Consider the following 57,671-nt stretch of genomic DNA (forward strand, 5'->3'; position numbering starts at 1 on the left):
CATAACGAATATATGGCCGACGCTTGGCTGCCCGCCGATCCCCGCTTCCGCGGCTCCATCGTCGTCAATCACGCCGATCCGCAAGCGGCCGCGAACGAGATCGACCGAATGGCCGGCCGCCCCGGCTTCGTGCAGGCGATCATGTGCAGCGCGGCTAGGCTGCCGTTCGGGCAGCGCTGCTACCACCCGATCTACGAAGCGGCCGAGCGCAACGGCTTGCCCGTCGCGATTCATCCGGGCACGGAGGGAAGGGGCGTATCCGGCGCGCCGACCCCATCCGGTTACCCCACGCGGTATATGGAATGGCATAATATTTTGCCGGCGAACTACATGACGCATGTGAACAGCCTCGTCTGCGAAGGCGTGTTCGAGAAGTTCCCCGGGTTGAAATTCGTATGCATCGAAGGCGGCGTCAGCTGGCTGCCCGCCTTGATGTGGCGCATGGATAAAAACTATAAAGGGCTTCGATCGTCCGCGCCATGGCTGAAGAAGCCCCCGTCGGAATATATCAAGGAGCGCGTCTATTTCACGACCCAGCCGATCGAAGAGCCCGGCATGCCGGAGCATCTTCACAGTATCCTCGACATGGCCGGCATCGAAGACCGCGTCATGTATTCGAGCGATTACCCGCATTGGGACTTCGATCCGCCGAACGTCGTCGCCTCCGCCATCCCGAGGGCGATCCGTTCGAAGGTCATGGGCGGCAACGCGATGGAGCTGTACCGACTAGAATAGGGAAGGGGCGAGCGAATTTGGCCATCCGATTCGTGGCCGCGGCGGACGATGTCGCCGAAGGGACTTCGATCCTCGTAGACGTGGAAGGGCGATCCATCGGCGTATTTCGGTTAGGCGGACAGTTTTACGCCATTCATAATTATTGTCCCCACGCCGGGGCGCCGCTCTGCCGGGGGCAGGTCGTCGGGACGACGCTCCCCTCCGCCGTGTACGAATACGTCTTCGGCAGGCAAGGAGAGATCATCCGGTGTCCCTGGCATGGGTGGGAGTTCGACATCAAGTCGGGGCGCTCGCTCGCGAATCCGAAGGTCCGGGCGAAATCCTACGAAGTCAGCGTCGTGGACGGGAAGATCGGCATCGTCGTTTGAAAATAGAAACATCCTCGCAGCGATCCTATGAAAAGATTGCCAATCTCCCAATATTCCGAGTAAAATAGTGGAATATTATAGAGTGGAGGGATTGGCATGATTATAAGAGACATGACGTTGCTTCGCCGACTCGTCGCGGGCGGCGCGGCCGCGGCGATCGCTTGCGCGGCGGCGTTCCCGGTCGCGGCGGCGGCCGCGCCGGCGGAAGACGCGAACGACTACGCGCTGTTCCTGGAAGAGAAATACGACATCGCCTTCGGCGCATCGACGCAGAAGGGCGACTTCCTCGAAGCGATGCAAGAGACGCTCGAGCTGGACGCCAAGACCGTGAAGATCGCCTTCGAAGACGTAACGAGCGACAGTTCGTGGTTCGAAGCGGCCGCGGCGCTGTACGGCGCCGGCATCATGACGTCGACGACCGTGCAGCCGGAGTCGACGTTGACCGCGCCGGGCGCCGTCTACTTGGCGGTGAAGGCGTCGGGCCTGAAGGAGTTGGCCTACTCGTACAAGGCGGACAAGGCGAACGCGGCGTTATCCAAGGCCGGCCTGACGCCGTCCGCGTATTCGCCGCAAGCCGCGAAGGAGCTGGCTGCCGCGATCGACGCCGGCCTGCTGCCGGAGGCGTATTACAAGGAGGTTGCGGAGGGAGGCGCCGCGTCGAACGCCTTGCTCGCGACGCTGCTCGGGAAGACGCTCGCGTTCAACGACCGGTACAAGCATTACCTCGGTTCCTCCAGCGACGCCGACATCTACGTCAAGCTGCAGGATGCATATCGGACGTCGGATCTGATTCAGGCGCCTGAGCTCCAAGAAGTGGTGGATACGGCGCTGAAGCAGGACCTGCTGACCGGCTACAACCTGAAAGATTCGCGGTACGATCCGAATTTTGTCGATTCGTTATCGCTGACGTACGGGCACGACAACCTGCAGCATGCCGTCCAGCTGATCGGGCTGCTGCGCAGCGAAGGCATCGACGCGCTGGTGCAGTTCGAGCCGAAGACGTCGGCGTTCATCTACTTGAAGGAGTGGGGCGAGCCGACCGAATCCGACAGCTATCAGGTCGTGCAGATCGAGAACGGCAATTATATCGCATACGCGAAAGAATACGACCTCTCGTTCGAATTCGAGACGGCGGCGGACAAGGCGCGGTTCCAGGACATCGTCCTCGCCTACGCCAAGAAAAACAGCGACGACGCGGCCGGCTTGATCGCTTCGTCGTGGTGGCAGCCGCTGTACTATTCGTTCACGGAGCTCGAGGGCTACGATCTCATTACGAACAATAAGATCGAAGGCTCCGGTCCGTACTACGCGCAGTCGTTCTCGCTGAACGCGGCGTCCGAGGCCATCGTCGACGGGTTCGAAGCGCTCGATCCGGACGTTGAAGTCGAAACCTATACGTTTTGGGTCGATCCGCCGTTCTTCCGCTATTTGAACGGGGAATCGATGTAAGCCAATCAGGCGCGCCGCAACATTCGTTGCGGCGCGCCTTTTCCATGCGATTTAAAAGCCCCTCGACCTCTCCCGGTAGTCCTGCGGCGAGCAGCCGGCCCATCGCTTGAACAGCCTGGAGAAGTAATTGGCGTCCTCGAAGCCGAGCCGCCGCGCGACGTCCGAGACGCGTTCGTCCCGCCGTTCCAAGGCGCGCTTCGCCTGCTCGAGCTTCACGAAGTGAACGTATTGCAACGGCGACATCCCCGTCGCTTGCTTGAACCGCTTCCGCAGCTGCGATTCGCCGAGGCGCGCAAGCTCGCACAGCTCCGCGACGCTCGGCATCCGCTCGCCGCTGCACACGATATATTCCGCGATCCCGGCAATCTGCGCGTCCGCGATCGGAAGGGCGTCGTCCGCCCGTCCGCCGCTTTCCAACGCGCTTTCGATCAACGCGCCGAGCAACAGCAGCATGTGCCCCTGCAGCGTCAATCTTCGCGTGACGGCGTCGGACGCATCCAGCTCCGCCATGAAGGACATCGCGTCGCGAACGCGCTCCGGCGCTCGTTGTTTGGCGGGGACCGGTACCCAATCCGACCATGCCTTCGAGGGGAAGAAGCCGATCTCCGCGTCGAAGTTGACGCTGCAGAGCTCGATCGTTTCGCCGATCGCACGGCTGGCCGCGACCGCGTTCGCCGGAAGGAAGGCGAGATCGCCCGACTCCGCGCGGAACGACTCGCCGTCGACGGCGAACGTAAAGCGGCCCTCCCGTACGTACCACAGCACGTTATGATTCAGCTTGCGCGGCGCGATCGCCCACCGGTAATCGAGCCGGTACATCTTCGCGGAATAACACGTCGCGGTCATCGAATCCATCCACAGTTTTGCGCCGAGCCTCTCCGGCATCGTACCGCGCCTCCTTACCGATCATTCGGAATCCTTAGGAATTATTGTAACGAAGAACGCGCGTTTTGTGCTAGAGAAGATCGATTTGCCGCCTGACGCCGAACGCCGCAGAGACGCTAGGATAGAGAGGAGACAAATTTATCGAAAAGGCGGGAGTTACGCATGATCGTTGCGGGGACGGAGTTTTCGTTGGAGCGGTACCGGACGGAGGGGTACAGCGGGCCGATCGCGGGGCTGAGCTTGGAAGAGGCGGAGGCGGGGTACCGGTCGTTCTTCGAGACGCTGGGACAGTCCCGGCATCGGCCCGGACCGACGTCGGCGAACTTATCGGCGTGGCATCATCGGCATCGGTGGGCGTACGACCTGGCGACGCACCCGCGGATCGTGCAGGCGATGCGGTCGATCCTCGGGCCGGATATAATTTTGTGGGCGATGCATTTCTGGTACAAGGAACCGAGGAACGAGAAGTTCATCCCTTGGCACCAAGACATCAATTACTGGCCGATGGAGCCGGAGATCAATGCGACGGCATGGGTCAGTCTAGGATTTTCCTTGACGGAAAACGGCTGCCTGCGCGTCATTCCGGGGACGCACGAGCTGGATGCCGAGCATACGAGCATGAACGACGGGACGAGCGCGTTCGGCGAAGGGCTTCGCGGCGACTTGGTCGACGAGTCGGAGGCGGTCGACGTGGAGATGTCGCCCGGACAGATCGTCTTTTTCAACGAGAGATTATTTCATGGCTCGAACCGGAACGCGTCGGACATTCCGAGGGTGGCATTCTCGGTACGGTATACGACGCCGGAGGTCGCCTTCAAGTTGGACGACTGGGGCGGGGACAAAAGCCGGATTCGCACGTTCTTAGTGTCCGGGGAGGATCGGTATCGGCGCAACGACGCGATCCGCGGGGTCGTACCGAATGAATGAAATAAAATATATGTCGATATAAAAAAAGTGCATTCGCTTTATTCCGTCTTCGGACTATCATGAAATTAATTATAAAACAGGAGGCTTGGTCATGAGGACGGAGACGGTCACGACAGACATTACGGTAATCGGCGGGGGGCTTGCGGGCGTATGCGCCGCCGTCGCCGCGGCGCGGCTCGGGCGAACGGTAGCCCTCGTGCAGAACCGGCCCGTGCTCGGCGGCAACTCGAGCAGCGAGGTTCGCGTCTGGGTGTGCGGCGCGACGGCGCACGGTACGCAGCGGTATGCGCGGGAGACGGGGATCATGGGCGAGATGTTCGTCGAAAATCAATACATCAATCCCGAGGGCAATCCGTATTTCTGGGATCTCACCGTGCTGCAAACCGTTCGCGCGGAGAAAAATATACAACTGTTCCTCAACACGGACGTGCATGAAGTCGAAGCCGACGGCCCAGAGGACGACCGTGTCATTCGTTCGGTCACCGGTTGGATGATGGGCAGCGAGCGGCGCATTCGGTTCGAGAGCGAGATGTTTCTCGATTGCACCGGCGACGGGCTGGTCGGCTTCCTCGCGGGGGCGAAATACCGGTTGGGTCGGGAAGCGCGCTCGGAATACGACGAGGAATGGGCGCCAGAGGTCGCGGACGACATTACGCTAGGCAGCACGCTCTTGTTCTACACGAAGGATGTCGGCCAGCCGGTGAAATACATCGCGCCGGACTTCGCCAAGGACATCACGAAGACGTCGATTCCGCTGCGCCGCGTCATTCGAAGCGGCGACAACGGCTGCGCGTACTGGTGGATCGAATGGGGCGGAGAGTTGGATACCGTCCACGACAACGAACGAATCCGGGACGAGCTGTGGGCCGTCATATACGGCATCTGGGATTATATTAAGAATTCCGGCAAGTTCGACGCGGAGAACATGACGCTCGAGTGGGTCGGCTCGCTGCCCGGGAAGCGGGAATACCGGCGGTTCGTCGGCGACTACGTCCTGAACCAGAACGACATTCTCGAGCAGAAGGCGTTCCCCGACCGCGTCGCCTTCGGCGGCTGGTCGATCGATCTGCATCCGCCGCAAGGCGTATACGCCGAGGAAAGCGGCTCGAAGCATCTCCATATGAACGGCGTGTATTCGATCCCGTTCCGCTCGCTCTATTCCGCGAACGTCCGGAATATGCTCATGGCGGGCCGCAATATCAGCGCGACCCACGTCGCCTTCGGCACGACGCGGGTCATGGCGACATGCGCGGTCATCGGGGAAGCCGCCGGGTCGGGCGCCGCCTTGGCGGTACAGAAGGGCGTGACGCCTCGAGAGATCGCGAACGACCATATCGACGAGCTGCAGCAAATCATGCTGCGTCAAGACGCCTCCATCGTCGGTCTCCGCAACGAAGACGCGCTCGACTTGGCGCGTCGGGCTGCCGTCTCCGCCTCGAGCGCGCGGACGACGATCGCCGTGACGTCGCCGGAAGAGAGCGTCCCGTTAGCCGAGGACGTCGGCATACTCATCCCCGTTAACCCGGCGGTGGAGGGCGTTGAGCTGCTGCTCGACGCCGACTCCGCGACGACGGTCGAGGTAGAGCTCTGGAGCACGGGGCGGGCGGAAAATTACGTTCCGCACGAGCGCGCGGCGGCGGCGGCCGTCGACGTTCCGGCAGGCGAGCGGCAATGGGTTCCGATCGACCTTCGCTGGCGTCCGGACCAACCGCAGAACGCGTTCCTTATCGTGAAGGCGAACCAGGCGCTTAAGCTGTACCGATCCGGCGAGGCGCATACCGGCATTCTGCCGTTCGTCAAGAGGGAGCAGCCCGACAGAGATCCGAAGCTGGAGTTTCAATTGCAGCAGCAGGTCGTCGTCTGGCGGATGAACGGGCAAGCGCGCAAGCCGTTCTGCTTGAAGGTCGCTCCGGCTACGAACGCTTACGAGCCGGCCAACGTCGCGGGAGGCTATCTCCGGCCGTACGGCGGACCGAACCTATGGTCTTCGGCCGACCTCGCGGAGGGGCGCCCGGAGTGGATCGAGCTGAGCTGGGAGGAAGAGATCGAGGCGGGCGAAATTCATCTGGTGTTCAACGACGACGTCAACGAAGACTTAATCAATCTGCATCATCATCGTACGCCGTTCGAAGTCATCCCGGAGCTGGTGAAGGATTATGCGATCGAAGCGTTCGCGAACGGCGAATGGACGACGCTGCATCGGGAGACGGGCAACCGCCGACGCAAGCGCGTGCACAAGCTGGCGGAGACCGTTCGGACGAAGCGGCTGCGCGTCGCGGCGGAGGCGACCAACGGCTCTCCCCGCGCGGAAATCGTCGAAATTCGAGTATATTAATGGAAACCGAAGTACCGTCAGGCATGCGCCTGACGGTTTTCTTTTCTCCGCTTATCCGCGCGCAAGCCTCTCGGAAGCAGGAAAAAGGAGACGGATGCCTAATAAATATTGCAAACGCTTACTATCACTCGACAGAAGGAGGTTCGCCCCGTGACGATGAATCCCGTAACCGTTCTGATCGTAGACGACGAAGTGCCGATTCGCCAGGAGCTTCGCGCCTTCCCGTGGGAAAGCTGCGGCGCCGTTTGGTTCGGCGAAGCGGAGAACGGAGAAGAAGCGCTCGCCATGTGCGAGCCGCAGCCTCCCGACATTATCGTCTCGGACATTACGATGCCGACGATGGACGGTCTGACGCTGCTTCAAGAGGTGCGCCGCCGGTACCCTTCCGTGCAGTTCATTCTGCTGACCTGCCATAGCGAGTTCCAATACGCGAAGGAAGCGATCCGGCTGGGCGCTCAGGATTACATCTTGAAAGTATCGCTCGACGAGGAAGAGGTCGGCGGCGCGATTCGGAAGGCGAAGGAGGCGTTGATCCGGGATCGGGGCCATCGGCGGCAAGAACGGAAGCTGGATCGCGCGAAGTCGGCGAAGCGGCTCGAGGCGCTCTTGCACGAGTTCCGCGAGCGAGGCCGTTCGAGCCCGCCGGAGATCGATCCGGAGGAGTGGGCGCGGTTCGGCTTCGGCGATCGGTTCCCGTACCGCTTCGCGCGGCTGTGGCTTCCGGTGCCGCCCGAGGCGAGCTTGCTCGCGCAGGACGTCGTTCATACGGCGCTCCTCGACTTCGAACAGCAAAACGCGGATTGCGTCGCGTGGTTTCCGATGCACGGCGACGAATATACGATATGGTTTTCCGCTTGCGAGTCCGCCGAACGCGTGCTGCCCGCGCTGGAGAAGCTGCTGCGGGACGTTCGGACGGCGGCCGCCGCCGCGTCGCTCGTCGACGAGGACGAGCTCGTCTTCCGCGCGGTCGTCGGCGATGCTGTTCGGTGCCGGTCGGACGCGCTCGCGGCCGTTCACGCGACGTCGGAATGGAAAGAGGCGGCGTTCTATATCGACGACGCGTCGGAGCGGCTTCGACTCGGCGTGCCGGAGCCGACGCGGGAGCTGACGGAGGAGCACCGGAGGACGCTCTCGGCCGGGCTTCGGCAAGCGGGATGGGATGCCGACAAGCTCGTCCGCTACGCCGAAACCGAGCTGGCGTCATGGTGCGCGGCGCACCGGATCCGGCCCGCGCCGCTCAAGCAGTGGCTGTCCCAATGGCTGACGGATTGGATGTCGGGGCGGGGCGCGGAAGGCGCGGCGTACGCGAAAGCCGCGGACATCGCCGCGGCGACCGATCTGCGGACCGCGCTGGACGCGTTCGTTCGGGCCGTTCGTTCCGTCGACGCCGGCGAGGAGAGGTCCCGTCCGGAAATCCGGGAAGCGCGGCTGTGGATTCAGGACCGGCTGCAGGAACCGCTGTCGCTGCCGATGATCGCGGAGCGCGCCGGGCTCCGTCCGGAATACTTCAGTCGGTTGTTCAAGGACGAGACGGGAGAGTCGGTAAATCAATACATTACGCGGCTCCGGATGGAGAAGGCCATGGAGCTGCTCAAGCATTCGCAGTTGAAGGTTTACGAGGTGGCGGAGGCGGTCGGCATTCCGAACTATCGGTATTTCACGTACACGTTCCGCAATTGGGCGGGAGCCGCGCCTACGGACGTCAAGCGCAATCAGCGCTCCGCCGATCGCGGCAGGAACGAAGGTGGCCCGTCATGAAGCTGCTCCGATGGTACAACCGGCTCGGCATCGCGACGAAGCAATTCGTCTATTTGTTTTTCGTAACGCTGACCTTATTTCTCGTGCTCGCGTGGAGCAACCTGAACGAAGCGGAGTCTTTGTTCAAGGCTCAGGTGACGCGGGACGCCGAGCTGCTCGTCGCAAGGACGAATCAATACATCGACGCGAGCCTCGACAGCGTGGAAAATATGCTGCTGCTGCTCTCGACGCGGCATGACCTGCTCGACGACGGCAACGAACGGCTGGCGGTTAAGACGCTGCAGGATTTCGCGAACTACAACAGCTCCATCGCAAGGACGCTATATCTTGTCCGCGCCGACGGCAAGGTGTATTCCAACACGCAGGTGTCCTACGATATCATCGGGAATCCGTATCTGCAGAGCTTGTACGAGGAGGCGTTGGGCAATTACGGAGCCATCCGGGTCAGCGAGCCGTACGTCTCACCGCTGTCCGGCCATACGCTGGCCTATATGCGTCCGGTCGCCGACGAGCGGACGAAGGAAATCAAGGGCGTCGTCATCGCCGAAATCAATCTCGACCTGCTGTCCTCCCGCATCGCGCCGCTCATCTACCAGTCGTTCGCGCTCATCACCGCGAACGGCAACGTCGTGAACCGGCTGGAGCCCGGAGAGAAGCTGCTTCCCGTGCAGCCCCGGACGTACCCGCCGGAGCTGCTGCCGGACTTCGAGGCGAAGCTGCCCGAGCTGAAGACCGGCGTGGACAGCCTCTCGGTCGGAGACGAACGGCTCGTCGCGGTCAAATCGAACAAAAACCGTCTCGGATGGTCGCTGATCGCCTTCATCCCGGAGGACTATTTCTACAAGGATTTGCAGCCGCTGTATACGAACTATCGGACCGCCTCCGCCGCCATGATCGTCATTCTGCTCTTCAGCGCGTACATGCTGTCCCGTTCGTTCACGAAGCCGATCCGCAGGCTCGTCGAGAAGATGGACCGGCTGCACGACGTGCAGATCGTGTCCAAGCTGTCGGAGACGAGGCAGGACGAGATCGGAAAGCTCGCGCGAAGCTTTAATGCCATGCTCGAACGCATTCATCTGCTGCTGCAGGAGACGAAGCGCGCCGAAGAACAGAAGAAGGAGTACGAGCTGAAGATGCTCCGCAGCCAGATCGCGCCGCACTTCCTGTACAACACGTTGGCCTGCATCAGCAGCTTGGCGAAGCAGCAGCGCATCGGGGAAGTGCGGCAGACGATCCGTTCGCTCGTCGGACTGCTGACGTTCAGCTTCGATAAACACGGCGAATTCGTCACGCTGGAGGAGGAGCTCGAAGGGCTTCGCATGTACATGCATATCCAACAGGTGCGTTACGGCGCGAACTACGCGTACGACATCGATATCGACCGTTCCTTGCTGTCGAACCGCATCTTAAAGCTCACCCTGCAGCCATTGGTGGAGAACGCGTTGTTTCACGGCATCGCGCCGAGAGGCGGAGGAACGGTATCGATCAAGGGCCGAGCGGAAAAGGGGAGGCTGCGCCTGTACGTTCGCGACGACGGCGTGGGGGTGCGTTCGAGCGACGCGCGGGACGTTCTGCGAAAGCAAACGAACGAGCCTTCGCGCCATCGGTTCACGGGCATCGGCATCGCCAACGTGCATGACCGGATCCGCATTCATTTCGGCGAGCCGTACGGCCTCAAGATCGGCGGGCGCGAAGGGGCGGGCACGGTCGTCCGCATCGATCTGCCGCTGACGAAGCTCGCCGCCGCAACTGACGGAGCCGTTCGCCTCGCCGACCGGGCGTAGCGCGGCTCCGTCTTCTTTTTTACAAAAATTCGAACACTTTTTCAGGTTTTGTGCATAACGGCCGACGGCGAAAATCGACTACACTGATTTCAGCGGGTGACAGCGCTTACAAATCGGATGGAGAGGGGAAATCCATGGTCGGAAACGCCTTGCGAAAATTCGGGCCGTTCTACTTGATGCTCTTGCCCGGCGTCGTTTATTTCATCGTCTTCCGTTACTTTCCGATGTACGGAATGATCATCGCCTTCAAAGATTTCGCGATCATGGAAGGCATCATGGGCAGCGATTGGGCGAACCCGTGGTTCAAACATTTTCAGACGTTCTACAATTCGCCCTACTTCGAACAGCTGTTAACGAACACGCTGCTTATTAGCTTGTACAAACTCGTCTGGGGGACCGTTCCTCCGATCCTGTTGGCGCTGCTGCTGAACGAATGCCGCGTCAAGTGGCTGAAGTCGATCGTACAGACGCTGACGTATATGCCGCACTTCCTGTCCTGGGTTATCATCTTCGGCATCCTGCTCGCGCTGTTGTCCCAGAACGGAGGGCTGGTCAACCGCTGGATCGTGGATGCAGGCGGAGAGTCGATCCCGTTCCTCACGTCGACCGACTATTTCCGAAGCATCTTGGTCGGCTCGGAAGTATGGCAAAACCTCGGGTGGGGCGCCATCATCTACTTAGCCGCGATCGCGGGCATCGATCCGACCCTGTACGAAGCCGCGAGGGTCGACGGCGCCAGCCGCCTGCGGATGATTTGGCACATTACGCTTCCCGGCATTCGCAGCGTCATCGTTCTGCTGTTCATCTTGAAGCTCGGACATCTGATGGACGCCGGCTTCGACCAAATTTACATCCTATATAACATTCAGGTGTATCCGGTGGCCGACATTCTCGACACCTGGGTATATCGAACCGGTCTGCAGCAGCTCAATTTCAGTCTCGCTTCCGCGGTCGGATTGTTTAAATCGCTCATCGGCATGGCGCTCGTCCTTCTGGCGAACAACATCGCGAAGCGGTGGGGGGAGGGCATATGGTAAGAAATCTCGAGGATAAGCTGTTTAACGCGGTCGTTTATACGATTCTTGCGTTCTGCGCGCTGATCGCCGTGTTCCCGCTTTTGTACGTCGTCTCCGTCTCCATTACGCCGTTCGGGGAAGTGCTGCGCAACGGGGGCTTCATCTTGATTCCGAGGGAAATCACCTTCACGGCGTACAAGACGCTGTTGACGGGATCGAATTTGCCGCAAGCGTTCAAGGTGACGGTCATCATCACGGTCGTAGGCACCGCGATCAATCTCGTACTTACGGGTTTGATGGCGTATCCGCTCAGCCGCAAGCTGCTGCCGGGCCGGCAGTTCTTCCTTCTGATGATCGTGTTTACGCTCATTTTCAGCGGCGGTTTGATCCCGACGTACCTCACCGTCAAGTCGGTCGGCTTGCTCGATACGATCTGGGCCATGATCCTCCCGAACGCCATATGGAGCTTTAATGTGCTCATTATGAAAAGCTTCTTCGAAGGACTTCCCGAGGAGCTGTTCGAGTCCGCCAGGATGGACGGCGCGAAGGAATTTCGAATCCTGCTGCAGATCGTCGCGCCGTTGTCGGTGCCCGTCATATTGACGATCGGTTTGTTTTACGTCGTCGGGCACTGGAACGAATTTTTCCAAGCGATATTTTATGTCACGGACCGCACCTTGTTCCCGCTGCAGGTTATCGTCCGCGAAATATTGATGCAAAGCCAACAACCGCTGGAGAACGCGGACAACGTCATGCCGACGCAGACGATGCAGATGGCGTCGGTCATGATCGCGAGCCTCCCGGTGTTGATCGTCTACCCGTTCATCCAGAAGCACTTCACGAAGGGGATGCTGCTCGGCTCGATCAAGGGGTAACCCGAGACGACGTACGGGATCTGGCCAGACGTACGACGGCTCGCTCGCCAATATATAAGATTAGGAAAGGGGCACTCTTCCTATGGACAGAAGGAAGTTATCGTTGGGATTGACCGCCGCCGTTCTGTTGGTCGGCACGGCGCTTGCGGGCTGCAGCGGAGGGAACGGCGGCGCCGCGACGCCTTCGGACGCCGCGGAAAGCGGGAAGGGAGCGGCGGCGTCCGGACAGACGCCGGCCGATGCCGGAGACGCATCCTCCGGGAAGACGATCAAGTTGGAAATCATCGAAGGCGGCAACAATCTCCCGTCTCCGGATCAGGACATCATTAAGCAAGAGCTCGATAAGGCGCTGAACCTCGATCTCAACTTAACGGTATACGCCTCCGGCGACGATTACAAGAACCAACTGAACGTACGGATGGCCTCCGGCAACTTCCCGGACCTATTCTCCGTCGACCGGCAGCAGCTGATCGAATTTTCCAAACAAGGGCTGCTTCTGGACTTAACGCCTTACATGGATAAGCTGCAGCAGGTGGAGACGTTCATCGGGGAAGACAGCTTGAAGAAAGGGATGGTCGACGGCAAGGTGTACGCGATCTCCAAGAGCCCGCAAATCCCGTACAATACGTACTTCATTCGCAAGGATTGGCTCGACAAGCTGCAGCTGCAGGTGCCGACGACGATCGAGGAGCTGAAGGCCGTATCCGTCGCGTTCGCGAATAACGATCCGGACGGCAACGGCAAGAAAGACACGTTCGGATTGACCGGGGGCAAGCTGGGCGGCGCGTTCGCGCCGGTGTTCGGGGCGCACGGCGTAGCGAATCCGGGACAGTTCTACGTGAAAGACGGCAAGGTCGTCAACTCGCTGTACGATCCGGCGATGAAGGACGCGCTCGCGTTCATTAAGTCGATGATCGACACCGGCTCCGTCGACCCCGAGCTGCTCGCCAATACAGCGCTGCAGCATCAGGAGAAAGCGATCAAGGGGCAGGCGGGCATTATCTACATCGATTGGCCGAACTTGACGAAGGAGCAGTTCGTGGAGCAGATCGCGACCGTCAATCCGGACGCGGAGTGGATCCAGATCGTCGCGCCTGCCGGTCCCGGCGGCCAATACGACGGCGCTTGGGATATCGGGGCGACGCCGGGCCGGTACGCCATTCCGAAGGCGCTCGAGAAGGATCCGGTGAAGCTGCAGCGCGTGTTCGATCTCCTCAACTACATCTCCGATCCGGAGGGCGGCTCGATGCTCGTTCAGTTCGGGGTGGAAGGGACGCATTACACGCTCGACGGCGGCAAAGTCGTCATGACCGATAAGGCGGGCGACGTCGGCTACTCGTGGTTGTACCAATTCACCGGGCGACCGGAGATGGAGTACTTGCAGGCGAAATTCGCGAAGCAAGCGGCGTTCATCGAGTTCGCCAACGACCAGCCCCGCATCCAGGCGCTGAACGGCTTCATCGACCTGCCGGAAGGCTTCGTCGCGGCGGACGCGGACCGGTACATCGAGGAAGAGCTGGCGAAATTCGCGTACGGCAAGCGGGATCTCGCCGAATACGACGACTTCCTGAAGACGCTGGAGACGACCATGAATTACAAAGCGTTGGTGGATGCGGCCGTACAGCAGCTGAATGCGCTCGGTTATGGAAACTAACGATAGCGCTCGCGATAACTTCACGGAGGTGACAAGCGTGTCGACGCAGCAAGCCATGGACATCCCGGCGCTGAAGCGGCAGTTCCAAGCGCAAGGCTATTTGCTTCTCCCCGGCATATTGAGCGAAGAGAAGGTGCGGCGATTGAACGAAGCGGTCGACGCCGTATTGGCCGAAGAGGAAGAAAGCCTGTCCTACAATATTTATAACAGCGTGGAACGGCATCCGGAATTTCTGTCCTTGATCGACGAACCGACGATGCTGCCGCTCATCGTCAATCTGCTCGGGTACAACATTCAGCTTCATATTTCGCATTTGACGGTGCGCAGGCCGAACCCGAAATTAGAGAAAACGGCGACGAACAGCTTCATCGATTGGCATCAGGACGGTCCGCACCCGCAGTTTCCGAAAATCGGCGGCCTCACTTCAACGTATTACATTAAAGCGTGTTATATCCTAAGCGATATGTCGAAGCCGGATCGAGGCAATACGAAGGTGATCCCGGGCAGTCACGTCAAGCCGTACAATCCGAACCAAAAGGATGTCCGAGTTCACCTGGACGACGAGGTTCAATTGTGCGGCCGTCCGGGCGACGTGTTCGTCTTCGCGCAAAATCTGTGGCACGCCGGCGCGCCGAATACGTCCGAATACACGAGGCGGCAGCTGTTCATGGGGTACAGCCCGATCTGGATGCGGCCGATCGATTATCACGAGGCGTCCGAGAAGCTGCTCGAAGGCGCGGACCCGATTCGCCGTCAGCTGCTCGGCCGAATCAGCGACAACAAGTTCAAGTATTATGTGCCGGAAGAGTCCATGGTGCCGTTGAAGACGATGTATTTAGGAGATTAGGAAAAGGAAAAGGGCATGGGCTCCCGGATGGGGGGCTCCATGCCCTTCTTTCGTCGCTCGTTATAGATAGCTTGCTAGTTTTAACAGCAGCGCCGCGCGTTCCTCGGCGATCGACTTGCCGGAGAGCGCTTCGAGCTGGTTCGCGAACGCTCGGAGCGAGCCCGCCTCGGCGTGCTCGTTCCCTTGTGCCGCGGCTTCCTGCGCGCTGCGCAGCTTCGCCGTCAACGCATTCGCGATGCCTTCTTCGTCCGGGACGAAGCGGGCGACGAGCTCGGCTAGATCATCGTAGTTTACGGTCACTTCGAATTCGAAGACGGCGGTCGCGACGTTGCCGGCCCGATCCTCCGCGGTCGCCGACACCGAATGCGTCCCCGGCTCGAATTCGAACGCCGGGAGGGCGACGTGAAGGTCGGCGCAAGAATCCGAGGCGAGTCCGGACATGGCATCGGCGGCGGCGCAGCCGAGATACACGTCCTGCGTCACCGAATACGTCGCTTGGCCGGAAAAATCAATGATCGGCGCAGTTTTGTCGATGGATACTTCGAGCGTCTTCGGACTCTCCTCGATGCCGGAGGCGTTCGTCGCGTAGTAGGTGATTAGCGTCTTGCCTTTCTGCGTCACGTTCAGCTGAACCGCATCGCCTCTCGACGTCGTCGGAGGAAGAGACAGCGCGCCTTCCGCAGAGTAAGTAATCGAGTAGGCGCGGTCCGCGGCGATCGACACCGTTACATCCGAGTTCACCCAACCGTTCGAGTTCGGCGCCGGCGTAACGATCGCCGTCGAAACCGGAGGGACGCCGTCCTTCACCGTCACGAAGAAATCGTCATAGTACGCCGTCGCCATGTTATACCGAGACGTCACGGCCAAAAATCTAGCGTACGCGGCGTTCGCCGGCGCTTTGCCCCTCAGCGTCACCTTCTGCCATTGCGACAGCCGCGATTCGTCCAGATGCGTCTCGAGTGTAGAAATCGTGTTGTTGTTCGCGTCGAAAAATCGGAACATAAGACCCGGTTGGCCGGACTCGATATACAGATGCGCGCCGGCTTCATATTCCTCACCAGGCGTAACCGGAATCTTATCCCCGATGACGGCGACCGAACCCGTTCGGGTGGCGTCCGTCGTCTTTAAGCTGAAACCGCCTGTATGACTGCGAGCTCCGCTCACTTCGTACGAATAGCCGGCGCCCGGGGCGAAGAACGGACTCCATCCGGGGATCGCCGAACCGGACGTTGGCGACTCGAAGCTTGCGTTGTTCACCGCAAGCGGTACGTTCGGGAACGGTTCTCGAATGTCGCCGTCGACTTCGATACGATATAAAATGGTGTTCGTCTGCATATCCGTCAAATACAGATGACCGTCGAACCCGAGGTCGAAGCGGGACGTATCGGCCAAGGTCCGCGATTCCAGCGTCTCCGGATCGATGACCGTCAGCTTGTTGTTAAACAACACATACAGAAGACCGTCTTCCGACCAACGTAACGGATGATGCGCCCATTGGCTGAAGTTCAGCTGCGCATGAACCTTCTTGCTCTTCACGACTTCGTATGTAACCGGGTCGATCGCGAAGATGTACTCGTACGACGCGCCCCAGATCAAGCCGTCGGGACCTGCGGACAAGTCGCCGATAAAGATCGGCTTCTCCAGGCCGGGAACGCGGAGCGGGAACTCGGCGATCTTGCGTTCGGCGGCGATGTCCCAAACGAAGATCTTCGCTTCTTCCTCCGTCGGCTCGGAGCCGAGGCCGCCGCGAATCGTCGTCGAACCGAACAGCTTGCCGTCCGACACCGCGGTGCTCAGCACGCTTTGGTTCGCAACGATGTCCTTGTGCACATCCAACCGACCGGTCGCGGTATCGTACACGGTGAGAGAACCACCGAGGTTGCCGTAGCTCGCGATCGTGGAGATGTACAGCTTGCCGTTCGCGCCGGACATATGCACGAGGCGCTCCTGATCGTTGCCGAGAACCGCCAGCTTCTTCGGATTGGCGTCGCCGGGAGGCGCGGAAAGATCGAATTCGTGCAGGCTGCCTTCCGGATATACCCCGAGATACGCTTTATCGCCGATGACATATACGCTGTCCGCTTGGCCGATACTGAACGGAACCGCGGTTCGGTCCGTCAGATTCACAAGCGACGAACGCGCCTGGGAGCCCGTGGTAATCGCGTGGGTCTCCGACACGATCGCCAGACGATTCACGACGCCCGGCAAGCCGGGAATGACGGGAGGGTAGAGGCGAACCTGCTTCGTCTCGATATTCATGACCGTCACGCCGCCGTCGTAACGGACCGTGACCAAGTTTTTCCCCGGAAGGTCGGGGTTGTTCGGGAACTCGACCCAGTCCGCGCCGCGGAAGCCGCTGCCGTACTCCATGCCGGTCTCTTCCACGACGAGCGTCGACAGGTCGATCGTCTTCAGCTTCTTATCGGACATGAAATACAGCTTCCCATCGAGAGAGTCGGTCGCGTGCAATCCGGTTACGTTGTCCAGAACGACATCGAGCCAGCTTTCGGTCTGCGTGTCGTAGAGGAACGCCTCGCCCGGAATGCCGCTGCCGTCCGTATACCGAGCCAGCAAATAGCGGTCGTCGATCGTGCTGAGATCGTATACCGTGTCTTCCTTGACCGGAAGCGATGCGGCAATGTTCGTTTTCTCGCCGGTGTCGACGTCGACGCGGACGATCTGGCGGTGCGCGGTGCCGGCATAGACGTTCCCGCCTTGGTAGGCGATGGAGCGTACGTATTCCTGATCCAGCGCGCCGATCATGCGGCCGTAATCCCGTATTTCCTTCGAAACCGGGTCGTAACGGTACACCTTGCCGCCGGGATACGTCCCGACATACACGCGCCCTTGTTCGTCGGTCGTGATGCTGTTCGGCACCGATTGGCCGGAGAACGCTGCGACTTGAACCGGCGTCTTCGCGACGGGGGAATAGTGCCACAGTCTGGCGCCGCCGCCGTCGGCCGCCAAATACAACGAGCCGTCCGGCGCGATCGTATGCGCCCAGGAACTTTCCGACGGAGCGAGCGGAAGACTGCGGAGCAACTTATAGTCGTCTAGGTCGATCACGTTGAGATAGCCGGGCTTTCCTTTGGCCGTCGCGTACAACACGTTATGCCCGTCTTCTTTCCCGACCGTTCCGTTAAACACGGCTACCGTATAATTGTTAGGGATGAGAAGTTCTTCGGGGGTGCCGTACGTCTTCTGCGACAATCGGCTTTCTTCGGCGACGGCCGCGGTTCCGCCCAACAGGGAGAAGGCGAGCGCCGCGGATAAAGCGAACGCGGGAACGCGGAAAGCGATTTTCTTCATAAACAGCCTCCTTGAACATGCGATTTTTCGATCCAGTATGCGGTTTCGAATCCGACTCGCCGTCCCTTCGCAGGGGATGCCTCCTCTCCAACGATTTTCGAAGGTCTTTTCTCTAGTATCCATCTGGTTCCCATAATAGGTGAATGCGGTTGGATCGTCAACGATTTCTGTCACTAATTTTTCATCATTGGTACATGACTGGTTCCCTAATTGTTGGGGGGGGAATGGCTGTGTTATAATGAGCCGAATATTGGAAAATTCGATAGGGCAGGTCAGGTGATACGATGAGCGGCAAACCGGATCGCGTAACGTTCGAAGCTCGCATGAACGTCATCCTGACGGAGCTTCGCAAGGAGATCATCTCCGGGATCCGCCCGCAAGGCAGTTATTTACCTTCCGAGACGGTGCTGGGCGAACAGTTTCGGATGAGCAAGAAGTCCGTGCGGAAAGCGCTCGAATCTCTCGTGGACGAAGGCTTGATCGTGAAAATCCCGCGCGTGGGCAACCAAGTGTCGATCCGAGAGAAGGAGCCGCTTGCGGTCATTAGATTAGGCGTATATCCCTCGATCGAAGAGCAAGGCGTACTGGCCGGCTTGCTGGAGCGGTTCGGACGAACGTATCCCAACGTTCGGGTAGAGACGGTGACGCTGCCGTACAGCCGTTACCCGTCCAGCGTCAAGGGATATTTGGACGAAGGCTTTCTGGACGTCTTCACGCTGAACAATCGAAATTTCGCGGATCTGGAGCATTCCGACCATCTCCATTTGGTGGAGGAGCGGATGCCGAACCCGGAGCTGCACCCGTTTTTGTCCGAACGGTTTCGAGCGGGCGGGAAGCTGTACGCGACCCCGTTCCAATTTTCGCCGGTCGTGCTTTGTTACAACAAGGATCTATTCAAGCGCAGCGGGTTGAAGGAGCCTCACAGCGGCTGGAGCTGGAAGGAGCTGCTCGATTGCGCCGTAGCGATCAAGGAGACATCCGGGGTTTACGGGTTTTACGCGCATATCGAATCGTTGAACCGATTTCCTATATTTCTGCTTCAAGCGGGGTATCGGTTTCTTCGGGACGATGACGGCGGCTACCGGTTCGACGATCCCGCATTATGGGATATCTTGACAGACTGCCGGCGACTGCTGCATGGCCAAGGCGTCCCGCCGGCGTTCCTGTCGGAAGGCGACGCGGGGGCGGAGACGTTGTTCAAGGAACAGAAGACGGGCATGATCATGACGACGTACTACGGTTTACAGCTGCTTAAGTCGGTTCCGTTCGCGTACGACATCTCCCCGCTGCCGTTCGGACGACTTCCGAAGACGCTGCTGCTCGTCACGGGCCTGGCCGTCAATCGGCAGTCCAAACAGAAAGAATCGGCCCGGCTCTTAGTCGATTTCCTTACGGGACCGTCGGCGCAACGAGAGCTGCAGCTGTTTTCGCTGGCGCCGTCCGCGCATTCCGGCGCCGCGGACGAGGCCGAGGAAGCGACGAAGGACGGGCCTTCCCGGTATCGGTTGTATCGCGAGATCGTACCCGCCTTCGCCGATTATAAGGAGTTGGACATTTCCATCGAGGCGTTGGATGCGTTCAGCCAGGAGCTGAAGCTGTTTTGGGCCGGACTGGAAGAGCCGGAAGCGGTGATCGGACGTCTTCACGGGTAAGGGCGCACCTTCGCCCGGAAGCAGAGCGTTTCGGAGGAGAAGAGGTCATTACTCGGTAACGGCCGAAATGGAGGAACGGGAATGAACAAGATCGTGTACGTATTAGGCGAGCTGAACGTCGATCTTATTATGACCGGAGACGACGTCACCCCCGAATGGAACCGGGAGAAGCTCGTGAATTCATTCGATATGGCGCTCGGTTCATCGTCGGCGATCACGGCTTGCGGTCTTGCGGGGCTCGGCCTCGATGTACGGATGGTATCCGTCGTCGGCGACGACGAGTTCGGGGCGTTCTGCATCGAGCGACTGAAGGAGAGAGGCGTGTCGGTCGAACACGTCGCCGCGCTGGAAGCCGAGAAGACGGGCGTGACGCTCTCGCTCTCTACGAAGCGGGATCGGGCGCTGCTTACGTATATGGGGACGATCTCGATGCTGCGGCCGGAGCATCTACCCGAGCGCATGCTCGATGAAGCCGATCATATTCACTTCGGCTCGTATTTCTTGCAGGGGAGCATGAGGCCGCATTGGTTCGCATGGTTTCGGAAGGCGAAGGAACGCGGCATCACGACCTCGTTCGATACCGGTTGGGATCCGAGCGAACGTTGGTACAAGGATGAAATTTCGGAGCTGCTCGCGGTCACGGACTATTTCGTTCCGAGCGAAGACGAACTCATGAACATCTTCGGCGGCGAGAGCCTGTACGAGACGCTTGACGCCGTACCGGCCCATCCGGGCCGGATCGCCGTGAAGTGCGGCGCCCGCGGCGCGGTGCTGGCGGGCCCGGGCAAGGAGCGGATCGTCGTCGGACCGTTCCCGGTCGAACCGGTCGATACGACCGGGGCGGGCGATTCGTTCAACGCCGGGTTCATCTATGCGAGCCTCGCCGGATTTGAGGACAAGGAAGCGCTGAGGTTCGCGTGCGCCTGCGGCGCGCTGGCGACGACGCGGATCGGCGGCGCGAGCGGCGTCCCTTCGCTGCAGGACGTAGAAGCGATGTTGAAATCGCCGAACTAACGACAACGGAGAGGCTCCTTAAGGGGAAGCCTCTCCGTTTCGTTTCTAATGGCAAAACAGTCCGAAATTCCGAAGCGGCCAGAAAGTAACCGGCTGGCTCAAGAAATAAAGCACCTCTTCGAATCGCGAGACGGGTACGACCAACAGCTCCTTATCGATAGCTCTTACTTGCTCGTAAGCTTCGACCGGTACGAAAAACACCTTCGGCTCCGAGCGTAAAGCCGCCTGCGTATACGCCTCGATATCGTCCACCATACCGATCGATCCGTCCGGGGCGACGGAGCCGATCCCCATGACGGATTGCCCCTGCGTCACGTCTTCGCTTAAGGTCGCATCCCAGCGCGCCAGCGTCTTCATCAGCGCATGCGGGTCCGTCGCCGCGCCGTCCGCGGCATAGAAGCTCTCCGGCACCTCGAACGGAAGCTCGTATAAGTCCCCGAAGTCCTCCTCCGACAGCTCGGCGAGGCCGAGACCGTTCGAGCCGGACGCTTCGTCGGAAGCTTCGGCTCGGTTCCACGGCTGCCGGAACAGCTCGACCGCCAGGGCGGCGCGCAGCTCCACGTTAGGCGCCGAGATGGCGCCCTTCTTCCCGTCGACCGAGTAATCGCTCGCCTCGGCGGGACCGACGGTATGAACGCCGGGGACGGGGAAGCACAATACCGCCGGAACGACGAGCGCCAGGGCGGCGACTCGGGAAGACCAAGCGCGAATGCCGCGCCATTCGAACGCATAGAACAGCAGGCCGGCCGCTTGCATCATAATCATCCCGGCCATTGGCAATACTTTGAACAATCCTAGAATCGCCGCGAGCAGTAGGAAAATAGAGAACAGCCGACGTCCGATGCCGATGCCGCGTCCCGCGACGTCGGCCTTCGCCGCGTTCGACGCGCCGAACGCGAGCGCGGCCGCGCCGGACGCCGCAGCGGCCCAGTCCGAGCCGGCGACGAAATACGCGTAACAGGCGAGAAGATAGAGCGCCGCATATAAGATCATGCCTATGATTCTTATCGTCATCTCATTTTTCTCCTAAATTAGGTTGACGTATAGATCAATAATTTCTACAATAAACCGGTATCCCAAGTATCCCTCTGGGGATTACCGATATTATATACAGCCACAGACCAAAAGTCACGGAGGAGAAACCAAAAATGCGTAACATTCGTTGGAGAAAACCGTTGTTCGCGTCGATCGTACTCGTGTTGGCATTGACGACGGCGGCATGCGGGGGTCAACCGCAAGGGAACGGAGCAGAGCAAGGGGCGTCCGAAGGAGCGCAAGAAACGCAGAAGCAGAAGCTTCGTCTCGGCTATCTGAATGTCATGGACGACGCGCAGACGATTCTCGCGCATCGCGCGGGCTTCTACGAGAAGCACGGCTTGGACGTCGAGATGCAGCTGTTCTCCAGCGGCACCGACTTGATCAAGGCGATCGTCGGCGGTCAGCTGGACGCGGGCGTGCTCGGCTTCTCGAACGCGTTATCTTGGCTCGATAAGGGAGCGGACCTGAAGATCGTCGGCGGCGCGCAAATGGGCTACCATAGCATGCTCGTCGAGCAAGACAGCGGCATAACGAGCGTCGAGCAGCTGAAGGGCAAGAGCGTCGCTTCCCAGAGCCAAGGCAGCACGGCCGACATCGTCTTGAACGGCGTCGTCTGGAAGCAAGCGGGTCTTGCTCGCGAGGAAGTGACGATGCAATACGTCTCTCCGGCGGTCGCGATTCAATCGTTGGCTTCGAAGAAGGTCGACGGCGCATTCGTCTTCGAGCCGTACGCATCGATCGCGAAGATGACGTATCCGGTGAAAGAAATTTACGAAATCGGTCAGCAGTGGCCGTTCCCGTGCATGGTCGTCATCGCGTCGGGCGACATCGTGAAGAACAACCAAACGGCGGTATACGACATGCTGGACGCGCAGAAGGAAGCGATCGACATGCTCGAGAGCGATCCGGAAGCGGCGGCGAAGTTTATCACCGACGATTTCATTACGGAAGATACGCTCACGAAGCTCGACGGTTCGACCGTCCCCGCGGAAGCGGTTATTCAGGCGTCCATCGAATCCCAACAATTCAACTGGGAGATCACGGAGCAGGATATCGCCCGGATGGACGAGGTCGCCTCGTTCATGGTCGAGCAAGGCATCTTGACCGCGAAGCCGGACGTGACGACCGCGCTTGACCTGAGCTGGCAAGAGCAGCAGCAAGAATAGGGTGCGACACGATGCGAAGCATTCGTAACGTTTGGCCGTTCCTGGCTGCAGTGGCGTCGCTGTTGGCGCTGCTGCAGCTCGGGAATTGGCTGAATCCGATCATTTTCCCATCGCTGCCCGCCGTATTCGATCGACTCGTTGGCAGCCTGAACGACGAGAAGTTCTGGCAGACCGTCGGGGCGAGCCTGTACCGGCTGTTCGTCGGATATCCGATCGCTTGCATCGTCGCGGGATTTCTGGGGCTCGTCGCCGGACTGTACCGCGGTTTTGCGTTATATTTGCGTCGCTTGATCGCCATTCTGCAATCCATCCCGCCGATTACTTGGCTGCCGTTCTTAATGATCATCTTCGGCTTCGGCGACGTTCCGATCATCCTCATCGTCATGATCGCCAGCTTCTTCCCGATGGCGATCTCGGTCATGAACGGAACGGAAGGCGTCATCCGCACCCATCTGGAAGTCGCCAAGGTGCTCGGCGCGAACAAGGGTCAGCTGCTCCGCAAGGTGTATTTGCCCGAGACGTTCCCGGCGTTCATTACGGGGGCGCAGGTCGCTTTCGGCAACGCCTGGCGATCGCTCGTCGCGGGCGAGATGGTCGGCAGCACGATGGTCGGACTCGGCTTCTCGATTACCTTCACTGCGAATGTCGCCGATATGAGCGGTCTCATCATGTATATCATCGTCATCGGCACGTTCGCGACGCTGCTGGACCAGGTGCTGCTCGAGCGGTTGAAACGCAGACTTCTTCGCTGGCGGTACGTCGGCGGTGGGGAGGAACGATAAATGCAAACGTTGGAATTGCGTCAAGTCAGCAAGTCTTTCGGCGATTTGCAGGTGCTGAAGGACATTCGTCTAAAGGTTGAACGGGGCGAATTCGCGGCGATCGTCGGACCGTCGGGCTGCGGCAAGAGCACGGCGCTCCGGATGTTCGCGGGGCTCGAGACGGCTACGGAAGGCGAGGTACTCTCCGGAGACGTCAAGATCGAAGGACCGTCGCCGCGCCGCATGATGATCTTTCAAGAGCACGCGTTATATCCATGGCTCACGGTCGAGCAGAATGTCGGAATGGGCTTGGAGATCGCGAATATACCAAAGAACGAGCGCCTTCCCCGAATTAACGAGGTGCTCGATAAGGTGAACCTCACCGGATTCAATCACTATTTCCCGTCCCAGCTGTCCGGCGGCATGCGGCAGCGCGTCGCGATCGCGCGCGCGCTCGTCATGGATCCGGAGATCTTGCTGCTGGACGAGCCGTACGGCGCGCTGGACGCGATGACCCGGCTGAAGATGCAGAACGAGCTGATCCGGATTTGGCACGGGACCGGCAAGACGATGCTCCTGATTACGCACGATATCGACGAAGCGCTGTACTTGGCGGATAAAGTGTACGTCATGAGCCCGAGGCCCGGTCAGATCATTCGCACGATCCGTCTCGACAGCCCGCGGCCGCGCAACCGGCACAGCCAGGAGTTCGTCTCGCACCGACAAGAAATCATGCAGCTCTTAGGACTGGAAGAGTAAGAGCAACCGAGTAGAAGGAGGGGATATCGTTGCCTAAGATGGTTACGTCCGTTATGGATTTAATCGGAGAGACGCCGATCGTACGGCTGAACCGGGTCGCGGCCGACGTTCCCGCATCCGTCTATATGAAGCTTGAATCCTTCAATCCCGGCAAGAGCGTCAAGGACCGGGCCGCTGCGAATATGATTCGGGTCGCGGAGCTGGAAGGACGAATCCAGCCGGGGCGCACGACCGTCATCGAGCCGACGTCCGGCAACACCGGCATCGGCCTTGCGATGGTTTGCGCCGCCAAGGGGTACCGCTGCATCATCACGATGCCCGATAACGCGACGAAGGAGCGAATATCGGTCATGAGAGCGTACGGCGCGGAGGTTTACCTGACGCCCGCCGCCAAGCGGATGACCGGCGCGATCGAGAAGGCGAACGAGCTCGCGGCCACCGTCCCCGATCCGTTCATCCCGATGCAGTTCGAGAACGCGGCGAATCCCGACGCGCATCGACATACGACCGCGCTCGAGATTTACGACGCCTTCGAAGGCGGATTGGATGCTCTCGTGGTAACGGCCGGAACCGGAGGAACGGTGACGGGCGTCGGGGAAGAGCTGAAGCGGCGGATTCCCGGCATTCGGATTTACGTGATCGAGCCGGCCGGTTCGCCCGTGCTGGCTGGCGGCGAGCCGGGGCCGCACAAAATCCCGGGAACCGGACCGGGCTTCGTCCCGGCCATTCTGAACCGCGGCGCCTTCGACGAAATTCTTCACATCGAAGACGACGACGCGCAGCGCATGGCTCGACGGCTGGCGAGGGAAGAGGGCATCCTGGTCGGCGCATCGGCGGCCGCGTCGGCGTTCTACGCCGTTCAAGTCGCTGGCGGCTTGCCGGCTTCCGCGCGCGTGCTCAGCCTTGCGCCGGACAGCGGCGAACGATATTTATCCTCGGATTTATTCGCCTTCGAGGATTGACCGAAAGAAAAGCGCACGGCTCCCGTTCCTTCGGGGTCCGTGCGCTTTGTTCGTTTTTATTGACGGCGGGATTTGCCGTTGTTTTTGCCCTGGAACGCCTGAGCCGCTTCTTCCGCCGAAAACTCCGTATCCTCGGCGCCCGGAACCGGCATCTTGTTCAACTCCGTCGATTGTACGGCCGCTTTAGCAGCTTGCTTTTGCTTCTTAGCCATGTCGCACCTCCTTCTGCTATCGAACAATCGTATTATTCTCGATACACTGCGTTTTTACCCCTCGGGAAAAGCTTCTAACGCTTCCCGCCCCAGGTGCGGCGGCGATGTTCAGCTGAACGTCCACCCCTTCAACAGCTCGATCCACGCCCGCGCCGCATACGGCAAATACCGCTCTTTCCGCCAGATCATCGCGAGCCTCCACTTCGGCTCCGGGAAGGCGAGCGGAACCGTTCGAACGGCGGGGTCGTCGATCTTATCGCAGACGTTCTGCGGCAAGAACGCGACGCCGAAGCGAGCGGCGACCATCCCCGTCATGAAATCCCATTGCGTCGTTTCCAACGCGATCTCCGGCCGGAACCCTTCCTCTTCGCAAGCCTGCGAAATTAAATGATGCAGCGTAAACTGCTCTCCGAACAAGATGAACGGCTCGTCTGCCAGCTCGCGCAGCGCGATCGACGAGCGGGAAGCGAGCGGATGCTCCGCGTGCAGCACCGCCCGAAGCTCGTCCTCGAAGAACGGCTGAATCGTGAACGCCGCTTCGTTCTCCACGGGCAGGATGACGATGCCGACGTCCAGGTCGCCGGCTTCGACGGCCGTTTCGATGCGCTTCCCGCCTTTTTCGATCAGTTTGATGTTGATATGCGGGTACTTGGCGTGGAAATGCTCGAGAATCGGGGGAAAGTACCGACCGCCGATCATGGGAGGCAATCCGAGCAGGAGATCGCCTCTTCGGAGCTCGAGCAGATCGTCCAGCTCGGTCGTCATGTTTTCCATGGAGGTTAAGATGCCTTGGGCCGAGCGCAGCAAAATTTCGCCGGCGTCCGTCAGTCGGATGCGCTTGCTTCCGCCGCGTTCGAACAAGGTGACGTTCAGCTCCTCCTCGAGCAGCCGGACCATCTTCGATAACGTCGGCTGGGTCACGTGCAACCGCTCCGCGGCTTTCGTATAACTTTGCGCTTTCGCTACGGCTACGAAATAAGAGAGCTGTCGTAGATCCAAATTAACAGCCTCCTTTCTCTATAGACAGATGGAATGAAAATCATTCGATATATGTATTTTACTTATATTTCAATTCGCTGTAGAGTGATATGCATCATAGACATGAGAGAAGGAGAGAAGCAGACATGACATTTTATACGAAAACCGATTCGAAGCCCGCATCCGAGTCGTATACGATAAAAGCATCGATCGTGCTTCCGCCCGACACGAACCATCACGGCACGATCTTCGGCGGCAAGCTGATGGCTTACATCGACGACGTCGCGACGATCGCGGCGACGCGCCACGCGCGCAGACCCGTCGTGACGGCATCGACGGACTCCGTCGATTTCCTGCATCCCGTGAAGAAGGGCGACGCGATCTGCTTGTCCGCCTTCGTCACATGGTCGCACCGCACCTCGATGGAGGTGTTCGTTCGCGCCATCACCGAGGATTTGTTGACAGGGGAACGGAAGGTATGCGCCACGTCGTTCCTGACTTTCGTAGCTTTAGACGAAGAAGGGAAGCCGATACACGTTCCCGGCGTCATTCCGCAGACGCAGGAGGAGAAATTGTTGTACGACAGCGCATTGGAACGGAAGGAAGCACGCAAAATAAGAAGACAAGAAAGCAAGAAATTCGCGGAATATCTCGGGGTCGACTATAAGCTCGGCGGAACGCCGGGCCGGCGGCGGGACGACTCGAACGCCTTCGCGGGTCCGTCGGGCTGGGAAGCCGGGGATCCGGTTGCTCCCGAACGGCTGACGGACGAGAAAGCCGAATGGAACGTCGGTTCCGGCCGACGAACGCCCGTCGTCGAACGAACCGCAGCCGAGCCGCACGCCGTCGAGCGACGGAACGCCGTCGGCAGCGACTACGCTGCCGGAGAGAAAAAATCCGCCGAACGCGCTTATGCTTCCCTGTGGGAAGACTGGAATTAACGCTAACAATGCAGCCTTCGTCCCGAGCTTTGGGAGGGAGGCTTTTTTCTCGATTGTAGTTGACAGCAGGTGCGGGTTCCTCAATAATAGTCGTATGTTGAGTTGTGCGCGCTCCCAGAAGAGGGTGGTCAGATGGCGCATACGTTGGAATCGATCGCGGAACTTGCCGGCGTGTCCCGAGGAACCGTCTCTCGGGTCGTGAACGGGCAGCCCGGCGTCAAGCCGAACGTAAGGGAGCGGGTGCTCGCCGTCATCGAACGGACCGGGTACGTTCCGAATCCGCAAGCCAGAAGCTTAGCGGGCGGGAAGACCGGCAATATCGGCGTCGTCGTCTTCGGCGACAAGCCGGATTTCCTGAAGCATCATATCTTCTTCGAAGCGCTGCAGGGCATTCAGGAGCAGACCGCTTCGAACGACTATGACCTGCTGCTGTACGCGAACCGGAAGGAAGCGGACGCGGAATATTGGAAGCGGATCGCCACGAAGCGGAAGACGGACGGTCTCATCATTATGGGGGAGCGGATTCAACCGGAGTACCTGCATTATTATCGACAGCGGGGCATCCCCTACGTATTGATCGGGAAGCGAGTGTTCGGTTCCCTGCCGCTCGCCTGCGTCGCCTCCGATTACCGCAGCGGGGCGTATCGCGCGACGAAGCATCTGTTGGAACGGGGAAGACGTCGCATCGCGTACATCCAAGGCCTTCCCGATATGCATCACGAGAACGAACGGTTCGCCGGGTATTGCGAGGCGCTCCGGGAAGCCGGACTCGACATGGACCCGTCCTTGATCATCGCCGGGCGCGCCGAGCGCGAGGAAGCGGTTCGGGAAATGCGGCTGCTGCTGAAGAGGCAAGCGTCGTTCGACGCGGTGTTCGCCGCCAACGATCTGATGGCGCTCGGCGCGATGGACGTCCTGCTGGAGAGCGGGCGCAGCGTGCCGGAGGACGTGGCGGTCGCAGGCTACGACGACATCGCGCAATCGCGTCATGCGTCGCCGCCGCTGACGACGGTTCGTCAGGAGAAGGAGAAGCTCGGCAAGGAAGCCGCTTCGCTGTTGTTCGACATGCTGCGCGGCGCGCTTCCCGCGGATGCGTCGAAGGACGTCGTCATCGAGAACGATTTAATCGTCAGGGCATCGACGTAAGGGAAGGAAGCCGCCAAGACGGCAGGCGGCTGTCCTTTTTCTTTACGCAAATCTGGGAGCGCTCCAAATAATACGAAGGGTTGTGATCGCTTATGTCCAGGATGAACTATGAGGTAGCGGTGCTCGGCGGAGGTCCGGCCGGCATTACAGCCGCGCTCAGCGCGGCGCGTAACGGCGCGAAGACGATCGTGGCGGAACGGTACGGCTTTCTGGGCGGGATGTCGACCGCGGCGATGGTGTATCCGTGGATGACGTTCCATTCCGCCTCCGGCAAACAAGTGATCAAGGGGATCGCGCAGGAAATCGTCGATCGACTTATGGCGCTGAACGCGTCGCCAGGTCATCTTCGGGATACGATCGGCTTCGTTCATACGCTGACCCCGTATCATCCCGAGGTGTACAAAGCGTTGGCCGGACGGATGCTGAAGGAAGCCGGCGTCGATATCCTGCTCCACACGTCGGCGATCGACGTCAAGACGGAAGGGGAGCGAATCGACTCGATTACGCTGTACAACAAGAGCGGCGTCTCGACGTTGTCCGCGAACGTCTTCGTCGACGCCACAGGTGACGGAGACATCGCGGCGATGGCCGGCGTGCCGTACGAGAAGGGCAACGCCAACGGGAAGGTGCAGCCGATGACGATGAAGTTCCGGATGCGCGGCGTAGACGTCGCCAAAGTAAAGCGGGCCATGCAGGACGATCCTTCGAACTTCTATGAGAAGTCGTTGACGTCCGAGCTGGATCGGCTTCCGGTGACGGGCGTTATGGGATTTTATGCGCAGTGGAAGGCGGCGGGGCTACCTGTCGAACGCGACGGGCTGCTGTTCTTCGTCGGTCCGAACGAAGACGAGGTGCTCGTCAACGTATCCCGCGTCTCGGGATTGGACCCGACGGACATCGGGGATTTAACGAAGGCGGAATTCGAGGGACGAGAACAAGTGCTGTTGCTGGAGTCTTTCTTCCGCGAACGTATACCGGGGTTCGAAAAGGCGAGCGTCTCGGCGGTCGGCGCCCAGATCGGCGTTCGGGAAACCCGAAGAATCACGGGGAAGTATGTGCTGAACGGGATCGACGTGTTGGACGGCCGCAGATTCGACGACGTCGTCGCGCGGAGCGGTTATCCGATCGACATCCACGATCCGGAAGGCAGCGGCGTCACCGCCAACTTTATCCGCGAAGGCGGCGCCTATGACATTCCGTACCGGAGCATCGTGCCGATTCGCACGACGAATTTGCTGCTGGCGGGAAGATGCATCTCGACGACGCACGAGGCGCAGGCGACGACCCGGCTGACGCCGAGCTGCATGGCGATCGGTCAAGCGGCCGGCGCCGCGGCCGCGCTCGCCTCGTCGCTCCGGCGCGAAGTCGAATCGGTACCGATTCTCGATCTGCAGGAGCGGCTGACGGCCGGCGGCGCCGAACTCGGCTTGACGAAATAAGGCCGAGCGAGGATTATTTTTTCGTAACCGAGACGCTCAGAATGGAGACGGGGGAGACCGGTCGGCTGAGTTCTCCGTTGTTCTCCTTCACCGGAGAGGCGGCGATGTCCAAGACGACGTCCATGCCGTCGACGACCTTACCGAAGATCGTATAGTTCGGGTTGGAATTCAGCAATTCGCTTTCCTCTCCCGTGCCGATGAAAAATTGGCTGCCGTTCGTATTCGGGCCGGCGTTCGCCATCGCGACGACGCCCGGTTCGTACCGGTGCCCGTTGTCCAGCTCGTCCTTGAAGGCGTAGCCGGGACCGCCTCGGCCTGTTCCCGTCGGGTCGCCGGTTTGGATGACGAAGTCTTTCAGGACGCGGTGGAAGATCACATTTTCATAGAAGCCTTCGTTCGCCAAAAATACAAAATTGTTCACCGTCACGGGGGCGTCCTTCGCGAACAACTCGATCGTGAAGCTGCCCTTGGACGTCTCGATCGTCGCTTCGTAAGCCGCTTCGGCGTCGATCGTCATCGCGGGCGGCGCGGCGTACCGGTTGCCGACGTAAATCGTCTCGCGTTTCGGATCGTAATGGACCGGCTTGCCGATCGTCTCGCTCATATAGCGGAGAGGAACGTAAGTGGTCCCCTTATACACGAACGGCGTTCCTTGCTCCGGCGCGATCGGCTTGTCCAATCCGTCGAATACGAAACGAAGCTGTTTGAAATACACTTCGATCTGCTGACCCGCAGCGCTCGCGCCCACCGACGCGGTCATCGCGGCCCCGATCAGAATGCCTGTCGTCAAAACCTTCAGCTTGCCCCAAGTCTCTTTCTTCAATTCATTCTCCTCCGTTTTCGTTGCGATATGTCCGCTACTCCGATTATATCGGCATTCGGCAAGAAATCATTGACTTTCTGCGTGGATGCGATTACAAATTTACTATAGGAAGGATCCGAAAGCGCGGCGAAAGAGAGAGATGAGCGAGAATGAGAGTACATCGCCTTACGATTGCGAACGACTTCGGGATCGAGGAGCTGCAGCGGATGTCGCAGGAAGCCGGCAAATTCAGCGCCGACATCTTGATCGAATACGAGGAAGAAGGGACGTCGTTCAAGATTGACGTCAAGAGCGTGCTCGGCACGATGCTGCTCGCGCTTCGGCGGGGAACGGACATCCTGCTGCGCACGAAGGGGAAGGACGAAGAGGAAGCGATCCATTGGCTGAGCGAGACGTTCGAGAATCGAACCTGAACCTAAAGAGAAGGCCGACGTCGCGTCGGCCTTCTTCTTCATGCTTCAGACGATTCGGACGGCTCCATGAACCATAGCGGGTCCATGCAATCCTCTTCGCCGTTGTAGTTGATGAAAATTTCTTCCCCCGCAACGATATCTTTATAAGCGTAGAAGTCGAACGTATGCTTCTCGAAGCTGATCTCGTACGTAGCGTTCGGCTGATACGAATGGTTGAACAAGCTGCCGTATCCTAACAAAATGGCCGTATGATTCGCGCCGTACTCATAGACGTAGTCCGCGAGAATCGTCTTCTCGATATGCTCGTGCTCTTCGTTCGGGTAAGGGATGACCGGCGCTTCGTGAATCAGTTCTCCCTTGGCGATATTGCGCGTGGCGAACACGCCTCTCTTGAACTCTCCGGCCGACACCGCGGATGTTTTGATTTCGATCATTGATAGTCACCTGTATGCTTTCTCATGAAATGAATTGCTTCGCAGGTCGATGGTTACAACCAACTTCGAGTGTACCGTATGAACGCGGAATCGGCAACCGTCGGCACCAGACGCCGGCTCGGCGAGAAACCAAAAAAATCGTCCGGCCGAAGTAGAAATATGTCGTGTTTTCTCGCGGTCGGAAGCGGTAGACTGAAGCAAACTTCAGAGCTGGAGAGATCTTTATGACGAATGCATACGAACCGGCCGCGATCATGGGCGCCCTGTACGGGCCCGGCATCGCAGGGTTGAAGGGAGCGTTCCCCCGCGAGTGGGCGGAGGCGCTTAGGGAAGATCTCGAGGCGCTGTACCGCGAAGCGCTGCAGCGGCCTGGCGGTACGGTCGGCCGCGGACCGAAACGCCATTACGTCGAGATCCATCCGGAGGATCTTCGCGGTTTCGTCGAGCTGGCCGCGCATCCCTGGGTGAGGGCGGTATGCGAGACGGTGCTCGGTCCGGACTACAATATCGTCGAGATCGGTTTCGACGTACCGAATCCCGGCGCGGTCGACCAACCGTGGCATCGCGACTTTCCGTCGCCCGAGGACACGTACAAGGGCAGACGTCTCACCTCGCTCGCCTTCAATGTCACCGCGGTCGACGTCGAGCCGGACATGGGACCGTTCGAGATCGCGCCCGGCACGCAGTGGGACGACGCCGCGGATTTCGAGCACGGCATGTTTCCGCCGCAGGACCGCTATTCCCGATACGAAGCGAGAGCGGAGCGGAAGATGCCGAAGATGGGAGACATCTCCGTCCGTTCGGCGTTGACGATCCACCGCGGGACGGCCAACCGCTCCGATCGAGCGAGGCCGGTTCTCGTTCTAGGCGTCGATGCGCCGGGAGCGAACAACCACGAGCGGCACGATCTGCAGGTTACCCAAGCCTATTACGAAACGCTGCCGGACGAAGTGAAGCGCCATCTGTTATGCCGCATCGTGGACCGTTTGGAACCGATCGTACAGAAGCACGATATCGAAGGCTTGAAGATGGGCGAGGCATAACGCTTCGAGCCGATCGTCGCTCGATTCCCACTCGAAAACGGACACCTCCGAGGAGGTGTCCGTTTCTTTCGTAAAGTAAAATCCTATTCTTTCGCCAACTCCAGCAGCTCCGATACGTCTTCCGCGACGGAACGGCCGGAGGCGGAAGCGGCCATCTTCGACTGAATGCGCTCGATCAACTCGACGGCTTTCGCGTCCGTAGCGGTCAAGATGCGCACATGGTTGTCGAACATCGCCTCCACCTGTTTCTTCGCGATCGCGAGGTTATCGTCCTCGGCGCTCCGCTCCGTCTTCGTCCCTTCCCCGCGCGCTCCCTTGCCCGACATGCCCTGCGTCGGGCTTAACACCTCGTTCTGCAGCGCATCGTATCGGTTCGACACGTTCGACGATTTCTCCCGCGCCAAGATGACGGTGTCGTCGATGACGAACACTTCCACGCCTTCGACGCCCTCCGCCGATATCCGGGATTCGATATGCGAGGACACGCCGCCCTCATGAAGCCCGGACGACCCGATCATGCTGTATACGGACGTCCCCATCCCGCTCGTCGTCCGTCCGCGTTCGTTCGTCGTGTGCGTCTTCGGTCCGCTTACGCTCGGAATGACCCCGATATCGCCTCCGTGCGCGGACGTCCCGGCGCCGTCGTCATGACCCTCGTGCGGGACGACTTGCTCGTTGTCGGCCGCCGTACGATCGTTCCCGGCGCATCCGCTCGCGAGCGACGAAATTCCGAATAAGACGGCGACGGCTGCTTGATAGCTTCGTTTCATATGGTAAACCTCCTCCGAAATTTACGATTAACATGCCCATTGGATTTTTAGTGTATGAATGGTTTTTCATAGGGGAAAACCACTGTCAAGGCAAAGAATAATGCGCGGGAGGTTTCACGACGATGGACGAACAAGAACGTCCGAAGACGACCGACGATCAAGCGAAGGGGATGTCGCGCCGGCAGTTTCTCGTTACATCCGGATATGCCGTCGGCGGCGCCGTTCTCGGCGGCGTCTTGGGTTATTTACTGCCGAAGCGGCAGGAAGCGGCGCCTCCGGCCGCCCCGGCCGCGGAGGGGAACGATTACGGGCAAGCGCTCATGTTCTTTACGCAGGAGCAGTTCTCGATCGCGCAAGCGGCGACCGAGCGCATCTTCCCGACGGACGAGAACGGGCCCGGCGCGAAGGAGCTCGGCGTCGCCTACTACCTCGACCATCAACTCGCCAGCGAGTGGGGCTTCAACGCTAGAGATTATATGCAAGGCCCGTTCTTCGTCGGGGAGAAGGTGCAGGGCTATCAGGGGCGGTTGAAGCGGAGGGACATTTTCCAAATCGGTCTTCGGGAAATGCAAAACTACAGTCAAAGCCAGTACGGCAAAGCGTTCGTCAACCTGACGGAGGAAGAGCAGGACGCGGTGCTGACGGCGTTCCAAAACGACGAGGTGCCGGTGACGACGATATCCGCCAGCGGATTTTTCAGTATGCTCCGCAGCGGCACGTTGGAAGGCGTCTATAGCGACCCGTTGTACGGGGGGAACAAAAATATGGCCGGCTGGGCGATGCGCAACTACCCCGGCAGTCAGATGTCATACACGCAAATTATGGATAAAGACTTCACGAAGGTGCCGCCTAGAAGCTTGAAAGACCATGTAGCGCACTCTTGAGCTTACGAAAAGGAGGAATGAACAGATGGCCAAGAAATTGCCGAAGACGGACGTCGTCATTATCGGCGTCGGCTGGTCCGGAGGCATCATCGCATCCGAGCTGACGAAGAACGGTTTGTCGGTCGTCGGGCTGGAGCGCGGGCGGGAGCGGACGACGGAAGATTATTTCATGGTTCATGACGAGCTTCGATATGCGCTTCGGTACGAATTGATGCAGGACCTGTCGAAGGAAACCATCACGTTCCGAAGCAACGAGAAAATCCGGGCGCTTCCCATGCGGCAGTACGGATCGTTCCTATTGGGCGAAGGTCTCGGCGGCGCGGGCGTGCATTGGAACGGCCAGACGTTCCGCTTCCTGCCGTACGACTTTCAAATTCGGAGCCTGACCGAGGAACGGTACGGGAAAAACAAAGTCCCGGCGGAGATGACCATACAAGATTGGGGCATTACATACGACGAGCTGGAGCCTTATTTCGACGCGTTCGAAAAGATGGCCGGCATCTCGGGGGAGGAAAATCCGCTCGGCGGCAAACGCTCCAGCCCGTATCCGACGCCGCCGATGATTCAGACGCCGTCGATGAAGCGATTCGCGGATGCGGCGAGTAAGCTGAATTTACATCCGTTCACGATGCCGTCCGCCAATCTATCGACCGCCTACACGAATCCGGACGGCATCTCGCGGGCGCCGTGCCAGTATTGCGGGTATTGCGAACGATTCGGCTGCGAGTTCGGCGCGAAAGCGGACCCGGTCGTTACGGTCATCCCTGTCGCGAAGAAGACGGGGAAGTTCGAAATTCGGACCCACTCGAACGTCCGTCGCATCCTGCATACCGGGGGCAAGGCGACGGGAGTGCTGTATACGGACATTACGACGGGAGAAGAGATCGAGCAGCCTGCGGATATCGTGGTGCTTACGGGATACGTGTTTAACAATGTACGTCTACTGTTAATGTCCGAAATCGGGAAACCGTACGATCCTGCGAGCGGCACCGGCGTAGTCGGGAAAAACTATGCGTATCAGGTGATGAAAGGAAGCGCGATGGGGTTCTTCGACGACGCGGAATACAATCTGTTCGCCGGCGCCGGGTCGCTCGGTATGAGCTTAGACGACTACAACGGGGACAACTTCGATCATTCCGAATTAAATTTCATCCACGGAGGGAACATTAGTTTTACGAATACGGGGCAACGACCGATTCAAAACAACACCGTTCCCGAAGGTACGCCGAAATGGGGCAAGGAGTTTAAGGCCCAATCGCTCAAGTACGCCAACCGCGTGCTGAAGGTAGGCGGGCAGGGCGCCTCCATGCCTTTCCGGCATCACTACCTTGATCTGGACCCCACGTATAAGGATGCTTTCGGCGATCCGTTGATCCGCATCACGTTCGATTTCGAAGAGCAGGATCGTCAGCTCGCGAAGTATCTGACCGATCGTTGTTCGGAAATTATGCAAGAGATGCGGCCCAGCCTGATGGAGTCCTTGAAGGAGTTGGGACCATACGAGATCATGACGTATCAGTCGACCCACAACACCGGCGGCGTCATCATGGGAAGCGATCCGAGCGCTTCGGCGGTCAACAACTACTTGCAGATGTGGGATATGGAAAATTTGTTCGTGATCGGCGCCTCGGCCTTCGCGCACAACAGCGGGTACAACCCGACGGGTACATTGGGGGCGCTCTCTTACCGCGCCGCGGAAGGGATCGCGACGTATAGCAAGAAGGGCGGAATTCTCGCGTGACGCGAACGGAAACAATCCAAAGCGAGGGAGATGGAATACGATGGTGAAAATGCGATGGATGCTGCTCTGCATGGCGCTGGCGGCGTCGCTCTCCGCGTGCGGCGGAGGCGGCGGGAACGATGCCGGCGAAGCTCCCGCGGGGGATGCCGCTCCGCCTGCCGAGACGGAGAACGGCGCCGCGGGCGACGCTGGCGGCGGGGATCTTGAAGCGACGGCGAGACCGATCTACGAAGGGAACTGCATGGCATGCCACGGGACGGACTTGGCCGGCGCAGGAAGCTTCCCGAGCTTGCAGCAGGTCGGCGCCGATATGACGCAGGAAGAGATCGCGGCCAAGATCGCCGGCGGCGGGAACGGGATGCCGGCGTTCGAAGGCCGATTGACGGACGACGAGATCGGCGCGCTTTCGCAATGGCTTGCGGCGATGAAGTAAAAAAGAAGGTCGACGGCGGGAGCTCCGCCGTCGACCTTTATTTTTGTTCTTCCTTGTCGTCTTCGAAATCGGACACGAGCTCGCGCGTCGAGGTTTTGAATTCGTTCAGCGTTCGTCCGAAGCTGCGCCCCAACTCCGGCAATCGCGACGGCCCGAAGATCAGCAGGGCGACGAGCAAGAGCAGGACGAGCCCGGGGATCCCGATGTTTCCGAACGGCATGGGGCTCGACTCCTTCCGCGTGGAATTTTCTTTATCATGCCCTTATAGACGCTCATACGATTCTTTGTTATCCTGAAGGTATTCCGGAGCATAATATAGTATTCGGTTTTATAATATAAAACATAATGGGCAAGGAGCGTCGTAGATGCCGTTGATACAATCGGTCCAGCGAGCGCTGCAAATCGTCGATTTATTCGACGAACGAACGCCGGAGCTGAAAATTACGGAGATCAGCGCCCGCATGCAGCTGCATAAGAGCACCGTACATTCCCTACTGAAGACGCTGATGCATCACGGATATATCGCGCAAGACGACGAAAGCGGAAAATATCGTCTCGGCTTGGCTTTGGTCGAGAAGGGGAATATGCTCCTGCAGTCGATGGATCTTCGGTCGATCGCGAAGCCGTATATCGCCGAGCTGTCGGCGAAGAGCGGACAGACGACGCATCTGGTCGTATTGGACGGCAGGGACGGCGTATATATCGATAAGGTGGAAGGGGCGAAGGCCGCCATCCGGTACTCCCGCATCGGACGGCGCGTCCCGCTGCACAGCAGCGCCGTCGGGAAAGCGTTGGCCGCGTTCCGTCCGCTCGAAGCCCTCCATGCGCTGCTCGACGATTATACGTTCGACAAGCGCACCGAGCGGACGATCGGCGACCGGGAAGCCTTCTTAGCGGAGTTGACTCGCGTACGAGGCTGCGGCTTCGCGATCGACGACGAGGAGAACGAGCCCGGCGTCCGATGCGCGGCCGCGCCGATCTTCGACCATAGCGGCGTCGCCGCGGCGGCGATCAGCGTTTCGACGATGACTTCGTCCGTCGACGACGACGCGCTGCGCGCGTTGATCGACGAGCTGCTGGAGGCGGCGAAGGCGATCTCTCGGCAGCTCGGGTACAAGGGGTAAGCCGTCGGTCTCGTCTTCGGCCGCGGGTTTCTTCCGCGAATCCCGATACGAGAACGATGTTTTATAATATAAAACAACAATATCTTCGGGAGGAATGATTCATGAGGCTGATTCGGTATCGGGAACATACGGGATGGCGGCTCGGCGCGGTTCCGGACGGCGCCGACGCGGCGTACGCGCTGCCGGACGCGGACGTGTTCGCGCTTGTTCGGCGGGCGGCGGCGAACGGGGTTACGGCGGCGGATGCGGCGCGCGCTTCGATCCGGGAAGCGTCGCCGATCGCAGACGACTGGCGGAGCCTGACGCTCGGCGTACCGATCGAAGCGCCGGAAGTGTGGGCCGCCGGCGTCACGTACCAGCGGAGCCGGGAAGCGCGCAATTACGAAGCGACCGGCGGGAAGCTGGACGCAAGCACCTTCTACGACAAAGTATACGACGCGGAACGCCCCGAAATTTTCTTCAAGTCGACGGCGGCGCGTACGGTCGGGCCCGGCGGCGAGGTTTCGCTGCGCAGCGATTCCGCGTGGCAAGTCCCGGAGCCCGAGCTCGGCGTCGTGTTGGACGGCGACGGCCGCATCGTCGCGTATACGATCGGCAACGATATGAGCTGCCGAGACATCGAAGGAGAGAATCCGTTGTATTTGCCCCAGGCGAAGATGTGGAAGCAGTCATGCTCGCTCGGACCGACGCTGCGCCTGGCCGAGACGACGCCGGACCCGTACGCGCTCGACATCGAGCTTCGCATCTATCGAGGCGGCCGGTTGGTCGTCGAGGAGCGCGCCAACACCGGCCAGCTGAAGCGGAGACTGGAGGAGCTCGTCTCGTTCTTGCGGCGGGATAACGTGATCTTCGAAGGCACGGTACTGCTCACAGGCACCTGTATCGTCCCCCCGAACCAATTCACGCTGGAGGCGAACGATCGGATCGAGATCGACATCGCCGGCATCGGTACGCTGATCAATTCCGTCGTCGCATGAGGATTTACATGTAAGCGGATACATGAAAATAATTGATAGGTCCTTGAATGAGTACATACAAAGAGAGGATGAACCCATCGTATGAATGCAACGAACGATATTCCCGTATATGCGAATTACATCGGCGGCGCGTGGGTCGCGGCCGCGGGCGGCGCGACGGTGCCGAGCGTCAACCCGGCGAATCGCTCCGTCGTCGGTGTCGTGCCCGCTTCGACGCGGGCGGATTTGGACCGCGCCGTCGAAGCGGCGAACGAGGCGCGCCGCGCCTGGAGGAAGCTGACAGGGGCGCAGCGCGGAACGCTGCTGTTCAAGGCGGCCGATCTGATGGAACGAAGACTCGACGAGATCGGCGAAACGATGACGCGGGAGATGGGCAAGACGTTCGCCGAGGCGAAGGGCGAGACGGCCCGGGGCGTCGCGATCTTACGTTATTACGCCGGGGAAGGCATGCGCAAGACGGGCGACGTCATTCCGGCGACGGACGCCGAGGCGCTCCTCTATACGACGCGGGCGCCCCTCGGGGTCGTCGGCGCCATCACGCCGTGGAATTTCCCCGTGGCGATTCCGATTTGGAAGCTGGCGCCGGCGTTGATCTACGGGAATTGCGTCGTCTGGAAGCCGGCGACGGATACCGCGGTCACCGCAGCGAAAGTTATGGAGTGCTTCCACGAAGCGGGCTTCCCGGCCGGGACGATCCAGATGGTCGTCGGCGGCGGACGGGAGATCGGGCAGGGCATGGCCGAGCATCCGGGCATTCACGGTATAACGTTCACTGGGTCGAACGCGGTCGGGAAGCAGGTCGGGGCGGCGGCGTTCGCGCGGGGCGCGAAATACCAGCTCGAGATGGGCGGGAAAAATCCGATCGTCGTGGCGGCCGATGCGGATCTCGACTTGGCGGTCGAGGCGACGATCAGCGGCGGCCTTCGTTCGACGGGGCAGAAGTGCACCGCCACGAGCCGCGTCATCGTCGTGAAGGACGCGTACGACGCGTTCCGAGCGAAGCTGCTCGACAAGATCGCTACGCTGAAGGTCGGCGACGGGATGCAGCCGGATACGTGGCTCGGGCCGTGCGCGAACGAAAGCCAGTACGACACGGTGCTGTCGTACATTCGTCAAGGCGTCGAAGAAGGCGCGCAGCTCGTCTTCGGCGGTACGAAGCCGACCGACGAGGCGCTGAAGGACGGCTTCTACGTCACGCCGGCGGTGTTCGAAGGCGTTACGTCGCGGATGAAGATCGCCCAGGAGGAAATTTTCGGCCCGGTGCTGGCGCTGCTTCGAGCGGAATCGCTGGAGGAGGCGATCGAACTGGCGAACGACGTCGACTACGGGCTCAGCGCTTCGTTATACACGAAGAATATCGGGCAGGCGCTCGCGTTCGTGCAGGAGATCGACGCCGGATTGGTTCGCGTCAACGCGGAGACGGCGGGCGTCGAGCTGCAGGCGCCGTTCGGCGGGATGAAGCAATCGAGTTCGCATTCCCGCGAGCAAGGGCAGGCGGCGATCGAGTTTTATACGTCCGTGAAGACCGTATTCCTGAAACCATAATGCGACCGAAGGGACCGATGCTTCCGTGAGCTCCGCCGATTTGATTTCCGTGATGGGACCGGAGGACGACGACGTCTTCCGCATTCGTACGCATGCGCCAGGTCCGAGCGGCTCGCTGCCGTTGACGCCGGAGCAGCTTCGCCACGCGCCGAGCGGCGACTTGTTCGGTTGGTCGCAGAACGTCGGCATGGGGCTTGCGCCGAGCCGGCTCGGCGGACCGGAAGTGCTGCTGCTCGGCACGATGGGCGGCATCCGGGACGCGGACGGCCGGCCGATCGCCCTCGGCTATCATACGGGCCACTGGGAGATCGGCCTGCTCATGCAAGCCGCGGCTCGGGAGGTCGCGGCGTCCGGCGGCGTCCCGTTCGCGGGCTACGTCAGCGATCCGTGCGACGGCCGTTCTCAAGGCACGACCGGCATGTTCGATTCGCTGCCGTATCGGAACGACGCCGCGCTCGTCATGCGCCGCCTCATCCGCTCGTTGCCGACGCGCAAGGCGGTCATCGGCGTGGCGACGTGCGACAAGGGACTTCCGGCGACGATGATCGCCATCGCAGGCATGTCGAAGCTGCCGGGCGTCATCGTGCCCGGCGGCGTGACGCTGCCGCCGACCGTCGGCGAAGACGCCGGGAAAATCCAGACGATCGGCGCGCGGTACGCGAACGACGAGCTGTCGCTCGAGGAAGCGGCGGACCTCGGCTGCCGCGCTTGCGCGACGCCGGGCGGCGGCTGCCAGTTCCTCGGCACGGCCGGCACCGCGCAAGTCGTCGCCGAGGCGCTCGGATTGACCGTACCGCACGCCGCGCTCGCGCCGTCCGGACAGCCGGTATGGGAGGAGATGGCGCGTCAATCGGCTCGGGCCGCGATGCGCGCCGCAAACAACGGGCTGACCGTCGGCGCGATCGTGACTGATGCGGCGATTCGCAACGCGATGGCGATTCATGCCGCGTTCGGCGGCTCGACGAACCTGCTGCTCCATATCCCGGCCATCGCGCATGCCGCTGGCGTTCGTATTCCGGACGTCGCGGACTGGGCGGACGTGAATCGGGCGGTGCCGCGCATCGTGAGCGTGCTGCCGAACGGGCCGATCCATCACCCGACGGTGCGCGTCTTCCTGGCCGGCGGGGTGCCCGAGGTTTGTCTGAAGCTGCGCGGACTCGGCGTGCTGGACGAGAAGGCGATGACGATCGCCGGGGCGACGTTGGGGGAGACGCTCGACTGGTGGGAGTCGTCGGAGCGCAGACATCGGATGCGCAAGCGTCTGCGGGACGTCGACGGCATCGATCCGGACGACGTCGTCTTTACGCCCGAACGGGCGCGAACGGCCGGCTTGACGTCGACGGTGACGTTCCCGGTCGGCAACCTCGCCCCGGAAGGGGCGGTCATCAAGTCGACCGCGATCGATCCGTCCGTCGTAGGGGACGACGGGGTGTACCGGCATATCGGGCAGGCGAAAGTATTCGTCTCCGAGAAGGCCGCCGTCAAGGCGATCAAGACCGGCGGCATTCAAGCGGGGGACGTGTTGGCGCTCATCGGCCGAGGGCCGAGCGGCACCGGGATGGAAGAGACGTACCAGCTGACGTCGGCGCTGAAATTTTTGCCTTTCGGGAAATATGTTTCGCTGCTGACGGACGCGCGGTTTTCCGGCGTGTCGACGGGCGCTTGCATCGGGCATATCGGGCCGGAGGCGCTGGCGGGCGGACCGATCGGCAAGCTGCGCGACGGGGACCGGATCCGCATCGAGATCGATCGGGTTAGATTGACCGGCCGCATCGACTTCGTCGGCGAGGGAGAAGAGACATTCGACGCGGACGAGGGGGAGCGGCGCCTGGCGATGCGAACGCCTCACCCGGACTTGGCGCCGGATCCCGAGCTGCCGGACGATACGCGGATTTGGGCGGCGCTGCAATCGGTCAGCGGCGGCACCTGGCGCGGCGGCGTCTACGACGCGGACCGGATCGTGGCGGCGTTGGAAGCGGGGAAGAAGGCGCTGGGTTGGTAGACGGGAGCGGAACGGCGTCTATTCGTAAGAAGCGTCGCCGAGTCGGCGGATGCGATACGCGTTGATCGCGACCTCGCCGAGCTCCTCCAAGATGGTGTAGTTGGCCCAGGCGCCCGCGACCGCGCCGATGCCGGGCACCATCTGGAGCATTTTCCGAAAATCGATCGAATCTCTATACTCCTTCTGGAACGTCTCCCAATCCATGCGTCGGTAATACTCGGAATCCGAAGACCATCGTTCCTTCTCGACGTCCCATCGCCGGATCAAATCCAGCACGTATTCGCGCTGCGCATTGCTCGAGAAGGCGAGCCGGAACACGTTCAACAGAAAGATCCGCTCGGAAAACGAATTCGTATCGTAGCCGTAAACATGCGCCAACTCGAACAAACATTTCATCTTGATCGCGATCAAGGCCGGGAAGTCCACGGCGTTCAGAATCAGGCCGCCCGTGCCGGTGCCGGCGCCTTCGGCCGTCGCGATCTTCTGGTATAACGAGAGCGTATTCCTCGCTTCCTGATCGGCCTCTTCGAGCGTCGCGTCGCGATTCACCTTCCGCCTGGGCGTATATTCGGCGCCGAAGAGCGCCGTACGAACGATCGATCGTACGGTCGCCGTGATCGCCTGATGCACCTTCGCAGGGATCAACTCGTTGATTTTCGCGCTGATCGTCTTCGAGGTTCGTTCGAGCCATCCCGGCGGTTCCGTCAGGCGGCGCTCCCATACGTCCAATTCGAATCGAATGCGCTGTTCATATGCGTTCAATGGTTTTATCTCCCATCCTACCAAGTTTCGACTATTCCATGTCGCTATTGTATGGAAGTTCCCTCGGCTCGGAAAGAGGCTGCGGCAGGAGGCCGAACTCGACGAAGGTCTGGGAGATAAGGGCCTACAGCGCGGCCAGCTTGCGCGCCGCCAGTTCGACGAGGCCCGCGACTTGCAGTTCGAATCGAATTTTGCCTTCCTCCGCGGACGCTTCTTCCAGCATGATCCCGCCGCCGCCGTCGCCGACGCCCAGCTTCGGCACGTCCGCGTCTTCGTTCGCTTCCAAGCGGACCCGATCCTTGCACAAGTAGAGCATCATGCTGGTTTCATAGCCGCCGGCATGGTCGCCGCCCCTTCGCGGGTCGCCTCTCGGGACGAGCTTGTTCTCCATCGTCGCGACGACGGGCTCCGCGCCGTCCGGCGACTTGAACGAGTAGCACACTTCATCCATGACGTTCTGTTGGATCGACGGGTTATGTCCGGAGACGAGAACGACGAGCCGAAACCCTCGCGCTAAGTAATTGGAGCAAGCGCTCTGCAGCAGCTTCGCGAACAGGTCCGTCGCCATCGGATAAAAAGATCCGGGCAGCTGGAAGCCCGCCTCCGCGTCCATGCCGTAGCCGATGCCGTGCCCGCAATCCCAATGCGCGTCCGCGGCGAAATAAAGGGGAGGCATGACGACGCCTCCCGCGGCGCGTGCGGCGTGAATGCACACCTGCTCGGCTTTAATGGAATCGCAGCCGAGCGGGTTGTGCCGGCCGTGCCATTCGATCGTGCCGAGCGGTTGATAAGCGACCGGGAATCGCTCCATAACGGCGAGCAGCTCGCCGGGGCGTAAATAAGCCGCCCTCACTTCGTCGGGGATCGGTTCCAGCGGCACATGACGCGCGACGACTTCGGGCTCGTAATACGTTTTCACTCGGGCGTCTCCTTCTTTCCTTCTTAGGTTTACTGTATTCTCTTCGCGCCTCGATCCGCACTCTCCTGCCGCCGCGACGGCGAAAACCTCCCTTAGGGAATAAAGTGGAAACCGATCGGGAAACCCTACCCTTGGCAACACCATCTCGCGCGGCAAGGGGACCGGGAATCCATGCATCACTTATTCACGCACAACGATCTCGACGGCGTCGGCTGCGGCGTCGTCGCGCGCTGCGCCTTCGGGGAGAAAATCGAAGTACGGTACAATTCCGTCCAAAGCATCAACCCGCAAGTATCGCGGTATATGGATGCGTATCGGGAGAAGCCGAAGAAAGGCGGGTTCTTGTTCGTTACCGACTTATCCGTATCCGAGGAGGTAGAAGCCCGCATCGACCGCTTTCTCCAAAACGGCGGCAAAGCGCGTCTTTTGGATCACCATAAGACTTCTCTGCATCTGAATCGGCATCCGTGGGCGACCGTGCAGGTCGCATACGACGACGGCCGGCAGACGTCCGCCACGTCGCTTTTCTACGATTATCTGGTTCAGCATCGGATGCTGCAGCCGAACGAAGCGCTCGCCGAATTCGTGGAGCTCGTGCGCCAGTACGATACATGGGAATGGGAAAAACACGACAACGTTACGGCGAAGCGGCTGAACGACTTGTTTTTCCTGCTGTCGCTGGACGAGTTCGAGGACCGTATGGTCGAGCGGGTGAAGCGGAAGGAGGGATTCGCCTTCACCGACTTCGAGGAGAAGCTGCTCGAGCTGGAGGAAAGCAAGATCGACCGGTACGTGCGCCGGAAAAAGAGAGAGCTGGTCCAGACGTTCGTCTCGGACCGGTGCGTCGGCATCGTGCATGCGGAGTCGTATCATTCGGAGCTGTCGCACGAGCTCGGGAGGGCGTTCCCGCATCTGGATTATATCGCGATCTTGAATGTCGGGGGGAAGAAGCTCAGCCTGCGGACGGTGCACGATCATGTGGACGTCTCCGACATCGCGGCGGGGTACGGCGGCGGCGGACACGCGAAGGCGGCGGGCTGTCCGCTTAGCGACGCGGCGTTCCGCGCCTACGCCGTCGAACCGTTCGCGCTCGACCCGCCCCGGCCCGACGCCGACAGGAACGAGTATAACGTCAAGGGCTCGGAGTATGGCGTGTTGTACGAAAACCGAGCCGGGGAGCAGCTGTTTCTGTTTCAAGCCGAAGGCCGATGGCACCTCGACGCGAACGGGGAGACGGCGGAACCGGCGTTCGACGCGTTCGAGGAAGCCGAACGTTACGTGAAGCGGCGGTACGCCGCATGGCTCGTTCGCGACGATGCGTTCATTCAATATTTAATGCGACACGCGGGCAAGCGGTAAAACAGAAGCGCGGCCAACGACCCGGTACGGGCGTTCCGGCGTACCGAAGCCGCCTTGGGCGGACGCGTCCAAGCGCAGGAAGACGGCGGGGACGACGCCGGTACGTTCGCCGGCGGCGTCTCGATGATAGACGAAGCCGTCCTCGCCGACGATGCGGACCATGCTGGCGCTGCCGGCGTACGGCGTCCTCACCCAATATGGCGTCGCGCTCCCCTGCGGGTTCGCCTTCGTTAAGAAGGAGCCTCGCATGGAGACATGGCGGACAAGCTGCTGCGCATCTAGCAGGAACACGAGCTCAGACGCTCGCCGTCCGTACGCGCGATCGTAATTTTGCTCTGCATGCCGAGGAATGCTGCTCCAGTAATGAGGTTGGTCGCCGAATTGCTTCCGGTCGAGGCGCTGCGCCGACACGAGGGTGTTCAAGGCGGCGGCGGTTAACAGCTTGCGTTCCTCGTCGGTAAAGCCGGCGAGGAACGTCTCGTTCAGCCAGCGCCTGAGGTCCGAGGTTTCCCAATCGTTCGATCCGTAGCTTCTTGCTTCTTCTCCCGCCGGGAGCGATTCGTCCACGGCGTCGAAGGGCTTCGCGGCGATCGCGTCCCTGGACCATAATAAGTAGCCTTCCTCCTCTTTCGCGAGTACGGTCCACAGCAGGGGCTTGTCTTCATACCGGCCCAACTGCACCGTATCGCCGACCCGAATACCGGAGGCGGCGGTCGCCGGCGCGGACTCCGGCTCTTGCGTCCAACGGAAGGCCGGAAGCAGCAGTGCCGCCGCGCAGACGATTAAGACGCTCCGCGCGGTCGCGCGATCCGCGATCCACGCCGCGCCGACGAGCAGCATCAAGTCGAAGCAAGCGGCGAAGAGAAACATATGCTTCTGCAAGTCCGCCTCCCCGTTGCCGAGCACCGGGACGACCCACTGCATCGCCGTCGTCGACAGCAGCAGCAAGACAGCGCTGAGCGCAAGCTTCGTCCGCGGGCTCGGCGACGGCTGCCTGAACAGCTTGACGAGCCTATAAGCGATCGCCGCGAGATAACAGGCGAATCCCGCGACGACGATCGGGAAGGCGATGCCGACCGCCCGCTTGCGCAGCCCTTCCCACAACGAGAATCGCTTCGTAAAGCTTAACCGCTCCAGCCCCGCATCCGGTTCGTAATTGCCTACATAGGAGGGACGCAGGAACACGCTTGCATCCGCCGAGACGCGCAGCTTCTCGACGAGCCTGTCGGGATGACCGACATAGAACCTCAGGATGTCCGCATACGACACGCGATCGTAGACGTCCCGTCGGAAGGCATCGCCGTAGATGTCGTACGGCGCATCGGGCATATAACCGTGGGTGCCTCGGAGCGCGGCGTATTTCGGGTCGAGCCCGAGCTCCGCGGCATCCTCGGCCGGCGTCGGGGAATCCTTCAACACCCCGAAGAAGATCGATTGGTATTGATTCACCTGCTTCATCCACTGCGGCGCGGAGGAGAAGAAGAGCATCGAGAAGAGCAGCAGCGCGCCGCTTCCCGCGACGACGGTCGCCCGGGAGAATCGATCCTTCCGGACGAACAAGATCGCGCACCCGAACAACGCTAACAGAAAACCGATCGGCGCGTTCGCCACCTTGGCGGAGACGAACAGCGCGCTGGACGCGTAAAACAAGAAGAGCGGGAGCTTTCTTGAGGGATTTCCGTAAATGCACCACGCGACGCTGCCGGCCGTAAGCAGCAACGCGACGAGAATGGTCGCTTCCCCGTAGAAGGAATGAAAGTATAGAATATATCCCGCGTCGCAGAACAAGAAGATCGCCGCAGCGAAGACGAGCAATCTCGCGATCGTTCGCTTCGCGCCGAGCTTGGCGACGAAGAGAGCCAAGCCGGCGCCGTATAAGACGATATAGAGTCCCCCTAGGAACCGGATATCGAACAGGGCGACGTCCATCCGCAATAACCGGCGGAATCCGTCGTTCAGAAGGAGCGCCGCTTTCGTCAGCAGCAGCTGGGAGCTGACGTATCCGAGTTCGTTTTCCAAGTCAGGAAATAACAGGTTACGAAGGCTGCCCGCGGCCGCTTCGGTCAGGCGAAACTCCCGGAACGCGTGGAAGTACCTCGGATGCTCGTTGGGCAACAAGCCCAGCGGCTGCACCGCTCGGGCATAATCGCTGTTATCGGCCAGCCCGACGAAGGGCGGCAGGAATAGGATCGCGCTCATGACGAGTACGATAAGCCCCCACAGAAGCAAACCTCGCTGCGTAGTCAATCCATCCCCTCCGAAAACATCGGTCCTTTCGCATCCAGTCTGGCCTCGATTCGACGCTTCCATAACACGATTCGACATCATCTATGAAAAATCGCCCTCAAGTATGATAGGATTATAGTATCTCAACTAGAAAAATCGAAAGGATCGGAACGATGAACGAAGCGTACTACGAACTGGAATCGCGACTGGAACGATCCCCGAAGCAGCGGGAAAACAAGGCGGAACGCACTTACAAGTGGGCCGCGAAGGCCGGGATCGTCGCGCTGTGGCTGCTGTTGGCCGGAGGCGCCTTCGCGTCGGCGTATTATTACGTCGGCGGCATCCGCGCCGAGCTTGAGCAGATTCAACGGACGAATCAACAACATATAGCAGACGTGAACGGGAAGTTAACGCAGCTGCAGGGGGCGCTTCAGTCCAATCAGGAACTCGCCGCGCAGCTTCAAGCGCAATTCGCCGTCGTCGAAAGCGAGTTAACCGCCGTGAAGGAACAGATGTCGCTGGCCGGCGATTCGCTCAGTACGACGGCGGAATCGAAGAAGGCGCTGAATGAGCGGATTACGGACCTAAGCAAGGAATTGGAGGAGCTGCGCAAATCGATCAAGAAGCTGGAGGAAGCGGCGCGTGTCTACTAAATCGCTGATTCCGCTCGGCTTGCTCGTTACCGCGCTGCTCGGCGTTACGGCGGGCTTTCAGCTGCGCTCCTCCGAGCTGAAAGCCGCCTATGCGCCGTCCGTTCTGTCGTATGCGGACGCGGAAACGTCGATCGAAGGCGTAAGCAAGCTTGCCGACGACGTGTCGGCCGCCTACGCGTCGATAGCGGATACGGCGGATGCGTCGGCCGAACGGCTGTCCGAAATCGACGCCTACTTAATGGAGATGACGGAAGCCGCCCGGCGGGAATCCGCGTTCGACGCAGAGCAGCATGACGCTGTCGCGGATCTAGTGAACAAGAGCAAGCAGCAAAATCAAGCGACGGAAGATACGCTCGAATCGGTGCTGGGCACGCAGCTCGGCAAGCCGATCGGCCAGACGTTCGGCAAGAAAGCTACCGTTAAGGTGTTTTCGTTGAAGGAAGCCGGCTACCGGGGGTACTTGGCGAAGGTCAAGCTGCACGACCCGAAGGCGATCAAGCTCGTCATGTCGAACGACAAGATCGGCGATAAGGGCGAGACGACGAGCTCGGCGGCGAAACGCACCGGCGCCGTGCTGGCGATCAACGCCGGCGGATTTTCGAAAGACAAGAACGGCCTTCTCTACCCGATGGGCGTCACCGTCGTCGACGGCGAAATCGTAGCGTTCTACCAGACCGGACTCAGCTTCATCGGCATTAACAAAAACGGACATTTGGTCGGCGGCGAAATTACGTCCCGGAAAGATATCGAAGCGCTCGACGTCGAGCAAGGCGCTACGTTCGTTCCGACGCTGCTCCAAGACGGCAAGAAGCAGAAGATTCCGACCAAATGGAAAAACAAACGGGAGCCTCGGACGATGATCGGTCATTTCTCGAACGGGGACCTGCTGCTGATCGTCATCGACGGCAGGCAGAAGGGCTACAGCAACGGCGTGACCCTCGAAGAAGCGCAGACGAAGCTGCTCGAGTGGAACGTCAGAGATGCCTACAACCTCGACGGCGGCGGGTCGAGCGCCTTCGTTTACGACGGCAAATTGCTGAACAGCCCGTCCGACGGGCGGGAGAGGAAGGTCGTCTCCAATTTCGTCGTGCTTCCGTAATTGCTATGATCGATCTAGTACCATTTTCCTATATGAAAATAATCCCAACTTCTAATGTCGCATGGAAGCGATTGACTTATAATAAAGCCAACCGAATCGCCGAAGGGGTTTAGGAGCGGAATGCGGAACGAGATCGTGACGATGCGAGCGGAAAGCAACGATTTTGTCGGGCGGACGGAAGAACTAGAGACGCTGCGAAGACATGCGGCCGGGGAATCGGAACGGCGGTGGCTTCATATTTACGGGCAGAGCGGGATCGGCAAGTCTGCGCTGCTCCGCCGGTTCCGCTCGGAACGGAAGGAATTTCTCTGTTATTTCGTCGACGGCGGGAAGATCCTGCAGCAGCAGGACGACGTCTTCGATCAACTCGTTTCCCGGCTTCGGGAGGAGACGAGGGACCATGACGTCGACCATTCCGATCCGGACGCCGTTACCGAGCGGATGAACCGTCTATCGCGGCGCCGCCGGTCGGTTCTGCTGATCGACGGGTTCGATCAATGGCATGCGGTCGAGCATTGGTTTCTGCAGTGGATCGCGTCGCTGGAGCCGTCGATTCGGATCGTGACGACCGGACGGAACGCGCTTACCGGCGGGTGGCTGTATGCCGCCGGGGCGGTCCCCGCACATGCGTTCCGGCTGCAAGCGCTGACCTCGGACGAGGTGGAGCGCTACGCTCTGCACCGAGGGATCGTAAGCCGCGAAGGACGATCGCAGTTGGTCCGCTTCTCCCGAGGAGTCCCGCTCGCCATGACGCTGGCGGCGGAATCGATAGCGAGGGGCGGGGAGACGGCGCACGGCCTGGACCGCGGCGAACAATTTCAACTCGTCTCCGCTTTGATGGCCCGATTACTCCAGGGAGCGCCGCATTCTACTCAACGTCTGTTGGAGGCTGCTTCCGTATATTGGCACTTCAACGAGGAGCGGCTCGCCGCGATTGCGGATTTCGGGCTCGATACGGCATCGTTTCGGCAGTTCGTCGCGCTGCCCTTCGTCTTATTGAAGCCCGACGGCTGGGTGCTGCACGACGCCGTGAGAGCCTGGGCGTTGGAGGATTTCCAGCTTCGCCGGCCGAACGCATACGAGCGGATGCGGAGCAAGGCGCTGGAGCACATTCGCAAGGAAGAACAGGCGCAGCCGACGCTTCGCCGGAAGCTGCAGATCGAGAAGATGAACCTGCACGAGCATCCGATCGTTCGCGGCATCTGCTTTTCCGGTCACCCGGACGACGATATCGAGGTGCGTTCCTGCAGACCGGTCGACATCCCCGCGATCCGGCAGTTATACGTCGAGTTCCACCGATTCGCCGCTCCCGAAGCCGCGGAGGATCCGCCGCTCGAACGGCACATCGAAGCGATCTTCGAGATCGCTCCGGCCGCCTTCGATACGATCTGGCAGCGGGAGCGCATGATCGCCTTCATCGGGAAAGTTCCGCTGGAAGGGCGGATCCTCGAGGCGTTACGTAGGGAGCCGTTGCTCGATCCGTTCTTTCGGGGATGGAAGCCCGTCCCGAACGCGTATCTGTTCACGTTCGTCGGGATCGCGCCGGAGCTGGAAGGGAAGACGCGGGCGCTCATCATTAACGCGTTGATGAACCGCTTCTCCCGGTCCGAGTGGATTTTGGACTTCACTTGCCTGAAGGAATGGTTCCCCGTATTCGAGCTGTGCGGCTTCGAGCCGGCGCCTTGGGCCGACGCGTTCACGCCGCTCGGCACCGAATATCGCGCGTTCGTCCTCGATCTCCGGCATGAGGATTTCATCACGAGGCTGGATCGATCCGTAAGCCGTCAGGCGTCTCCGGAGGCGTCTTCGGTACCGGCTTCCGAACCTGCTTCTCCCCGACCGACTCCGTCCGAGCCGCAAGAGTCGAACGAGCTGAATGAACTGAAAGCCGTTCTGAAACATTGGAGCGCCCTTCCGCGGAAGCCGGCGCTGACGGAGCGTTACGTTCGATTGTTCCCGCATCGTATCGTCGATCGGCAGCCGAAGGAGCAAATCGGCGCCGTCGTTCGACGCCAAATCGAGGACGCGATTCGTCGATTGGAAGAAGGCGACGAATCGGAAGAGATGCTAGGAAGACTGCTTACTCTTGCCTATATTCGAGCGGTGCGGCCGAACGAACGCATCGCGAAGGCGCTGAATATATCCATGGCGACTTATTATCGCCATCTGCAGAAAGCGCTGGAAGCGTTGTATCACGCGTTATCCGCCGAAGGCGATACGTAAAGAGAAAGCCTGAGATCCCGGACGAACCGCATCGTCGCCGGGCGTCTCAGGCGATTTTTTTCGCTTACGGCATCATTACGGCGCTTGCACTTCGAGCTCGGCTTGTTGGATGCCCGGCACCAGCGGACTGAACTTGAATTCGACCGAGTCGGCGTACGGTCCGATATTCCTCTTCCGGATTTTTAGCGGGATGCGTTCTTCGCCGGGAGGCGCGTATACGGCGGTCGCCGTGTAGGTGCCGACCGGCACGTCGTTCATGCCGAAGCCGCCGGGGAAGTTGAAGCCGAATCCGGCGATCGTCCGACCGTTCCCGTCCGGGACGAGCGTCAGCTCCACATGATCTTCGGTATAACCGTTCGCGAAGCTGTTGAGATCCATGTACAGATATAGCTCTCCGAAGATCGTCTCCGCTTCCGGCACCGTAAAGTTCCGGACGGCTCCCGTATTGCCGGCGAAGGGACGATCGACGTCGGGGATCAAATCCACGATGAACTCATCGACGAGGTGCGAGCCGCCCATATTCCATGTCGCGGCCAGCAGCGGCAGCTCGATCCGATAGTAGCCGTCGGCGTCGGTGACAGCATGCAAGTTGCTGTTATATAGCAGCTGGTTATCGGCGAACACTTCGGCGCCTTCCACCGGGGAGCCGTTAGCGGCGACCACGCGTCCCTTCGCGACGTAAGGCTCAGCTTCGTCCGCCGAGGCCGTCGGAACGGTCGGATCGCTCGGGCGGGCGGCGCCGACGGTAATCGTCGAGACGTTGCCGCTAGAGACGAAGGCGACGTCGTAACCGCTGTTTTCCGAGACGAAGCGCAGCGGCACCATCGTACTGCCGCCAATGATCTGCGCCGGGACGTCGAGTCGGACGTCGCTGCCGTTCACACGGGCAACGTTCTTATCGATCGTCAATTCGATCGTGACGCCGTCTTTCGTCCCGACCGCGCTTCGGCCGCCGGCGTCGCCGGCGTCGATCCACTGTACCGTATACCCGAGCGATTCGAACAGCTTGCGGAAGGGGACGAGCGTTCGTCCTTCCTTCAGTACCGGCTGCGCCTCCGAGAACCGGAGAAGCTCTCCGTGCACATAAACGTTGACCGCGCCTCCGGCCGACAACGCCGTGTGCGAACCCAAGGCAAGGAACAGCAAGGCGCTTCCGGCAACCCTCACGTACTTAGGCAGGGTTGGAATCGACATCAATCCTCTCTCCTTTACGATCTCGCGTCGTTCCGCCGCAGCGTACTTAGCGACGACCTCTATACCGTATCAGCCCGCGCCTTATGAATCCATAGCGAATGAGAGTCCGTGCGAAAATTGAGACGTTGTTGAGAGTGTTTCGAATTTTACATTCCGGCGCCTTTCCGTTTACGCTTCCTTAACATTCGTTCGTTATGCTTTCTATAAGATAGCTATCGACGGAGGGATGCGGATGGCAGCGTTCATTACTTTCGTACTCATTCTTTTACTGTTCGTGTGGGGAGTCTCCTCCGCGAGCGGGAAGTCGGGGACCGATCGAACCGGACGCAAGAAGCGTCGGAGCCGCGAAACGGACGGGTCTTCGTCCTACGCGTACGGAGACGGCGGTTCGGGCGGAGACGGGGGATGCGACGGCGGGGGCGGAGGCGGAGATTGACACGAAGGGCGAATGATTCGACGATAGTTATGGTCTGATCGTCACCCTTGTCCCGACCGGCACGAGGGAAGACAGCTCTAATACGTCCTTATTGTGCATCCGAATGCAGCCGAGGGACACTTCCCGGCCGATGGAGGAAGGATCGTTCGTCCCATGGATGCCATAGGTGGGTTTGGACAACCCCATCCAGAACGCGCCGTACGGACCCCCGGGATTCGATTGTTTGTTAATGATTTTGTATTCGCCGGTGGGCGTGCGGGAGACCATTCTTCCGATGCCGACCGGGAATCCCCGCTTCACGATATCCCCGTCAAGCAAATACAATTGCCGATCCGATAAATCTACGATGATTCGATACTTCGGCATGCTCAACCTCCTCCGCGTATTCTTGATTCGTTCATTTAGGGTATGACGAAACCGGGAAACTCTGCTACTCTTATTCCGATGGCACTTATTTCAGGTTCGAAGGGGACGATATCGATGTCAATGATACCCAGGAGACCGTTAGGCCGCATTCCATTCGAAAGTTCGGTCGTTATGTTCGGAGCCGCAAGTCTCGGCAACGTTACGCAAGATGAGGCGGACGCCTCGATTCGGTACGCGCTGGAACGCGGCGTCAACCATTTCGACACGGCGGCCAGCTACGGGCATGCCGAAGAACGAATGGGGCCGATCATCAGCGAAGTGCGGGACGAGATTTTCCTCGCGACGAAGACGGGGGAGCGTTCGAAAGAAAAGGCGAAGGCGGAAATTTACCGATCGTTGGAGCGCATGCGCGTCGATTCCGTCGACCTGCTGCAGCTCCACGCCGTGGGAACGATCGCCGAGCTCGATTCGTGCACGACCAAGGGAGGCGCGCTGGAGGCGGCGATCGAAGCGAAGGAAGAAGGGGTCGTCAAGCACATCGGCATCACGGGGCACGGCCACGAAGCGCCGATCGCGCATTTGGAAGCGCTTCGACGATACCCGTTCGAGACCGTGCTGCTTCCTCTGAACCACTACATGTACACGATGCCCGAATACCGAGAGGCGTTCGACGCCTTAATGGAGGAAGCGGTCAACCGGGAAGTCGCCGTACGCGTCATTAAAGCGATCGCGAAGGCGCCTTGGGGCGAACGTCGGCAGCGTCCGTACGCAACCTGGTACGAGCCGTTCGACCGGCAGGACGCGATCGACGCTTGCGTTCATTTCGTCTTGAAGTTCCCGAACGTAGCGGGCTTCGCAAGCGCGGGAGACGTGCATTTATTTCCGAAAATCGTAGAAGCCGTAGAACGATTCGGTTCGATGACCGACGAGGAGGCGGATCGAATTTTATCGTCCGTCGGCGGGTATACGTCGGTATTTTAGAAGGGACGGGACAAGGTGCATTACGAAAAAAACTGGGCCGGCAATTACATTTATAACGCCGCAGAAGCGTACGTTCCCGATCGGGTGGATCAAGTGCAGGAATTCGTCGCGAGCCGCTCGCGGGTGAAGGCGTTAGGGACGCGCCATTCGTTCAACGGCATCGCCGACACGACGGCAAGCCATCTCTCGCTGCGAAAGTTGAATCGCGTCATCGAGTTGGACCGCGCGAATCATCGGGTGACGGTGGAGGCGGGGATGCGGTACGGCGAGCTGTGCGGATATTTGCACGCCAACGGGTATGCGCTGCACAATTTGGCGTCGCTGCCGCATATTTCCGTCGCCGGCGCGTGCGCGACGGCGACGCACGGTTCCGGCGACCGGAACCGGAATCTGGCCGCGGCGGTCCATTCGCTGGAGCTCGTCCAAGGGGACGGTACGACGGTCGCTTTCGCCAAGGAAGATCCGGAGCATCCGATCGAAGCGGCGGTCGTCGGACTCGGTGCGCTCGGCGTCGTCGTCCGAATGACGCTCGACGTCGTACCTGCCTTCGAGATGAGCCAAGAGGTGTATGAACATCTGCCGCTAGCGAGGTTGCAAGACGACTTCGACGCGATCTTCTCCAGCGCGTACAGCGTCAGTCTCTTCACGGATTGGAAGCGGCCGTCTTTCAATCAGGTGTGGCTGAAGCACAAGGGGAGAGCCCCCGACGAACGGAGAGCCGATTTCTTCGGTGCGACGCGAGCAGGCGAGAAGCTGCATCCGGTACCGGGAAGCGGCGCGGAACCTTGTACCGAGCAGCTAGGCGTCCCGGGGCCATGGCATGAACGCATGCCCCACTTCCGAATGGAATTCACGCCGAGCGCGGGGGAGGAGCTGCAGAGCGAATATTTCGTCTCTCGCAGGGACGCCTATGCGGCCTTATGCGCGCTAGACGAATTGAGAGATCGGATCTCGCCGCTTCTGTTTATTTCCGAAGTTCGTACGATCGCGGCGGACGAGTCGTGGATGAGCCCTTGCTACCGACAGGACTCGGTCGCGATTCACTTCACTTGGAAGCCGAATTGGGATGCGGTTCGAGTCGTTCTGCCGATCGTCGAAGAGAAGCTGGCGCCGTTCCAAACCCGTCCGCATTGGGGCAAGCTGTTTACGATGGAGCCCGGCAAGCTGCAGCCGCTTTACCCGAAGCTGCCGGAGTTCCGCCGGTTGATAGCGCGTTGCGACCCCGAAGGCAAGTTCCGCAACGACTTTCTGGAAACCTATATTATCGGGACATGATTCTATCCCGAAACATCCGAAACATCCCGCGTCCCCCGCGGGATGTTTTCATTCCTTGGAGTCGGTTATTTTATTGTAAAATCTCTCACACCAAAGTATGTGAAAATATTCACGTACTCTCATCTATTTTCATAGTTCGAATCGATCCGGCCGATTACCATGGAACTAACAAAACCGAAAGGGTGATAGGCGATGGCCGTGAGAGAAACCGAAGTAAAGCAAACCGCTGCGGCGCAAGACCAAGTGAACGAATTGACGAAACGGGCGAAGAAGGCTTATGAGCAGTTCTTGAGACTCGATCAGGCGCAAGTCGACGACATCGTGAAAGCGATGGCGCTCGCCGGGCTGGACCGCCACATGGCGCTCGCGAAGATGGCCGTTGAGGAGACGGGCCGCGGCGTGTACGAGGATAAGATCACGAAGAACATCTTCGCGACCGAATACGTGTACCACAGCATCAAACACGATAAGACGGTCGGCGTCATCGAAGAAAATGCGAATGAAGGCTACCGCCTGATCGCGGAGCCTGTCGGGATCGTCGCAGGCGTGACGCCGGTCACGAATCCGACCTCGACGACGATGTTCAAGTCGCTGATCGCGGCGAAGACGCGCAACCCGATCATCTTCGCCTTCCACCCGTCTGCGCAGCGGTGCAGCTCCGAAGCGGCGCGAACCGTCTACGAAGCGGCCGTTCGAGCCGGCGCTCCCGAGTTTTGCGTGCAATGGATCGAGACGCCGTCCGTCGAGGCGACGCAGCTGTTGATGAACCATCCCGACGTAGCGCTCGTGCTGGCGACCGGAGGATCGGGCATGGTGAGAGCGGCTTACAGCACCGGGAAGCCGGCGCTCGGCGTCGGTCCGGGCAACGTGCCTTGCTTTATCGAAAAGACGGCGAACCTTGAGCAGGCGGTCACGGATCTGATCTTGTCGAAGACGTTCGATAACGGCATGATCTGCGCGTCCGAGCAATCCGTCATCATCGAAGAGCCGGTGTACGAACGTACCAAGAAGCTCATGACCGAGTTGGGCTGCTATTTCTTAAGCAAGGAGGAAGTCGAGGCGGTTTCGAAGCTCGTCATCCAAGCAGACAAATGCGCCGTTAACCCCGTCATCGTCGGTCAGCCGGCGTCCGCGATCGCTCAGTTGGCCGGCATCCGCGCGCCGGAAGACGCGAAGATTCTGGTCGCGGAGCTGAAGGGCGTCGGTCCCCAACATCCGCTGTCGGCGGAGAAGCTGAGCCCCGTGCTTGCTTGTTATAAGGCGAAGAACGTAGCGGAAGGAATCGAACGCGCGGCGGAGGTCGTCGCCTTCGGCGGCATGGGCCATTCGTCGGTCATCCATTCGAGCGATCGAACGGTCGTCGACGCCTTCGCAAGCAGGCTGCAAACCGGACGCGTGCTCGTCAACTCGCCGTCCACGCACGGCGCCATCGGCGATATCTATAACACGAATCTTCCGTCGTTGACGTTGGGGTGCGGCTCGTACGGCCATAATTCGACGACCTCGAACGTGTCCGCGGTCAACCTGATCAACGTGAAGCGGGTGGCGGATCGCACGGTGAATATGCAGTGGTTCAAGGTGCCGCCGAAAGTGTACTTCGAAAAAGGGTCGGCGCAGTACTTGACCAAGATGCCGGACATCTCGCGGGTGTTGATCGTGACCGACCCGATGATGGTGAAACTCGGTTATGTAGAGAAAGTCGAGTATTACTTGCGGAAGCGGCAGTCGCCGGTTTTCATCGAAGTGTTCTCCGATGTCGAGCCGGATCCGTCGGTCGATACGGTGGAAGCGGGCAGGAAGGTCATGGAGGCGTTCCGGCCGGACTGCATCGTCGCCTTAGGCGGCGGTTCCCCGATGGATGCGGCCAAGGCGATGTGGTTGTTCTACGAATATCCGGATACCAGCTTCCATCACTTGAAGCAGAAATTCCTTGATATTCGCAAGCGGGTGTATAAATATCCGCAGCTCGGAACGAAGAC

General features: G+C 60.1%; 50 protein-coding genes and 1 pseudogene (2 of these 51 running past the window's edge). 37 read left to right on the forward strand and 14 right to left on the reverse strand.

Annotated features, from left to right (window positions below):
* From FE782_RS08285 to FE782_RS08295, 3 genes are all read left to right on the forward strand, one after another.
* On the forward strand, positions 1-735 hold the 3' portion of the coding sequence (locus FE782_RS08285) for an amidohydrolase family protein (RefSeq protein WP_138193615.1). 339 nt of this gene lie to the left of the window's left edge; only the last 735 of its 1,074 coding nucleotides appear in the window; its start codon lies off the left edge, out of view; its stop codon occupies positions 733-735.
* Between the two features lie 17 nt (positions 736-752).
* Complete coding sequence (locus FE782_RS08290) at positions 753-1,103, forward strand: Rieske (2Fe-2S) protein (RefSeq protein ID WP_138193616.1); 351 nt, start codon at positions 753-755, stop codon at positions 1,101-1,103.
* A gap of 96 nt (positions 1,104-1,199) precedes the next feature.
* Positions 1,200-2,552: a hypothetical protein gene (locus tag FE782_RS08295; protein WP_138193617.1), complete on the forward strand. Its 1,353-nt coding sequence runs from the start codon at positions 1,200-1,202 to the stop codon at positions 2,550-2,552.
* A 51-nt stretch (positions 2,553-2,603) separates the two neighbouring features.
* Here the strand turns inward: FE782_RS08295 and FE782_RS08300 are convergent, their stop codons facing one another.
* Positions 2,604-3,437, reverse strand: coding sequence for an AraC family transcriptional regulator (locus tag FE782_RS08300; RefSeq protein ID WP_138193618.1), 834 nt, complete (start codon positions 3,435-3,437; stop codon positions 2,604-2,606).
* A gap of 162 nt (positions 3,438-3,599) precedes the next feature.
* Between FE782_RS08300 and FE782_RS08305 the strand changes: the two genes are divergently transcribed.
* The 8 genes from FE782_RS08305 to FE782_RS08340 all read left to right on the forward strand — a co-directional run bounded on the left by FE782_RS08305 (position 3,600) and on the right by FE782_RS08340 (position 14,633).
* A complete protein-coding gene (locus FE782_RS08305; RefSeq protein ID WP_138193619.1) occupies positions 3,600-4,364 on the forward strand; it encodes a phytanoyl-CoA dioxygenase family protein in 765 nt (254 codons plus the stop codon).
* A 91-nt stretch (positions 4,365-4,455) separates the two neighbouring features.
* Complete coding sequence (locus FE782_RS08310) at positions 4,456-6,699, forward strand: FAD-dependent oxidoreductase (RefSeq protein ID WP_138193620.1); 2,244 nt, start codon at positions 4,456-4,458, stop codon at positions 6,697-6,699.
* 156 nt (positions 6,700-6,855) lie between these two features.
* Positions 6,856-8,457: a response regulator gene (locus FE782_RS08315; RefSeq protein ID WP_238392403.1), complete on the forward strand. Its 1,602-nt coding sequence runs from the start codon at positions 6,856-6,858 to the stop codon at positions 8,455-8,457.
* Entirely contained in the window at positions 8,454-10,241 is a 1,788-nt protein-coding gene (locus tag FE782_RS08320) for a sensor histidine kinase (protein ID WP_138193622.1), read from the forward strand. The genes FE782_RS08315 and FE782_RS08320 overlap by 4 nt, the downstream gene beginning before the upstream one ends.
* Before the next feature lie 134 nt (positions 10,242-10,375).
* Positions 10,376-11,278 (forward strand): ABC transporter permease, encoded by a 903-nt coding sequence (locus FE782_RS08325; protein WP_138193623.1) that lies wholly within the window; start codon positions 10,376-10,378, stop codon positions 11,276-11,278.
* Positions 11,272-12,132: a carbohydrate ABC transporter permease gene (locus tag FE782_RS08330; RefSeq protein ID WP_138193624.1), complete on the forward strand. Its 861-nt coding sequence runs from the start codon at positions 11,272-11,274 to the stop codon at positions 12,130-12,132. Before FE782_RS08325 ends, FE782_RS08330 begins: the two co-directional genes overlap by 7 nt.
* A gap of 82 nt (positions 12,133-12,214) precedes the next feature.
* On the forward strand, positions 12,215-13,786 hold the full coding sequence (locus tag FE782_RS08335) for an extracellular solute-binding protein (RefSeq protein ID WP_138193625.1): 1,572 nt from the start codon (positions 12,215-12,217) through the stop codon (positions 13,784-13,786).
* A gap of 55 nt (positions 13,787-13,841) precedes the next feature.
* Positions 13,842-14,633 carry a phytanoyl-CoA dioxygenase family protein gene (locus FE782_RS08340; RefSeq protein ID WP_138193831.1) on the forward strand — a complete coding sequence of 264 codons (792 nt, stop codon included), beginning with the start codon at positions 13,842-13,844 and terminating at the stop codon, positions 14,631-14,633.
* 60 nt (positions 14,634-14,693) lie between these two features.
* Here FE782_RS08340 and FE782_RS08345 read toward each other — a convergent pair whose 3' ends face one another.
* Positions 14,694-17,942 (reverse strand): carbohydrate binding domain-containing protein, encoded by a 3,249-nt coding sequence (locus FE782_RS08345; protein ID WP_158299304.1) that lies wholly within the window; start codon positions 17,940-17,942, stop codon positions 14,694-14,696.
* Positions 17,943-18,226: 284 nt separating this feature from the next.
* Between FE782_RS08345 and FE782_RS08350 the strand changes: the two genes are divergently transcribed.
* Positions 18,227-19,594, forward strand: a complete 1,368-nt coding sequence (locus FE782_RS08350) for an extracellular solute-binding protein (protein ID WP_138193626.1) — start codon at positions 18,227-18,229, stop codon at positions 19,592-19,594.
* 81 nt (positions 19,595-19,675) lie between these two features.
* Positions 19,676-20,608 carry a carbohydrate kinase family protein gene (locus FE782_RS08355; protein ID WP_138193627.1) on the forward strand — a complete coding sequence of 311 codons (933 nt, stop codon included), beginning with the start codon at positions 19,676-19,678 and terminating at the stop codon, positions 20,606-20,608.
* Between the two features lie 45 nt (positions 20,609-20,653).
* On the opposite strand, the gene FE782_RS08360 is transcribed toward FE782_RS08355, so the two are convergent.
* The gene (locus FE782_RS08360) at positions 20,654-21,622 is read right to left on the reverse strand and encodes a hypothetical protein (RefSeq protein WP_158299305.1); all 969 of its coding nucleotides are present in this window, start codon (positions 21,620-21,622) and stop codon (positions 20,654-20,656) included.
* A gap of 134 nt (positions 21,623-21,756) precedes the next feature.
* Here FE782_RS08360 and FE782_RS08365 point away from each other — a divergent pair, with 134 nt between their 5' ends.
* Genes FE782_RS08365 through cysK form a run of 4 tightly spaced genes read left to right on the forward strand, consistent with a single transcriptional unit; the run spans position 21,757 to position 25,294 of the window.
* Positions 21,757-22,812, forward strand: a complete 1,056-nt coding sequence (locus FE782_RS08365) for an ABC transporter substrate-binding protein (RefSeq protein WP_138193629.1) — start codon at positions 21,757-21,759, stop codon at positions 22,810-22,812.
* Positions 22,813-22,823: 11 nt separating this feature from the next.
* Positions 22,824-23,594 (forward strand): ABC transporter permease, encoded by a 771-nt coding sequence (locus tag FE782_RS08370; protein ID WP_138193630.1) that lies wholly within the window; start codon positions 22,824-22,826, stop codon positions 23,592-23,594.
* A complete protein-coding gene (locus FE782_RS08375; RefSeq protein WP_138193631.1) occupies positions 23,595-24,332 on the forward strand; it encodes an ABC transporter ATP-binding protein in 738 nt (245 codons plus the stop codon).
* A 38-nt stretch (positions 24,333-24,370) separates the two neighbouring features.
* Complete coding sequence (cysK, locus tag FE782_RS08380) at positions 24,371-25,294, forward strand: cysteine synthase A (RefSeq protein WP_138193832.1); 924 nt, start codon at positions 24,371-24,373, stop codon at positions 25,292-25,294.
* A gap of 56 nt (positions 25,295-25,350) precedes the next feature.
* Here the strand turns inward: cysK and FE782_RS32570 are convergent, their stop codons facing one another.
* On the reverse strand, positions 25,351-25,506 hold the full coding sequence (locus tag FE782_RS32570) for a hypothetical protein (RefSeq protein WP_171045990.1): 156 nt from the start codon (positions 25,504-25,506) through the stop codon (positions 25,351-25,353).
* Between the two features lie 108 nt (positions 25,507-25,614).
* Positions 25,615-26,505 (reverse strand): LysR family transcriptional regulator, encoded by an 891-nt coding sequence (locus FE782_RS08385; RefSeq protein WP_138193632.1) that lies wholly within the window; start codon positions 26,503-26,505, stop codon positions 25,615-25,617.
* 125 nt (positions 26,506-26,630) lie between these two features.
* Here FE782_RS08385 and FE782_RS08390 point away from each other — a divergent pair.
* The 3 genes and pseudogenes from FE782_RS08390 to FE782_RS08400 form a co-directional block, all read left to right on the forward strand.
* Positions 26,631-27,149 (forward strand): annotated as a pseudogene (locus tag FE782_RS08390) (acyl-CoA thioesterase); the annotation flags it as partial.
* 408 nt (positions 27,150-27,557) lie between these two features.
* On the forward strand, positions 27,558-28,571 hold the full coding sequence (locus FE782_RS08395; protein WP_138193633.1) for a LacI family DNA-binding transcriptional regulator: 1,014 nt from the start codon (positions 27,558-27,560) through the stop codon (positions 28,569-28,571).
* A gap of 92 nt (positions 28,572-28,663) precedes the next feature.
* Complete coding sequence (locus tag FE782_RS08400) at positions 28,664-30,010, forward strand: FAD-dependent oxidoreductase (RefSeq protein WP_138193634.1); 1,347 nt, start codon at positions 28,664-28,666, stop codon at positions 30,008-30,010.
* A gap of 13 nt (positions 30,011-30,023) precedes the next feature.
* Here the strand turns inward: FE782_RS08400 and FE782_RS08405 are convergent, their stop codons facing one another.
* Positions 30,024-30,833 (reverse strand): peptidylprolyl isomerase, encoded by an 810-nt coding sequence (locus tag FE782_RS08405; RefSeq protein WP_238392387.1) that lies wholly within the window; start codon positions 30,831-30,833, stop codon positions 30,024-30,026.
* A 149-nt stretch (positions 30,834-30,982) separates the two neighbouring features.
* On the opposite strand from FE782_RS08405, the gene FE782_RS08410 reads away from it, so the two are divergent.
* Complete coding sequence (locus tag FE782_RS08410) at positions 30,983-31,246, forward strand: HPr family phosphocarrier protein (protein WP_138193635.1); 264 nt, start codon at positions 30,983-30,985, stop codon at positions 31,244-31,246.
* 38 nt (positions 31,247-31,284) lie between these two features.
* Here FE782_RS08410 and FE782_RS08415 read toward each other — a convergent pair whose 3' ends face one another.
* The gene (locus FE782_RS08415; protein WP_138193636.1) at positions 31,285-31,680 is read right to left on the reverse strand and encodes an SET domain-containing protein; all 396 of its coding nucleotides are present in this window, start codon (positions 31,678-31,680) and stop codon (positions 31,285-31,287) included.
* A 224-nt stretch (positions 31,681-31,904) separates the two neighbouring features.
* Between FE782_RS08415 and FE782_RS08420 the strand changes: the two genes are divergently transcribed.
* Entirely contained in the window at positions 31,905-32,723 is an 819-nt protein-coding gene (locus FE782_RS08420; RefSeq protein WP_138193637.1) for a phytanoyl-CoA dioxygenase family protein, read from the forward strand.
* An 83-nt stretch (positions 32,724-32,806) separates the two neighbouring features.
* On the opposite strand, the gene FE782_RS08425 is transcribed toward FE782_RS08420, so the two are convergent.
* The gene (locus FE782_RS08425; RefSeq protein ID WP_138193638.1) at positions 32,807-33,493 is read right to left on the reverse strand and encodes a hypothetical protein; all 687 of its coding nucleotides are present in this window, start codon (positions 33,491-33,493) and stop codon (positions 32,807-32,809) included.
* A 122-nt stretch (positions 33,494-33,615) separates the two neighbouring features.
* Here FE782_RS08425 and FE782_RS08430 point away from each other — a divergent pair, with 122 nt between their 5' ends.
* The 3 genes from FE782_RS08430 to FE782_RS08440 are packed head-to-tail and all read left to right on the forward strand — an operon-like array spanning position 33,616 to position 36,551.
* Positions 33,616-34,377, forward strand: a complete 762-nt coding sequence (locus FE782_RS08430) for a gluconate 2-dehydrogenase subunit 3 family protein (RefSeq protein WP_138193639.1) — start codon at positions 33,616-33,618, stop codon at positions 34,375-34,377.
* A 25-nt stretch (positions 34,378-34,402) separates the two neighbouring features.
* Positions 34,403-36,118 (forward strand): GMC family oxidoreductase, encoded by a 1,716-nt coding sequence (locus FE782_RS08435; protein WP_138193640.1) that lies wholly within the window; start codon positions 34,403-34,405, stop codon positions 36,116-36,118.
* 40 nt (positions 36,119-36,158) lie between these two features.
* Positions 36,159-36,551, forward strand: a complete 393-nt coding sequence (locus FE782_RS08440) for a c-type cytochrome (protein ID WP_138193641.1) — start codon at positions 36,159-36,161, stop codon at positions 36,549-36,551.
* Between the two features lie 37 nt (positions 36,552-36,588).
* On the opposite strand, the gene FE782_RS08445 is transcribed toward FE782_RS08440, so the two are convergent.
* Positions 36,589-36,771, reverse strand: a complete 183-nt coding sequence (locus FE782_RS08445; protein WP_138193642.1) for a twin-arginine translocase TatA/TatE family subunit — start codon at positions 36,769-36,771, stop codon at positions 36,589-36,591.
* 145 nt (positions 36,772-36,916) lie between these two features.
* Here FE782_RS08445 and FE782_RS08450 point away from each other — a divergent pair, with 145 nt between their 5' ends.
* The 4 genes from FE782_RS08450 (at position 36,917) to FE782_RS08465 (ending at position 42,199) form a co-directional block, all read left to right on the forward strand.
* Positions 36,917-37,675, forward strand: coding sequence for an IclR family transcriptional regulator (locus FE782_RS08450; protein WP_138193643.1), 759 nt, complete (start codon positions 36,917-36,919; stop codon positions 37,673-37,675).
* A gap of 101 nt (positions 37,676-37,776) precedes the next feature.
* Positions 37,777-38,652: a fumarylacetoacetate hydrolase family protein gene (locus FE782_RS08455; protein ID WP_138193644.1), complete on the forward strand. Its 876-nt coding sequence runs from the start codon at positions 37,777-37,779 to the stop codon at positions 38,650-38,652.
* Positions 38,653-38,733: 81 nt separating this feature from the next.
* The gene (gene gucD, locus FE782_RS08460) at positions 38,734-40,197 is read left to right on the forward strand and encodes an alpha-ketoglutaric semialdehyde dehydrogenase GucD (protein ID WP_138193645.1); all 1,464 of its coding nucleotides are present in this window, start codon (positions 38,734-38,736) and stop codon (positions 40,195-40,197) included.
* 52 nt (positions 40,198-40,249) lie between these two features.
* Positions 40,250-42,199: a YjhG/YagF family D-xylonate dehydratase gene (locus FE782_RS08465; protein WP_138193834.1), complete on the forward strand. Its 1,950-nt coding sequence runs from the start codon at positions 40,250-40,252 to the stop codon at positions 42,197-42,199.
* 18 nt (positions 42,200-42,217) lie between these two features.
* Here FE782_RS08465 and FE782_RS08470 read toward each other — a convergent pair whose 3' ends face one another.
* Together FE782_RS08470 and FE782_RS08475 are read right to left on the reverse strand one after the other, a co-directional pair.
* Complete coding sequence (locus tag FE782_RS08470) at positions 42,218-42,961, reverse strand: EcsC family protein (RefSeq protein ID WP_138193646.1); 744 nt, start codon at positions 42,959-42,961, stop codon at positions 42,218-42,220.
* A gap of 124 nt (positions 42,962-43,085) precedes the next feature.
* Positions 43,086-43,880 carry a creatininase family protein gene (locus FE782_RS08475; RefSeq protein WP_158299306.1) on the reverse strand — a complete coding sequence of 265 codons (795 nt, stop codon included), beginning with the start codon at positions 43,878-43,880 and terminating at the stop codon, positions 43,086-43,088.
* Between the two features lie 171 nt (positions 43,881-44,051).
* Between FE782_RS08475 and FE782_RS08480 the strand changes: the two genes are divergently transcribed.
* Entirely contained in the window at positions 44,052-45,239 is a 1,188-nt protein-coding gene (locus tag FE782_RS08480) for a DHH family phosphoesterase (RefSeq protein ID WP_138193648.1), read from the forward strand.
* Here the strand turns inward: FE782_RS08480 and wsfD are convergent.
* Complete coding sequence (gene wsfD / locus FE782_RS08485; RefSeq protein ID WP_138193649.1) at positions 45,213-47,486, reverse strand: glycan biosynthesis hexose transferase WsfD; 2,274 nt, start codon at positions 47,484-47,486, stop codon at positions 45,213-45,215. The genes FE782_RS08480 and wsfD overlap by 27 nt on opposite strands.
* A gap of 152 nt (positions 47,487-47,638) precedes the next feature.
* Between wsfD and FE782_RS08490 the strand changes: the two genes are divergently transcribed.
* From FE782_RS08490 to FE782_RS08500, 3 genes are all read left to right on the forward strand, one after another.
* Positions 47,639-48,118: a hypothetical protein gene (locus tag FE782_RS08490; RefSeq protein ID WP_138193650.1), complete on the forward strand. Its 480-nt coding sequence runs from the start codon at positions 47,639-47,641 to the stop codon at positions 48,116-48,118.
* Positions 48,108-49,217: a phosphodiester glycosidase family protein gene (locus FE782_RS08495; RefSeq protein ID WP_238392388.1), complete on the forward strand. Its 1,110-nt coding sequence runs from the start codon at positions 48,108-48,110 to the stop codon at positions 49,215-49,217. The genes FE782_RS08490 and FE782_RS08495 overlap by 11 nt, the downstream gene beginning before the upstream one ends.
* Positions 49,218-49,337: 120 nt before the next feature.
* On the forward strand, positions 49,338-51,440 hold the full coding sequence (locus FE782_RS08500; RefSeq protein ID WP_138193651.1) for an ATP-binding protein: 2,103 nt from the start codon (positions 49,338-49,340) through the stop codon (positions 51,438-51,440).
* 75 nt (positions 51,441-51,515) lie between these two features.
* Here FE782_RS08500 and FE782_RS08505 read toward each other — a convergent pair whose 3' ends face one another.
* Positions 51,516-52,634, reverse strand: a complete 1,119-nt coding sequence (locus FE782_RS08505; protein ID WP_138193652.1) for a stalk domain-containing protein — start codon at positions 52,632-52,634, stop codon at positions 51,516-51,518.
* 232 nt (positions 52,635-52,866) lie between these two features.
* Here FE782_RS08505 and FE782_RS08510 point away from each other — a divergent pair, with 232 nt between their 5' ends.
* The gene (locus FE782_RS08510; protein WP_138193653.1) at positions 52,867-53,070 is read left to right on the forward strand and encodes a hypothetical protein; all 204 of its coding nucleotides are present in this window, start codon (positions 52,867-52,869) and stop codon (positions 53,068-53,070) included.
* 27 nt (positions 53,071-53,097) lie between these two features.
* Here the strand turns inward: FE782_RS08510 and FE782_RS08515 are convergent, their stop codons facing one another.
* On the reverse strand, positions 53,098-53,436 hold the full coding sequence (locus FE782_RS08515) for a L,D-transpeptidase (protein WP_138193654.1): 339 nt from the start codon (positions 53,434-53,436) through the stop codon (positions 53,098-53,100).
* A 114-nt stretch (positions 53,437-53,550) separates the two neighbouring features.
* On the opposite strand from FE782_RS08515, the gene FE782_RS08520 reads away from it, so the two are divergent.
* From FE782_RS08520 to adhE, 3 genes are all read left to right on the forward strand, one after another.
* A complete protein-coding gene (locus tag FE782_RS08520; protein WP_238392389.1) occupies positions 53,551-54,417 on the forward strand; it encodes an aldo/keto reductase in 867 nt (288 codons plus the stop codon).
* Between the two features lie 15 nt (positions 54,418-54,432).
* Positions 54,433-55,692, forward strand: a complete 1,260-nt coding sequence (locus tag FE782_RS08525; RefSeq protein WP_138193655.1) for an FAD-binding protein — start codon at positions 54,433-54,435, stop codon at positions 55,690-55,692.
* Between the two features lie 192 nt (positions 55,693-55,884).
* Positions 55,885-57,671: the 5' portion of a bifunctional acetaldehyde-CoA/alcohol dehydrogenase gene (adhE, locus tag FE782_RS08530; RefSeq protein WP_138193656.1), read on the forward strand. 823 nt of this gene lie beyond the right edge of the window; the window shows 1,787 of its 2,610 coding nt (coding positions 1-1,787); it begins with the start codon at positions 55,885-55,887; its stop codon lies off the right edge, out of view.

The sequence above is a fragment of the Paenibacillus antri genome, from assembly GCF_005765165.1.
Lineage (GTDB): Bacteria > Bacillota > Bacilli > Paenibacillales > YIM-B00363 > Paenibacillus_AE > Paenibacillus_AE antri.

Excerpts from the sequence above, each read along its gene's own strand:
- FE782_RS08295 (WP_138193617.1), top strand. The coding sequence starts at position 1,200 with ATGATTATAAGAGACATGACGTTGCTTCGCCGACTCGTCGCGGGCGGC.
- FE782_RS08300 (WP_138193618.1), bottom strand. The coding sequence starts at position 3,437 with ATGCCGGAGAGGCTCGGCGCAAAACTGTGGATGGATTCGATGACCGCG.
- FE782_RS08305 (WP_138193619.1), top strand. The coding sequence starts at position 3,600 with ATGATCGTTGCGGGGACGGAGTTTTCGTTGGAGCGGTACCGGACGGAG.
- FE782_RS08310 (WP_138193620.1), top strand. The coding sequence starts at position 4,456 with ATGAGGACGGAGACGGTCACGACAGACATTACGGTAATCGGCGGGGGG.
- FE782_RS08315 (WP_238392403.1), top strand. The coding sequence starts at position 6,856 with ATGAATCCCGTAACCGTTCTGATCGTAGACGACGAAGTGCCGATTCGC.
- FE782_RS08320 (WP_138193622.1), top strand. The coding sequence starts at position 8,454 with ATGAAGCTGCTCCGATGGTACAACCGGCTCGGCATCGCGACGAAGCAA.
- FE782_RS08325 (WP_138193623.1), top strand. The coding sequence starts at position 10,376 with ATGGTCGGAAACGCCTTGCGAAAATTCGGGCCGTTCTACTTGATGCTC.
- FE782_RS08330 (WP_138193624.1), top strand. The coding sequence starts at position 11,272 with ATGGTAAGAAATCTCGAGGATAAGCTGTTTAACGCGGTCGTTTATACG.
- FE782_RS08335 (WP_138193625.1), top strand. The coding sequence starts at position 12,215 with ATGGACAGAAGGAAGTTATCGTTGGGATTGACCGCCGCCGTTCTGTTG.
- FE782_RS08340 (WP_138193831.1), top strand. The coding sequence starts at position 13,842 with ATGGACATCCCGGCGCTGAAGCGGCAGTTCCAAGCGCAAGGCTATTTG.
- FE782_RS08345 (WP_158299304.1), bottom strand. The coding sequence starts at position 17,942 with ATGAAGAAAATCGCTTTCCGCGTTCCCGCGTTCGCTTTATCCGCGGCG.
- FE782_RS08350 (WP_138193626.1), top strand. The coding sequence starts at position 18,227 with ATGAGCGGCAAACCGGATCGCGTAACGTTCGAAGCTCGCATGAACGTC.
- FE782_RS08355 (WP_138193627.1), top strand. The coding sequence starts at position 19,676 with ATGAACAAGATCGTGTACGTATTAGGCGAGCTGAACGTCGATCTTATT.
- FE782_RS08360 (WP_158299305.1), bottom strand. The coding sequence starts at position 21,622 with ATGACGATAAGAATCATAGGCATGATCTTATATGCGGCGCTCTATCTT.
- FE782_RS08365 (WP_138193629.1), top strand. The coding sequence starts at position 21,757 with ATGCGTAACATTCGTTGGAGAAAACCGTTGTTCGCGTCGATCGTACTC.
- FE782_RS08370 (WP_138193630.1), top strand. The coding sequence starts at position 22,824 with ATGCGAAGCATTCGTAACGTTTGGCCGTTCCTGGCTGCAGTGGCGTCG.
- FE782_RS08375 (WP_138193631.1), top strand. The coding sequence starts at position 23,595 with ATGCAAACGTTGGAATTGCGTCAAGTCAGCAAGTCTTTCGGCGATTTG.
- cysK (WP_138193832.1), top strand. The coding sequence starts at position 24,371 with ATGGTTACGTCCGTTATGGATTTAATCGGAGAGACGCCGATCGTACGG.
- FE782_RS32570 (WP_171045990.1), bottom strand. The coding sequence starts at position 25,506 with ATGGCTAAGAAGCAAAAGCAAGCTGCTAAAGCGGCCGTACAATCGACG.
- FE782_RS08395 (WP_138193633.1), top strand. The coding sequence starts at position 27,558 with ATGGCGCATACGTTGGAATCGATCGCGGAACTTGCCGGCGTGTCCCGA.
- FE782_RS08400 (WP_138193634.1), top strand. The coding sequence starts at position 28,664 with ATGTCCAGGATGAACTATGAGGTAGCGGTGCTCGGCGGAGGTCCGGCC.
- FE782_RS08410 (WP_138193635.1), top strand. The coding sequence starts at position 30,983 with ATGAGAGTACATCGCCTTACGATTGCGAACGACTTCGGGATCGAGGAG.
- FE782_RS08415 (WP_138193636.1), bottom strand. The coding sequence starts at position 31,680 with ATGATCGAAATCAAAACATCCGCGGTGTCGGCCGGAGAGTTCAAGAGA.
- FE782_RS08420 (WP_138193637.1), top strand. The coding sequence starts at position 31,905 with ATGACGAATGCATACGAACCGGCCGCGATCATGGGCGCCCTGTACGGG.
- FE782_RS08425 (WP_138193638.1), bottom strand. The coding sequence starts at position 33,493 with ATGAAACGAAGCTATCAAGCAGCCGTCGCCGTCTTATTCGGAATTTCG.
- FE782_RS08430 (WP_138193639.1), top strand. The coding sequence starts at position 33,616 with ATGGACGAACAAGAACGTCCGAAGACGACCGACGATCAAGCGAAGGGG.
- FE782_RS08435 (WP_138193640.1), top strand. The coding sequence starts at position 34,403 with ATGGCCAAGAAATTGCCGAAGACGGACGTCGTCATTATCGGCGTCGGC.
- FE782_RS08440 (WP_138193641.1), top strand. The coding sequence starts at position 36,159 with ATGGTGAAAATGCGATGGATGCTGCTCTGCATGGCGCTGGCGGCGTCG.
- FE782_RS08445 (WP_138193642.1), bottom strand. The coding sequence starts at position 36,771 with ATGCCGTTCGGAAACATCGGGATCCCCGGGCTCGTCCTGCTCTTGCTC.
- FE782_RS08450 (WP_138193643.1), top strand. The coding sequence starts at position 36,917 with ATGCCGTTGATACAATCGGTCCAGCGAGCGCTGCAAATCGTCGATTTA.
- FE782_RS08455 (WP_138193644.1), top strand. The coding sequence starts at position 37,777 with ATGAGGCTGATTCGGTATCGGGAACATACGGGATGGCGGCTCGGCGCG.
- gucD (WP_138193645.1), top strand. The coding sequence starts at position 38,734 with ATGAATGCAACGAACGATATTCCCGTATATGCGAATTACATCGGCGGC.
- FE782_RS08465 (WP_138193834.1), top strand. The coding sequence starts at position 40,250 with ATGGGACCGGAGGACGACGACGTCTTCCGCATTCGTACGCATGCGCCA.
- FE782_RS08480 (WP_138193648.1), top strand. The coding sequence starts at position 44,052 with ATGCATCACTTATTCACGCACAACGATCTCGACGGCGTCGGCTGCGGC.
- FE782_RS08490 (WP_138193650.1), top strand. The coding sequence starts at position 47,639 with ATGAACGAAGCGTACTACGAACTGGAATCGCGACTGGAACGATCCCCG.
- FE782_RS08500 (WP_138193651.1), top strand. The coding sequence starts at position 49,338 with ATGCGGAACGAGATCGTGACGATGCGAGCGGAAAGCAACGATTTTGTC.
- FE782_RS08505 (WP_138193652.1), bottom strand. The coding sequence starts at position 52,634 with ATGTCGATTCCAACCCTGCCTAAGTACGTGAGGGTTGCCGGAAGCGCC.
- FE782_RS08510 (WP_138193653.1), top strand. The coding sequence starts at position 52,867 with ATGGCAGCGTTCATTACTTTCGTACTCATTCTTTTACTGTTCGTGTGG.
- FE782_RS08515 (WP_138193654.1), bottom strand. The coding sequence starts at position 53,436 with ATGCCGAAGTATCGAATCATCGTAGATTTATCGGATCGGCAATTGTAT.
- FE782_RS08520 (WP_238392389.1), top strand. The coding sequence starts at position 53,551 with ATGTCAATGATACCCAGGAGACCGTTAGGCCGCATTCCATTCGAAAGT.